At 61.4% G+C, this 57,671-nt stretch carries 39 protein-coding genes, 1 tRNA gene and 1 pseudogene (1 of these 41 running past the window's edge); 25 read left to right on the top strand and 16 right to left on the bottom strand.

Annotation, left to right across the window (positions count from 1 at the left end):
- Positions 1-3,055 carry the 3' portion of a DEAD/DEAH box helicase gene (locus tag MHX66_RS07590; protein ID WP_239201921.1) on the top strand. 1,994 nt of this gene lie to the left of the window's left edge, so 3,055 of the gene's 5,049 nt are visible here — the last part of the coding sequence; its start codon lies beyond the left edge, outside the window; its stop codon occupies positions 3,053-3,055.
- Here MHX66_RS07590 and MHX66_RS07585 read toward each other — a convergent pair.
- Genes MHX66_RS07585 through MHX66_RS07575 form a run of 3 tightly spaced genes read right to left on the bottom strand, consistent with a single transcriptional unit; the run spans position 2,964 to position 6,685 of the window.
- Positions 2,964-3,941: a GIY-YIG nuclease family protein gene (locus MHX66_RS07585; protein ID WP_239201919.1), complete on the bottom strand. Its 978-nt coding sequence runs from the start codon at positions 3,939-3,941 to the stop codon at positions 2,964-2,966. The genes MHX66_RS07590 and MHX66_RS07585 overlap by 92 nt on opposite strands.
- A complete protein-coding gene (locus tag MHX66_RS07580) occupies positions 3,941-4,864 on the bottom strand; it encodes a restriction endonuclease (protein WP_035009373.1) in 924 nt (307 codons plus the stop codon). Before MHX66_RS07580 ends, MHX66_RS07585 begins: the two co-directional genes overlap by 1 nt.
- A complete protein-coding gene (locus tag MHX66_RS07575) occupies positions 4,865-6,685 on the bottom strand; it encodes a DUF262 domain-containing protein (RefSeq protein WP_239201916.1) in 1,821 nt (606 codons plus the stop codon).
- A gap of 373 nt (positions 6,686-7,058) precedes the next feature.
- Between MHX66_RS07575 and MHX66_RS07570 the strand changes: the two genes are divergently transcribed.
- Positions 7,059-7,598, top strand: coding sequence for a hypothetical protein (locus tag MHX66_RS07570; RefSeq protein ID WP_239201914.1), 540 nt, complete (start codon positions 7,059-7,061; stop codon positions 7,596-7,598).
- A gap of 23 nt (positions 7,599-7,621) precedes the next feature.
- Complete coding sequence (locus MHX66_RS07565; RefSeq protein WP_239201911.1) at positions 7,622-8,977, top strand: Na+/H+ antiporter family protein; 1,356 nt, start codon at positions 7,622-7,624, stop codon at positions 8,975-8,977.
- A gap of 62 nt (positions 8,978-9,039) precedes the next feature.
- On the opposite strand, the gene MHX66_RS07560 is transcribed toward MHX66_RS07565, so the two are convergent.
- Complete coding sequence (locus MHX66_RS07560) at positions 9,040-10,587, bottom strand: metallophosphoesterase (RefSeq protein ID WP_239201909.1); 1,548 nt, start codon at positions 10,585-10,587, stop codon at positions 9,040-9,042.
- Between the two features lie 99 nt (positions 10,588-10,686).
- Positions 10,687-12,360, bottom strand: a complete 1,674-nt coding sequence (locus MHX66_RS07555) for an AMP-binding protein (protein WP_239201907.1) — start codon at positions 12,358-12,360, stop codon at positions 10,687-10,689.
- 143 nt (positions 12,361-12,503) lie between these two features.
- On the opposite strand from MHX66_RS07555, the gene MHX66_RS07550 reads away from it, so the two are divergent.
- Positions 12,504-13,031, top strand: a complete 528-nt coding sequence (locus MHX66_RS07550; RefSeq protein WP_161799463.1) for a lipoprotein LpqH — start codon at positions 12,504-12,506, stop codon at positions 13,029-13,031.
- A gap of 22 nt (positions 13,032-13,053) precedes the next feature.
- Here the strand turns inward: MHX66_RS07550 and MHX66_RS07545 are convergent, their stop codons facing one another.
- The gene (locus MHX66_RS07545; RefSeq protein WP_239201905.1) at positions 13,054-14,499 is read right to left on the bottom strand and encodes a sodium:alanine symporter family protein; all 1,446 of its coding nucleotides are present in this window, start codon (positions 14,497-14,499) and stop codon (positions 13,054-13,056) included.
- Positions 14,500-14,716: 217 nt separating this feature from the next.
- Here MHX66_RS07545 and pgm point away from each other — a divergent pair, with 217 nt between their 5' ends.
- From pgm to MHX66_RS07525, 4 genes are all read left to right on the top strand, one after another.
- Complete coding sequence (pgm, locus tag MHX66_RS07540) at positions 14,717-16,372, top strand: phosphoglucomutase (alpha-D-glucose-1,6-bisphosphate-dependent) (protein ID WP_239201903.1); 1,656 nt, start codon at positions 14,717-14,719, stop codon at positions 16,370-16,372.
- Positions 16,373-16,487: 115 nt separating this feature from the next.
- Positions 16,488-17,234 carry a thioredoxin domain-containing protein gene (locus MHX66_RS07535; RefSeq protein WP_239201902.1) on the top strand — a complete coding sequence of 249 codons (747 nt, stop codon included), beginning with the start codon at positions 16,488-16,490 and terminating at the stop codon, positions 17,232-17,234.
- Between the two features lie 118 nt (positions 17,235-17,352).
- A tRNA-Ala gene (locus tag MHX66_RS07530) sits at positions 17,353-17,425 on the top strand.
- A 127-nt stretch (positions 17,426-17,552) separates the two neighbouring features.
- Positions 17,553-18,011 carry a transposase gene (locus tag MHX66_RS07525; protein ID WP_239201901.1) on the top strand — a complete coding sequence of 153 codons (459 nt, stop codon included), beginning with the start codon at positions 17,553-17,555 and terminating at the stop codon, positions 18,009-18,011.
- Here the strand turns inward: MHX66_RS07525 and MHX66_RS07520 are convergent.
- Positions 17,995-19,217, bottom strand: a protein-coding gene (locus MHX66_RS07520) for an IS3 family transposase (RefSeq protein WP_239201900.1) whose coding sequence is annotated in 2 segments (ribosomal slippage) — positions 17,995-18,941 and positions 18,941-19,217 — 1,224 coding nt in all. Because the reading frame shifts where the segments join, the coding sequence is not laid out codon by codon here. The two genes, MHX66_RS07525 and MHX66_RS07520, sit on opposite strands and share 17 nt — an antisense overlap.
- Positions 19,218-19,735: 518 nt before the next feature.
- Positions 19,736-22,939, bottom strand: a complete 3,204-nt coding sequence (locus MHX66_RS07515; protein WP_239201899.1) for a DEAD/DEAH box helicase — start codon at positions 22,937-22,939, stop codon at positions 19,736-19,738.
- Positions 22,940-23,638: 699 nt separating this feature from the next.
- Here MHX66_RS07515 and MHX66_RS07510 point away from each other — a divergent pair.
- Positions 23,639-24,208: a vitamin K epoxide reductase family protein gene (locus MHX66_RS07510; protein ID WP_239201898.1), complete on the top strand. Its 570-nt coding sequence runs from the start codon at positions 23,639-23,641 to the stop codon at positions 24,206-24,208.
- A 28-nt stretch (positions 24,209-24,236) separates the two neighbouring features.
- Here the strand turns inward: MHX66_RS07510 and nadE are convergent, their stop codons facing one another.
- Positions 24,237-25,157 carry an ammonia-dependent NAD(+) synthetase gene (nadE, locus tag MHX66_RS07505; protein WP_239201897.1) on the bottom strand — a complete coding sequence of 307 codons (921 nt, stop codon included), beginning with the start codon at positions 25,155-25,157 and terminating at the stop codon, positions 24,237-24,239.
- Positions 25,158-25,343: 186 nt separating this feature from the next.
- Here nadE and ykgO point away from each other — a divergent pair, with 186 nt between their 5' ends.
- The 4 genes from ykgO to nrdE all read left to right on the top strand — a co-directional run bounded on the left by ykgO (position 25,344) and on the right by nrdE (position 28,867).
- The gene (gene ykgO, locus MHX66_RS07500; RefSeq protein WP_005511141.1) at positions 25,344-25,466 is read left to right on the top strand and encodes a type B 50S ribosomal protein L36; all 123 of its coding nucleotides are present in this window, start codon (positions 25,344-25,346) and stop codon (positions 25,464-25,466) included.
- 385 nt (positions 25,467-25,851) lie between these two features.
- A complete protein-coding gene (nrdH, locus tag MHX66_RS07495) occupies positions 25,852-26,082 on the top strand; it encodes a glutaredoxin-like protein NrdH (RefSeq protein ID WP_239201948.1) in 231 nt (76 codons plus the stop codon).
- A gap of 80 nt (positions 26,083-26,162) precedes the next feature.
- A complete protein-coding gene (nrdI, locus tag MHX66_RS07490; protein WP_239201895.1) occupies positions 26,163-26,606 on the top strand; it encodes a class Ib ribonucleoside-diphosphate reductase assembly flavoprotein NrdI in 444 nt (147 codons plus the stop codon).
- Positions 26,607-26,704: 98 nt separating this feature from the next.
- Positions 26,705-28,867 (top strand): class 1b ribonucleoside-diphosphate reductase subunit alpha, encoded by a 2,163-nt coding sequence (nrdE, locus tag MHX66_RS07485; protein WP_239201894.1) that lies wholly within the window; start codon positions 26,705-26,707, stop codon positions 28,865-28,867.
- A 122-nt stretch (positions 28,868-28,989) separates the two neighbouring features.
- Here the strand turns inward: nrdE and MHX66_RS07480 are convergent, their stop codons facing one another.
- Positions 28,990-29,478 (bottom strand): ferritin, encoded by a 489-nt coding sequence (locus MHX66_RS07480; protein WP_011273156.1) that lies wholly within the window; start codon positions 29,476-29,478, stop codon positions 28,990-28,992.
- A 342-nt stretch (positions 29,479-29,820) separates the two neighbouring features.
- Between MHX66_RS07480 and nrdF the strand changes: the two genes are divergently transcribed.
- From nrdF to serB, 3 genes are all read left to right on the top strand, one after another.
- Positions 29,821-30,816 (top strand): class 1b ribonucleoside-diphosphate reductase subunit beta, encoded by a 996-nt coding sequence (gene nrdF, locus MHX66_RS07475; RefSeq protein WP_239201893.1) that lies wholly within the window; start codon positions 29,821-29,823, stop codon positions 30,814-30,816.
- 239 nt (positions 30,817-31,055) lie between these two features.
- Complete coding sequence (gene ctaD / locus MHX66_RS07470; protein ID WP_239201891.1) at positions 31,056-32,753, top strand: cytochrome c oxidase subunit I; 1,698 nt, start codon at positions 31,056-31,058, stop codon at positions 32,751-32,753.
- Positions 32,754-32,945: 192 nt separating this feature from the next.
- Positions 32,946-34,301 (top strand): phosphoserine phosphatase SerB, encoded by a 1,356-nt coding sequence (gene serB, locus MHX66_RS07465; RefSeq protein ID WP_239201889.1) that lies wholly within the window; start codon positions 32,946-32,948, stop codon positions 34,299-34,301.
- 42 nt (positions 34,302-34,343) lie between these two features.
- Here the strand turns inward: serB and MHX66_RS07460 are convergent, their stop codons facing one another.
- The gene (locus tag MHX66_RS07460; protein WP_239201887.1) at positions 34,344-35,921 is read right to left on the bottom strand and encodes an AMP-binding protein; all 1,578 of its coding nucleotides are present in this window, start codon (positions 35,919-35,921) and stop codon (positions 34,344-34,346) included.
- Positions 35,922-36,234: 313 nt separating this feature from the next.
- Here MHX66_RS07460 and MHX66_RS07455 point away from each other — a divergent pair, with 313 nt between their 5' ends.
- The gene (locus tag MHX66_RS07455; RefSeq protein ID WP_239201885.1) at positions 36,235-36,765 is read left to right on the top strand and encodes a hypothetical protein; all 531 of its coding nucleotides are present in this window, start codon (positions 36,235-36,237) and stop codon (positions 36,763-36,765) included.
- Positions 36,766-36,778: 13 nt separating this feature from the next.
- The gene (locus MHX66_RS07450) at positions 36,779-37,354 is read left to right on the top strand and encodes an RNA polymerase sigma factor (RefSeq protein ID WP_239201883.1); all 576 of its coding nucleotides are present in this window, start codon (positions 36,779-36,781) and stop codon (positions 37,352-37,354) included.
- Between the two features lie 105 nt (positions 37,355-37,459).
- Here the strand turns inward: MHX66_RS07450 and MHX66_RS07445 are convergent, their stop codons facing one another.
- The 3 genes from MHX66_RS07445 to MHX66_RS07435 form a co-directional block, all read right to left on the bottom strand.
- Positions 37,460-39,580 (bottom strand): Hsp70 family protein, encoded by a 2,121-nt coding sequence (locus tag MHX66_RS07445; RefSeq protein WP_239201881.1) that lies wholly within the window; start codon positions 39,578-39,580, stop codon positions 37,460-37,462.
- Between the two features lie 84 nt (positions 39,581-39,664).
- Positions 39,665-41,137, bottom strand: coding sequence for a GTPase (locus tag MHX66_RS07440; RefSeq protein WP_239201877.1), 1,473 nt, complete (start codon positions 41,135-41,137; stop codon positions 39,665-39,667).
- Complete coding sequence (locus MHX66_RS07435) at positions 41,138-43,000, bottom strand: dynamin family protein (protein WP_239201876.1); 1,863 nt, start codon at positions 42,998-43,000, stop codon at positions 41,138-41,140.
- A 322-nt stretch (positions 43,001-43,322) separates the two neighbouring features.
- Here MHX66_RS07435 and MHX66_RS07430 point away from each other — a divergent pair, with 322 nt between their 5' ends.
- Positions 43,323-44,528 (top strand): hypothetical protein, encoded by a 1,206-nt coding sequence (locus MHX66_RS07430; protein WP_239201875.1) that lies wholly within the window; start codon positions 43,323-43,325, stop codon positions 44,526-44,528.
- A 43-nt stretch (positions 44,529-44,571) separates the two neighbouring features.
- On the opposite strand, the gene MHX66_RS07425 is transcribed toward MHX66_RS07430, so the two are convergent.
- Complete coding sequence (locus MHX66_RS07425; protein WP_239201873.1) at positions 44,572-46,614, bottom strand: ATP-dependent DNA helicase; 2,043 nt, start codon at positions 46,612-46,614, stop codon at positions 44,572-44,574.
- 29 nt (positions 46,615-46,643) lie between these two features.
- Entirely contained in the window at positions 46,644-47,996 is a 1,353-nt protein-coding gene (locus MHX66_RS07420; RefSeq protein ID WP_239201871.1) for a nicotinate phosphoribosyltransferase, read from the bottom strand.
- A gap of 63 nt (positions 47,997-48,059) precedes the next feature.
- Here MHX66_RS07420 and clpS point away from each other — a divergent pair, with 63 nt between their 5' ends.
- From clpS to MHX66_RS07390, 6 genes and pseudogenes are all read left to right on the top strand, one after another.
- Positions 48,060-48,365 carry an ATP-dependent Clp protease adapter ClpS gene (gene clpS, locus MHX66_RS07415; protein ID WP_034975882.1) on the top strand — a complete coding sequence of 102 codons (306 nt, stop codon included), beginning with the start codon at positions 48,060-48,062 and terminating at the stop codon, positions 48,363-48,365.
- Positions 48,366-48,392: 27 nt separating this feature from the next.
- Entirely contained in the window at positions 48,393-48,962 is a 570-nt protein-coding gene (locus tag MHX66_RS07410) for a DUF2017 domain-containing protein (RefSeq protein ID WP_005294124.1), read from the top strand.
- Complete coding sequence (locus MHX66_RS07405) at positions 48,962-50,146, top strand: P1 family peptidase (protein WP_239201869.1); 1,185 nt, start codon at positions 48,962-48,964, stop codon at positions 50,144-50,146. The genes MHX66_RS07410 and MHX66_RS07405 overlap by 1 nt, the downstream gene beginning before the upstream one ends.
- Positions 50,147-50,161: 15 nt before the next feature.
- Positions 50,162-51,019 carry a glutamate racemase gene (gene murI / locus MHX66_RS07400; RefSeq protein ID WP_239201867.1) on the top strand — a complete coding sequence of 286 codons (858 nt, stop codon included), beginning with the start codon at positions 50,162-50,164 and terminating at the stop codon, positions 51,017-51,019.
- Between the two features lie 243 nt (positions 51,020-51,262).
- On the top strand, positions 51,263-57,250 hold the full coding sequence (locus MHX66_RS07395; RefSeq protein WP_239201865.1) for a G5 domain-containing protein: 5,988 nt from the start codon (positions 51,263-51,265) through the stop codon (positions 57,248-57,250).
- 136 nt (positions 57,251-57,386) lie between these two features.
- Positions 57,387-57,671 (top strand): annotated as a pseudogene (locus MHX66_RS07390) (MBL fold metallo-hydrolase); the annotation flags it as partial.

Here is a 57,671-nt window from a genome sequence, read left to right as displayed (position 1 = left end):
CGTCAACCACGTCACCACCAAGAACGAAGAAGAACTACGGAAGCAAGCCAAGGCGGAGCTCGACCAAAACGATGCGAACCCGGGCTACGAATCCTCCACGCTGACCTCCGAGCAGGTCGCCCTGTTCTCCCTGGAGAAGTGGCAAGAAGCGATCTACACCAAGCTCGTGGACAAGGTTGGCACCCGCACCTACTGGGAGGATTGGGCCGACGATGTTGCAGTGATCGCGGAAAACCAGATCACCCGCATCCACAAACTGCTAGAAAACGCTAGCCCCAAGCTGCAGCGCGAGTTCGACCGCTTCGTCGAGGGCCTGCGCGGTAATCTTAACGACTCGATCTCTGAGAACGAGGCGATCAGCATGCTTTCTCAGCACCTGATTACCGCCCCGGTGTTTGACGCGCTATTTAGCGAGCACGATTTCGCAGCCCATAACCCGGTATCTCAGGTGATGCAGCGCATGGTTGACGCGCTCGACGACAGCAACCTGGATGCCGAGACTGATTCATTAGAGAAGTTCTACGCCTCGGTACGGGTGCGCGCTTCTGAGGTTACGAGCGCTTCCGGGAAGCAGCAGGTGATTAAGGAGCTTTACGAGCGCTTCTTCCAAAAGGCGTTCAAGCGCGACGCTGACAAGCTGGGCATTGTCTACACCCCGGTGGAGATCGTGGACTTCATTCTGCGCGCTGCCGATGATGTGTCGAAGAAGCACTTCGGTCGGGGTTTGAGCGACGAGAGCGTGCACATCCTGGATCCGTTTACGGGCACCGGCACGTTTATGGTTCGCCTGTTGCAGTCCGGGTTGATCGATCCGAAGGATCTGGCGCGCAAGTACGCCAACGAGTTGCACGCCACCGAGATCATGCTGCTTGCCTACTACGTGGCGGCGGTGAATATCGAGACGACGTTTAACGCGTTGCAGGCCGAGGCCGCACAGCGCGAAGGACTGCCTGAACCGGAGTACATCCCGTTCGCCGGCATCGCGCTAGCAGATACCTTCCAGATCCACGAGGAAGGCGACATCCTGGATCTGACGGTGTTTAAGAACAACAACGAACGCATCGTTCGGCAGAAAGAGGCCCCGATCAATGTGATCGTGGGCAACCCGCCGTACTCGGTAGGCCAGACGAGCGCGAACGATAACAACTCGAACCTGAAGTACCCGACGCTAGATGCACGTATTGCGGAGACGTATGCGGCGAAGTCAACGGCGACGAATAAGAACTCCCTGTACGACTCGTATCTTCGCGCGTTCCGCTGGGCGACCGACCGGATTGGTGATCAAGGCGTTGTTGCCTTCGTTTCGAACGGAGGGTGGATCGACGGTAACACCGGAGATGGTGCGCGCCTCTCAATGGCGGAGGACTTTACGGACATGTATGTGTTCAACCTGCGGGGCAACGCACGCACAGCTGGTGAACAGCGCCGAAAGGAAGCAGGCAACGTTTTCGATGACGGCGGGCGTACAACCATTGCGATCACAATCGGAGTCAAGGATCCGAATAATTCGGGATTCGATCTGCATTACCGCGACATTGGGGATTATCTATCAACGTCAGAAAAGCTTGCAATTGTGGATACGTCGACGATTGAGAATGTTGATTGGCAATCAATCGTGCCGAATCAGCATGGGGATTGGTTGAACCAGCGCAGCGATGATTTTGCAACATGGCCTGTTATCGGTGAGAAGAAGGACACCCCAACGATGTTCTTTGGCACCTATACCGCAGGGTTAAAAACTGGCCGTGATGCTTGGTTGTATTCTTCTGCAACCGGCCAACTCGTAGAAAACATCGGAACGCACGTCGCGAACTACCGCCAAGCGCAAGAGCTATTGCGAAGCGAAGGGTTTGAGGAAGGCAAGCGGGGTGTCGACTCCCTGTTCGCTCAACACCCTGAATTGGTCGATAGCACGCAAGGTTCATGGAACCGCAGCTTGAAGCAGGAGTTAGCCCGCGGAACTGAGATCACGGTTGATACGGACCGTGTGTACACCTCGTTGTACCGCCCGTTTTTTAAACAGCGCAGTTACTTTGCGAAAGAGCTCAACGACATGGTGTACCAGTTGCCGTCGATGTTCCCTACGCAGCAGCACCGCAACATTGGGTTCGTACTTACGAGTCCAGCCTCTCATTATCCTTTTGCTTTGATCGCTACTGAATTTGTTCCGAATCTGCATGCCTTGGATACTGGCCAGTTCTTCCCCCGTTTCACCTGGGCGCCGGTTGAGGCGTCGGATGGTGGGTTGTTCGGCGAGGGGGTGTCGATAAGCGAAGGCGAGTCCTCGATCTACGGGCAGATCGGCGAGGTCGTTGCGGGGTATGTGCGCAAAGACAACATCACCGACGAGATCAAGGCGCTCTACCGCGACGCACTGGGGGCGGATGTGACCGGTGACGATATCTTCCACTTTGTCTACGGCAAGCTGCACGACCCGAACTATCGGGAGGCCTACGCGGCAGATTTGAAGAAGTTGCTGCCACACATCGAGACGCCGGGAACGCGTGCGGAGTTCGACAAGTTTGCGCTCGCTGGCAAGGAACTGATGGATCTGCACGTTGGGTACGAGGATGTGGAGCCGTACTTGCTGGACATCGCGGTCAAGGGCGACGAGTCCGACCCGGATACCTGGCGTGTAGTGAAGATGAAGTGGGCGCGCAAGAAGGACCCGGAGACCGGCAAGAACGTCAACGACGTCACCAAGCTGATCTACAACAAGCGCGTGACCATTAGTGGTATCCCGGCTGAGGCTGATGAGTACATGCTGGGGTCGCGTTCTGCGTTGGCGTGGTTGATTGACCGGTACCAGGTGAAGAAGGACAAGGCTTCCGGAATTGTCAACGACCCGAACGACTGGGCCGATGAAGTTGGCAACCCACGCTACATCGTGCACCTAGTTGGCAAGGTGACTCGGGTCGCAGTAGAGACGGTGCGGATCGTTCGCGGGCTGGAGGGGCTAGGCTCTACTCCTCCCAGGTCACGGCCTCCGCGAGGAGCAGGTCCGCGAGCTTCTCGTTGTGGAAGCGCGAGTACATCGTGGAACCGCGGCGCATGAGGCGAGTATTCAGGGCATACGCCTCTGTCACTAGTTCATCGAAATGCGGCAATTCGATATACCCGTCGATGACGGCGAGCAGAGTACCCAGGTCGAGTTCGAGACTCGACACCTTCTCGCCTCTGTACCCGCGGCTGAAAATGGACCAACGACCGGATGGATCTTGGAATCGCGTGTGGCTGTCCAAGAGCGCCGTGTTCACGTTTACGGCGACGAACGCGTTCGGGTCGTTGGCGTAATCCACCGATTTGCTCGCCACAATGAACAGAGTCTCCAGGTTTCCACAGGACAGCGTGACCAGGCGGTGCTCAGTCGGAGTGCGGTTTGTCGACGGCATGCACGTCACCGCCCATAGTTGGCCTGCGGTCGCTGCCGGGTCTGGCATGGTGTTGGCAATGTACCACCCAAGCAGGGCACGAATCTCGAGGAATACGGGGTGCCGAAGAAGCTGAGCGAGCTTCGCGTCGAACTCGTCCGCATACGACTGAGTGGCACCTTTCGCACGTTCTCGATCCCACGGCAGCGACACGGTCGAGCCCTTCAGGGTCACGATCTCAGCAGTGCCATTCCCCCGTGGCCGGTTGGTGAGCATGATGTTTCGCACCGAGTATTGCGCTTCAGTCTCGGTGATCAAAAATTGCTCCGCGGCCGTGATTTGGTCTTCCGGCATCGGGAAGAAATCGACAGCAACGATGTCTGGCCATCGCCGCCGGTGGCTGGCGAACCGGCTCACTACATTCTTGGACTTGCCCGGGTACGCCTCTCCGTTTTCGAAGTGGAGGCGGTAGACCCCACACTTCGAGTCGCCCTTTTTAAACGCGGGCGCGAGCGAGGAAAGATCGCGCACGTCGATAGTTCTTCCCTCAGGAAGCTGCATACCGGTCATTACTCAAAGAAGTCCTCATCGATCTCGACCATCTGGACTGTGCGCTTGACCTGCACACCGACACCGTGCTTAATCATGAGCTGGGTCAGGAGCGGGCCGTCGATAAGCACGATTCGAATCGGCACAGAATCTGCATACGATATCGCATTCGGCGTGTACGAGGATGTCGTCAGAAAAACGCCCTGGTTCGCCTGAGCACCGTGCAATGCACCGACGAATGCTTGTATCTCAGGGCGACCGACCGAATGGCCAGAGGCGTATCTCTTGGCCTGTACGTAAATCCTTGAGAGTCCGAGCGCGTCTTGGTCGATAACCCCGTCGATACCGCCATCGTTGGAGAGTTGAGTGCGGGTCGCTTTGCCCAAAGAACCGCCATACCCCATGGCTATGAGCAGCTCGAGAACAGCATCTTCGAAGAACGCCGGGTCGTTCTGGTGGAGCCGCGTCAAAAGCTCCTCGCGAACCATTTCCTCGTGTCGCTGTTGACCTGTTTCCACCAGCTCAAACGGAGTCAGGGTGGCCAGTTCCTCAGGCAAAGGTTCCTCAGGTGAAACGGCACCGGTGGCCGGAGCGAGAAACGCTTGGTACCGCCCGCCGCTCATCTCACGCCTAAAGTCACTGAAATCGATACCGCCCGGATGGCGTTTCAGCAAAGCGCTCCCAGCTTCGGTGATTACCCAGTGAGCCCGCTTCGGCGATTCGATCGCGCCAGCTTTGTTCAAGTGAGTAATCGCCCAATTCCCTCGGTTGAGATACACCGGCTTACCAGAGGGAATTGCTCGCCTACGCTGCTCCTCCGAAAGCCCGAGCAGGTTTGATGCTTCTTCGACAATGTCGCGGCGCTTCCGCACCTCACCGTCGGCCAGCACTCGTAGGACAGGAATGAAGTAGTCGTCGAACGTAGGAAGTTCTACTCCAGCCATTTACATCTCCTCCTGGTCGAAGTGGGAGGAGTCTTCTTCGCCCTGACCTGCAGACACGTCGCGCTGCACCGGCTTCTCAATGGCCCCCTCGACCAACTGGCACAGAGACTCACGGCGTGCGGTGAAGAACCCGTCGAAGTTGTCGGTCCGCAAAGCTTCCGGGTCTACGAGGTGCGGACGCACCAGCGCGTCGAGGTCTTCTGGCGAGATCTGAGCGGTGCGCTCGATCTTGTCAACGTATTTCGAAGGTGCCACACCTCCAATCACTCGGTTGGTTCGTGCACTAAGCATGGTCTTGTTCACGATGGACTCACGGTGCTCGTCGTCGATACCGTTCTTGTTGCACCACGCTTGCGGGAAAATGTGGTGGATATCGACATTCATGTCTTTGTACTGCACCGCGCCGAAGGTCTTATCTTCCATCCAGTCCTTCGAGTTATTGGCCATGAGCAACGCCATTACGCCCTTGTACGCGGCGGAGTTTCTGGTCCGCATGGAGTGTAGGCGGGACTCGACAAAATTGGCGTCCGCGACAGTGCGTGGCAAAGGCGCGGATTCATCCTTGCACCACGCCGGCACCTGCTCGAGGTCACGGGCAAACCGTGTCTCAATCGCGCTTCCATAGAGCTCACCGAACACACCCGACCAGTACCAGCGAGCAAGTCGTGCCTTGACCGAATGCAGGTCTGCGTCCATTCCAAGAACCACCTTGATCGCTGCTAACGGCACCAGCTGCTTCTGATACGGGATGTCACGGGCAGTGAACACATGTAGATCTGCGAGGAACTGCGAGGCCCAGATGAATGCGGCACGCAGCGGATCGCGCCACTCAAGATAATCGTCGAGAGTTAGGCGAAGCACGTCTTCACGTTTCGCGGTCACGGCAACCTTGCGCCCCTCTCCGGCAGTCGACTGCTGTTTCTTCAGGCTGGCAAGCATTGTGACCGCTTGGAGGAGGTCCGTGTTTTCCACCGCGTTGAGAACCGGGTAGTCCTCCCAGAGCTTTTTGGTCTCCAGCCAATCATCGTTGAGCCGGAAGTCGTGTCCCGTTTCCGCGTAGTAAGAACCGTCGCCCGCAAATACTGCAGTGAGAAGCTCGAAGACGTTCAGGGGAAGACCGCCGATGTTGACTTTCTCGAAGACGGTGGCCACTGCCGCCTTGTCGGTTTCCTTATCCAATTCAATCGCGGGAAGCTGATACTGAGACGCAGGCTGCACGTATGTCTTGTGGAACTGCATGGACACCGAGCTATCTGGGTATCCCATCATCCATTGGAACGATTCATTTGGGTTGTACAGCAGGGCGATGGGGAAATACCCATTCTCATACTGTGCTTCCGTGGTGCTGAGGTCCAACACCACATCACGGTTGAAGTTCGCTTTCAGTTTCCCGTCGGCCGGGACCGAAATAACCGCCTCCTCCACCCGGTCCGGATCTGCCAACGCGGCCTCGATGTTGATGAAGAACTTGCGGTCGAGCAATTTGCCGCGAGAGTCCTTCGTATGCACGATGCCCCCACCAGTCAATGCCTGGGTCAGGGACGTAAGGCGCTGCTGGCCGTCGAGAAGCAAAAAGCTCGGCTCTTTGTCCGCCACCTTTGTGCCCTCAACCGGACGCGGCTTGAAGCGAACTTGGTCGTTGCCCGTTTCCAGGAGCATGACCACGCCCATCGGGTGGCCGCGCAACACCGTGACTAAAAGCTGACGAACACGCTCCTCATCCCACTTGTAGCCGCGCTGGAAATCCGGCAGTTGAATCACGCCAGTCGTCGTGCGTTCGAGGTATTTCTCCAGCGTGTACATGGGGGTTTGGAAGCCCATGGTGTTCCTTTCAGCTCATTGTCTAACTCGACATATTCGAGCATAGGATGCGGGCCGACAATTCTCTGCGAATTGATCGAACATGAAAGCGCTCCGCGCAGGACGATTACGACTCGGATCACGTTCTCGACCGTCGGTTTCCAGGCTTCGCTCTCCGCCAGCAAGACGGTTCCCCGTAGCGCACTACTCTCATGCAAAAGTCTTATGTGGAAGTGCGCTTTTCCGGCGGCACGCGGGTATCCGTACCCGCCATTACCCGCGCTCTTCAGGAGGAACTGTTCACGATCCTGGTGGGCACCGCCGCCTTGCTGGAGGGAGGTGGGATTCACCGTGCGCCAACACGCTCATCATCGCCAGCTTCGTGCGTGCGTTTATGCGGACCAACCAGATGCGTGGCCGGGTGATCCGGGTGGATCTCGCCGTCCCGGATAAGACCGCGAATAGCTGGCATATCGCAACGTGTGAACCGGGCCAGGTTGGCGGGCGCGGAGCATGGCTCGACCAGATGGTACAGAGCGGGGCACAGGCGCTAAACATTGGAGCGAATGTGCGCCTGTCCGGCGGAACCTTCGCCGAAAGGAAGCTTTTTGCGGACGCCATGACTCAGCTGTCTGGGGAGGTCCGCAACGCGCGCTACCTCATCGCGCCTGCGCATCAAGTTCGCATCCGTGGAATCTTCTGCGCCCAGACGGTGCCCGACGTGCTCGGCACGCGCCGGGAGAACGTGGAAGAGTGCTTGAGCCAACTCCAGCGCGTGGGTTTGCCGATGCGTGCGGTGTATACCCGCAGCCGGGAAGGCCGCGAGTTCCTTTTGCAGGCGCGCAAGCTCAGCGGAACCAACATTGCGGCTCGTTTGGCTAGCCAGACACGGCGGTACGAGAAACAGTCACCGTTGGAATTTCCTATTGTCTGACCCCTCACATTATTCTTAGGTGCATGAATGCAGTCCTAGTCGCCGTCGTCGTCATGCTGGCCCTCGCCCTGCTTCGGGTGCATGTGGTTCTGGCGCTTTTCATCGGAGCCATCGTCGGTGGTCTCCTCAGCGGCCTTGGCCTTGATGCCACGATGGTGGCCTTCCAGGAAGGCCTCTCCGGCGGCGCGAAAATCGCGCTTAGCTATGCCCTCCTCGGCGCTTTTGCGATGGCCGTCGCCAGCGCGGGACTGCCCAAGCTTCTGGCGGACTCCCTGCTGGGGAAACTGGGCGTCACTAACGAAGAAACAAAGAGCCGCGCCGTCGCCGTAACGAAATGGTTGATGCTGGCCGGCATCCTCGCGATGGCCGTGATGAGTCAGAACCTCATCCCCGTGCACATCGCGTTCATTCCGCTGATCATCCCGCCGCTGCTGAGCGTGTTCAACAAGCTGCAGCTGGACCGCCGTCTGGTCACCTGTATTCTGACGTTCGGCCTGATCACCACATACATGTGGATCCCGCTGGGCTTCGGCTCGATCTTCCTGAACGACATCCTGCTGGGCAACATAGACAACGCAGGAATGACCACCGATGGCATCAACGTGATGAAGGCCATGGGCATCCCGGCGCTAGGCATGTTCTTGGGTCTGCTCATCGCGGTCTTCATCACCTACCGCAAGCCGCGCGAGTACGAGGAGCGCCCGATTGTGGAGGTCGAGACCGACCCGGCCGGGCAAGTCTCCCGCTACAAGATCATCGTCTCCGTCATCGCGATCATCGCCACTTTCGCCGTGCAGGTCGTTATGCAGGCTATGGATATGGAGGCCGATTCGCTGCTGATCGGCGCTCTGGTGGGGCTGACGATCTTCATGGGGACTGGCGCGGTCGATTGGAGGAAGGCCGACGATGTCTTCACCGCCGGTATGCGCATGATGGCTTTGATCGGCTTCATCATGATCACCGCCCAAGGCTTCGCCGCAGTCATGCAGGCCACCGGCGAGGTCGAGAGCCTGGTCACCACCTCCGCCGACCTGTTCGCGGGTAACAAGGCCGCCGCCGCCCTGGTGATGCTGCTGGTCGGCCTGGTGGTCACCATGGGCATCGGCTCGAGCTTCTCCACCCTGCCGATCGTTGCAACGATCTACGTGCCTTTGTGCGCATCGATGGGCTTCTCGCCGCTCGCCACTGTGGCGATTGTGGGTACTGCGGGTGCTCTTGGTGACGCCGGTTCCCCGGCATCCGACTCGACCCTAGGCCCCACGTCGGGTCTGAACGCGGATGGCCAGCACGACCACATCCGGGATTCCGTGATCCCGACGTTCCTGCACTTTAATATTCCGCTGCTGATTGCCGGCTGGATCGCGGCGATGGTTCTGTAGCTGCTGGAACGCACCAGCAGGTAGGGCGTTGGGAAAACAGGGGGCACCAGGGGGGAGGGGCGCTAATAGCGCACCACCAGATTGCGTGCGTCCGTCGGCCCCAGCAGGATCTCTGGCGCCAAGCCGAAGTTGGTCCAGCGGGTACGGCTGGCCCAGTCCAGGGCTTCCTCTCCCATGTTGTGGCGGAAGTTCACCGCAATGCCGTCGGAGTAGAAGCGCAGTTGGGTGGCTCCGGTGGGCCAGTTCTTCGCCGCGGGGGTTTCCAGGAATACCGCGTGGGTATCGACGTCCGGCTTATCTCGGTGAGCACGGTGAGTGTGGCCGGCCAGCACCAGCTTTACGCCCGGCGCCGCTTGAATCATCTTCTGCAGCCTGATCAGATCCGGGTCACGCAGAATAAAAGCAGGTCCGGCAGCGTTCGACCAGCCGGCCTCGCGCGTCATGGGGTGGTGCAGCAGAAGCACGGTTGGCTTATTTGGATCGCGGCGCAAGAAGCCTTCGATCTGACGAAACTGCTGTGGCTCGATCCGCCCGCCAGACTTATCTAGCTCCGTGGAATCAATGCCGATTACTCGTACGCCTGCGGGCTCTAGATCCATCATCCAGGCCTGCTGTCGCGGCTCGAAGACGTCACCAAAGGGATCGAAGTGCTCTTTGCCGTAAGGGGTAGCGGTTTCGTAACCGGAGGAGTCGTCGGCTTTGTGCGGCCGGTCGTGGTTGCCACGGGTTACGCGCCACGTGCCGGAGAAGGTATCTAGCATTTCCTTGGCACGTCGCACCTCGGCCGGGCGGGCTTCACTCGTGACATCGCCATTGACAAACAGGTGTGTAGCGCCACAATCCTCGGCCGTCTTAATGACCGCATCCAGGCACACCTCCGGGTAGGGTGCGGATTTCGGATTGGGCACCGCCGGTGGTGGAAAGCCATCGAACCACAGGCCATCCTGGGCCTCACCCATGTGCACATCGTTCGCCACGACCACGGTCTGCAGTACCTCGCCGGACAATTTAGGCAAGGTAGTGAACTCTTTCTTCTTTTCCTGGAAGTAGTTGTGAGTCGCGTTGGCTTCGATGCCATGGGAGGAAGCGCTGAAGCGATACTTGGTCTCCGGCTGTAGGCCTTCGATAGTCATGATGTGGAAGAAGGTGTTCTTCTCCGAGCGCACGACCTTCGTATGTTGCGGGTTATCTTCCGGCCATACGCGCAGCGTGCCTTCGGTCGGCATACCCACGGGGCGCTCGGCGATGCTCACCTTTGCGTCCCACGTCAGCCAGCTAATCGTCACTGAATCCTCTGTGGCAGTGACTACCTGCAGGTCACCGGCAAGGAAAGCGCCGTTGGGGCCGGTGCCCTTGTGCCCCATAACCCAGCCGGTCTCTGAGCTGCCGATGTTGCTTGGGGTAAAGCTCGCCGATCCCGCCAAGTTTGGAGTGCTGGCAGATCCTAGTGCTGAACTCCCGGCCAACTCACTGCCCGCCAGGCCGGAACCGCCTGTGCCCGGTGCCGCACCGGCCTTCGCAAGCGGTCCTACCACGAAGGCTGCAGAACCGGCGCTGAAGCCTAGTGCTTTGACGAATCGGCGTCGAGAAAGAATACCTTTACTACCCATGAAGGCAAAGGGTAAAAGGTGTGCGTGACCAGCAACCGGACTAAAAGCAGCGGGTAGGGAAAGGCCGGGCGAATAGTGGGTTAACGGCTACGGCCGTGCCTAGTTGATCCTCTGCTCGTGGCCCGCCCACGCTTCCTCTCGCAGTTCATTCTTGCGGACCTTGCCCGTGGAGGTGCGAGGCAGCTCGTCGAGAATGCGCACGTCTCGCGGCACCTTGTAGCCGGCGATGTGCGCGCGGCAGTAGGCGATCACGGCTTCTTCCAAAGCGGATTCGTCTCCGCCGCGAGCCTCCGGGCGCAGGGTCACGTAGGCGCGCGGGCGCTCGCCCCACTTCTCGTCCGGCACGCCGATGACCGCACAGTCGGAGATGTCGGGGTGGCTGATAACGGCCTGCTCGACCTCGATGGTGGAGATGTTTTCGCCGCCGGAAACCACCACGTCCTTCGCGCGATCCATCAGCTGGATGTAGCCGTTGGGGTGCATTACTCCGAGGTCTCCGGTGTGGAACCAGCCGCCGCGGAAGGCGTGCGCGGTGGCTTCCTCGTCCTTGAAATATCCAGCCATAATGCCGTTGCCGGTCAGGACGATCTCGCCCAGTGTCGCGCCGTCGGCGGGCACGTCCACCAGCGCTTCGTCTAGGTGTTCGGTCGGCTGGATTACGCGGACGTCTTCGTTGGTGATGGACGCCACGCCCTGGCGCGCCTTCAAAATCGCGCGGCGGCGGACCGTCATGTCCGCCCATTCGGGCTGCGATTCGCAGACGGTGAAGGGCCCGTAGCTTTCGGTCAGGCCGTACACGTGGGTGACCTCCACGCCGATGTTCTCGCAGCGGGTGATGGTCGTCGGGCTCGGTGGCGCGCCCGCGGTGGTGACACGCAGGTTCGTCACACGGCGCTTGTTTTCGTCATCTACCAGGGTGTTCAGCACAGCCGGGGCGCCGCACATGGCGGTCACGCCCTCGGTGCGGATCAGCTCCCACATCTCCGGGCCACGCACCGCGCGTAGCGCCACCTGGGTTGCGCTGACGGCCATCGCCGCCCAGCCTGTGCACCAGCCGGAGCAGTGGAACATCGGCAGCGTCCACAGGTACACAGTGTCGTGGCTAAAGTGCTGCGTGTGCGCCTGCCCCAGCGCGTTCAGGTATGCGCCGCGGTGGGTGTAGATCACGCCCTTCGGCTTTCCGGTGGTTCCGGAAGTGTAGTTGATCGCGATGGTCTCGTTCTCATCGTGCACCCGGTAGGGCAGTGGCTCTTCGTCGCGGTGCGCGGCCAAGTAGTCGCTAAATGTTGTTACTAGTGACGCCCCCTGCGCGTCAGTTGCCCCGTTTTCAACCGGGGGCTCTACGCCTTCCTTGTCGGCGATGTACACGGCTCGGCGCAGGTCTCGTTCGCCGCTGGCGAGGATGGGGTCGATCAGTTCCTTCTCGCCGACGAGGACGTCGATGGAGGAGTGGTCGAGGATGTAGTTGACTTCCTTAGGTGCAAGGCGGGTGTTGATCGGCACCGTCACCGCATTCGCCAGCGGCACGGCGAACTGAGCGAGCAGAGCCTCGTAGCTATTGGAGGCGAGGATGCCCACGCGGTCGCCCTCGGCCACCTGGTCGGCGATCAGCGCGTGGGCGAAGGCTTGGGCGTCTTCGTTGAACTCTGCGAAGGTGATGCGCCGTGGCCCGTCGACTGCGGCGATTTTGTTGGGGTGAACCTGTGCGGAGCGTTGCAAGAAGCGCAGAGGAGTGAGTGGAGCGTTTAGGCCGTGCTGCGATGCGAAAGTCATGCTCGCGACTGTAATCCAGATCACTAAACCCTGTGAGGGGTTTTGCTTAATTGATTTTTGATAGCGTGGCGATTATGAGAAATTTACGACCTGCTAAGAAAATTGTTAGTTCGCAAATTGCTCGTCGCAGTGCCGCAGTAGCAGTGGCATGCGCACTGGGAGTCTCGGCAGCCGCCTGTTCGTCTGAAGATTCGAATGATGGCGCCGCAGAGAAGGAAACCGTCACGTCCACGGTGAAGGAGAGTGCTGAGGAATCTTCTGCCCCAGAGGAGGCGGAACAATCCCGAGCTTCTCAAGAAGCTCCCGCGCAACAGGATTCGGGCAGCAAGCTCCACAGGATCACCGTCGATGGCAAGGAAGTGGATACCAAGCTGTTCTCCCCGGTGCGTTGCGAACTGGATGAGGACGACGGACGCGAAGTGCTAGAGGCCGATTTCGGCAAGGATGACGACGATCGTGATGAGCTGGACATCGATATTTACACCGATCAGCCAGCCCTAGAGTCCCTGGACTTCGAATACAAGGGTGTCGAATATGAGATCGATGACGACCATGCCGCCTCGGCCACGGTGAAGCGCCAAGGCGACAACTATGTCGTCGAAGGAACCCCAGTGGAGGACGATTCGAACCGTACGATCGCCCTATCCGTGGAATTCAACTGCGCCAACTAGAGGCGGCGTTATAACCCGCTGGTTACAGCGCGCTGCGCCAGGGGTTCTTGGTTTCCACCAGGAACTTCTCCACATCCTCCGGGCGCGCCCGCAGGGTCGGGTCGAAGTCCAGGTAGGCCTTCGTCTCCCGGGCGATGAGCCCGGAGAGAATCAGCATGCCCACCAGGTTCGGCAGCGCCATCAGGCCGTTGGCAATGTCCGCGAAGGTCCAGGCCAGGCCGATCTCCGTGGTGGCACCGACGAAAACCACACACGTAAACAGCATGCGGTAGGGCAGGGAAGCCCAGGGGCCAAAGGCACGCTCCGCGTTTCGCTCGCCATAGTAGGACCATCCCAGGATCGTGGAGAAAGCGAAGAACACGATGGAGAGGGAGACGATGGTGCCACCCCACTCCGAGCCGATGCCCTTGCTAAAGGCCTGAGCCGTCATGTTGGCCGCATTATCCTCGCCTGTATCCCACACGCCGGTGGTGATGATCACCAGGCCGGTCATGGTCACCACGATGATCGTGTCGATAAACGTCTGAGTCATAGAGACCAAGCCCTGGCGCACAGGGTGAGTGGTCTTCGCGGCGGCCGCTGCAATTGCGGCTGATCCCATGCCGGACTCGTTGGAGAAAATGCCGCGGGCCACACCCATCTGCATGGCCAGCATGATGCCGGAGCCTACGAATCCACCGGTGGCAGAGGTCCCCGTGAAGGCGTCATTAAAGATAAGCCCCAGAGCATTCGGGATGTCGCCTGCGTGCAAAGCCAGCACTACGATGCCGCCGCCGATGTAGATAAGAATCATCAGCGGAACAAAGGCCGAGGTCACCCTGCCGATGGAGCTAATGCCGCCGAGGAGAACCGCTCCGATCAGCACGAACATTACCGCGCCGGTGACGGTGGGGCTGACGTCGAAGGTGTCCTCCAGGCCCGCAGCTACGGCATTACCCTGCGTCAGGTTGCCGATGCCGAAGGAGGCGATGATGGCTGCGATGGTGAAGAACCACGCTAGGAACGTGCCCAGCCCACCCGGAATGCCTCCCGAAAGATAGCGCTGCGGACCGCCGGAGACATTGCCTTTCGAGTCGGCCACGCGGAAGCGTACACCCAGGAAAGCCTCCGAGTACTTAGAGGCCATACCCACCAAGCCGGTGATCCACATCCAGAACAGCGCGCCGGGGCCACCGATGGAGATGGCGGTTGCCACACCCACAATGTTGCCCACGCCGACAGTTGCGGCCAGTGCAGTGGTGAGCGCCTGATACTGAGTGATATCGCCTTCGCCACCCTCGTCGTTCCTGTCGATAAGCCCGTGGCGCAGGGCTACGAACAGTTTGCGGAACTGCACGCCACCCAGGCGGATCGTTAGCCATAGGCCGGTGAGCAGCAGTAATGGGATCAGGAGCCACTGGCTCCAGATGAACTGGTCGATCTTGTCCAGGGTGTTCTGGAGGGATTCGGCGAAGGAAACGTCTTGCATGGACTACAGAGGTTACGCCTGTAAAGAAGTGTGGAAGAAGGGTTTAGACAAATTCGCTGGGGCTGTTTACAAATGCCGGGCAGCGGCGAGGAGTGGCGACAAGCGCGGGGGCGGGGTAGAAGAGCGCGGGGAGAGCGCTGAAAAACCCGCCGGAATCGGGCACGATAAATGGTGAGTAGCAAGAAAATGCTTTCAGGCACCGACCGAAGGAATCATTATGCACCCACGTGCTGGCCAGCCCGCCACCCCCGACGACCTCACCGACATTCCCGCCCTGCTGGAGGCATACTCCGCCACGGTCCCGAACCTGGCTGATCCGGGCCAGCGCGTGAGCTTCGGCACCTCCGGCCACCGCGGCAGTGCCTTCGACGGTGCCTTCAACGAGCCGCACATCCTGGCAACCACCCAGGCCATCGTTGACTACCGCCGCGAGCAGGGGATCAACGGCCCGATTTTCATCGGCCGCGACCCCCACGCCCTGTCCGAGCCCGCCGAAGCCACCGCGCTGGAGGTTCTGGCCGGTAACCAGGTGACCGTGAAAGTGGACCAGGAGCGTGGCTTCGTGCCCACCCCGTCGGTCAGCTTCGCCATCCTGGAGTACAACAAGCAGCTGCCCGGCGGCCCTGAGGGCACCGACGCTGGCCGCGCCGACGGCATCGTCGTCACCCCCTCCCACAACCCGCCACGCGATGGTGGCTTTAAGTACAACCCGCCGACCGGCGGTCCGGCGGATACCGATGCCACCAGCTGGATTGCCCGCCGCGCCAACGAGTACCTGGATGCGGGCCTGACCGGCGTACAGCGCTCCACTTCTGCCGAGCTGGTGGAAAGCCACAACTTCCTGGGCAATTACGTTGCTGCCCTGCCGGAGGTCATCGACATTGAGGCCATCCGCAACGCGGGCGTGCGCATCGGCGCCGACCCGATGGGTGGCGCCTCTGTTGCCTACTGGGAGCGCATCGCCGACGTGCACGGCCTGGACCTCACGGTCGTTAACCCCACCATCGACCCGGCCTTCGGGTTCATGACCTTGGACTCCGACGGCAAGATCCGCATGGATTGCTCCTCGCCGTCCGCGATGGCCTCTCTGGTCGATGCGGTCGCAGGCGCCGGTACGGCTTCCTATGACATCGCTACTGGTAATGACGCCGATTCCGACCGCCATGGAATCGTCACCCCAGACGCAGGCCTGATGAATCCGAACCACTACCTCGCCGTCGCTATCGAGTACCTCTTTAGCCACCGCGAGAACTGGCCACAGGATGCCGCCGTGGGTAAGACCCTGGTCAGCTCCTCCATGATCGACCGCGTGGTGGCCCGCATGGGGCGCAAGCTGATGGAAGTTCCGGTTGGGTTCAAGTGGTTCGTGCCGGGGCTGGTCAACGGATCCGTGGGCTTTGGTGGAGAAGAATCGGCAGGTGCTTCCTTCCTCCGCCGCAACGGACAGGTCTGGTCTACCGATAAGGACGGTATTATCGCTGACCTGTTGGCGTCCGAAATCAAGGCAACGACCGGCAAGAGCCCGTCCGAGCGCTACAAGGAGCTAGCTGAGGAGCTGGGCGCACCGCAGTATAAGCGCATCGATGCGCCGGCGAACCGTGAGCAGAAGGAGCGCCTGAAGAAGCTCAGCGCCAGCGACGTGGAGGCCACCGAACTGGCAGGGGAGAAGATCGAGGCAATCCTGACCGAGGCGCCGGGCAACGGCGCGGCCATCGGTGGTGTGAAGGTGACCACCGAAAACGCCTGGTTCGCTGCCCGCCCGAGCGGCACGGAGGACAAGTACAAGATTTACGCGGAGTCCTTCAACGGCGCCGAGCACCTGGACAAGGTGCTGGAAGAGGCGCAGGTCGTCGTCGATGGCGTGCTGGGATAACTTCGCGGTTCCCTGCAGGTATGCGTAAAATCACGGGGTCGATTCAGGGTATTGCCAGAAAACTGCGATACCCTCATGCCCAGTAGACACGTCATCATCTTGAAAGGAACGCTCAGTGAGCCAGAAGATCAAGGCCCCTAACTCTTCTAAAGGGGGCAATGGCTTCCTGTGGGGAATCATTGCGATCCTCGTTATCGCAGCCGTAGCCATCGGTTTCATTGTGTACAACAACCAGCAGCACAAGGTCGATAACATCACCCTGCCGGATGACAAGGTGGATGTGAAGATGACGACCGACGAAAGCGCTGTCACGCTGGAGTCGGAGAACGCCGGCGACGACGTGCCGACCGTCGAGGTCTTCGAGGACTTCAGCTGTCACTACTGTGCACAGCTGGAATCCGCATCCAGCGGAGATCTGAAGAGTGCGCTGGAAGACGGCAAGGTGAAGGTGAAGTTCCGCTTCCTGAACTTCCTGGACCGGGGCGATGAGTCCGGCCCGTCCACCCGTGGCGCATCCGTGGCGTGGGCCGTGGCTAAGGCTGGCGACGTGAATGCCTTCTGGAATATCCACCGCTTGATGATGGAAGAGCAGTCCACCGTTACCCGCCAGTGGGGCTGGGACGACCTGGCCAACGCGGCCGACAAGATCGGTGTGAATGAAGATGTGGTCGAAAAGATCCGCAACGAGTCCGTGAAGGAAGACGGCGTGAAGGTCGCTCAGAAGAACGACAAGGAGGTCGAGAAGCGCGAGGGTGACGTTTCCTCGCCGCTGCTGTACAAGGACGGCAAGCGCTTCGACCCGCCGTCCAACCCGGACCAGACCCTGAGCTCCTGGGTTCCGGTCGCGCTGGAAGGTAAGTAGCGCCCACGCAGGGTGGATGTGCGGGGCTTACGCCCGCGCGTTACCCCACTGCCACCTGGCGATTTGGAGAACTCAATTCCAGTGTTGTAGCTTTAGATCCGTTCGCTTGAAGAGCAACGGGGCTATGGCGCAGCTGGTAGCGCACCACACTGGCAGTGTGGGGGTCACGGGTTCGAGTCCCGTTAGCTCCACATAAGATGAGAAAATCGAAACTTGCCCCGCCTGATGGCGGGGCAGTTTTGTTTCTGAGGTGACTTCTCGGGGGTTAAGGGTTAAAGGTCAGAAGGGGATGCGGACGGAATCTTGGAGGATTCCATCATGAACCGCTTATACACCAAGGAGCAGCGACGCATAGCTCTGCAGGTTTACAAGCGCACTCAATCGGTGACCAAGACCGTCCGTGAACTTGGTTATTCAGGGCGATGGACGCTGTACAAATGGTTGCGTGAACCCGCCAAACCTGGTCGACCCCGCAAACAGTCAAAAACACTGACTCGCTACCCGTTTGAGGTCAAGCTTCGCGCTGTTGAGCTCTTCCACGCTGGCTGGAGGCCAGCTGACATCGCTGTGGAATGCGAGCTGCGCTCAAAGATGAGTGTCTATTCCTGGGCACAACGCCACCGTGAAGAGGGAGAATGGGGTTTGATGTCGAAAAGAGAACGCAAAGAGCACACTTGCATGCCCACCCGAGCAGCACTCGAGAAATCATTAGCCGATGATCCTGCAGAACTGAAGCGTCCTGGGTTTAGTTCCGCTTCTTTTACGGCCCTGTGTTGATGGGCTCGGTGAGATAGTACTCGGTTTCTACTTCTTGTGGGGTGGCGTAATCCAACGCTTCGTGAAGACGTTTGGTGTTCCACCAGTGCACCCACCGCAAGGTGGCTAGCTCGACTTCGCCTACTGATGTCCATGGGCCTTGAGGATGGATAAGTTCAGCCTTGTAGAGACCGTTAACAGTCTCGGCCAGCGCGTTGTCATAGGAATCTCCGACCGTGCCGACACTCGGCCGGATCTCGGCTTCGGCCAAAGCGGTGGAGCACTTCAGTGATACGTACTGACTTCCCCGGTCACTGTGGTGTATTAGCTGGTCGCCGTGGATTCGACCGGCAGTCGTTAATGCATGTTCCAGTGCCTCCATCGGCAGCGCATCGGTGCGCATCGTAGAGCGGGTGGCAACACCGACTATTTTGCGGCTGTAGACGTCAATGACAAACGCGGTGTACGCGAATCCTGACAGGGTGCGAACATAGGTAATGTCGGCGACCCAAAGTCGCCCGGGTGCTGTTGCCCGGAAGTTTCGCTGCACAAGATCCGGACGATGATCCGGCACTTTAGGGCTGATCGTGGTGACCGGGGTGCGTCCACGTCGTCGACCAGACACACCTGCAAGTTTCATCAGGCGTGCGGTCTTGTCGCGGCCGATATGAAAGCCCTCACGGTTCATGGCGTGCCACATCTTGCGGATGCCGTAGACCGAGAAGTTTTCCGCATGGACGCGCTGAATCTCTGGGATAAGCAGGCTATCGCTTAAGGCTCTGGCGCTCGGGGCGCGGGTGGTGGCTTTACGGTAGCCGCGGGAGGTGATGAATCCACGGTCTGCTTGTTTCAGAACACGGCAGATGGCCTCGACCCCACATTGCTCCTTGTACTCGTCGATGTAGGAGATCATCTGGTCGTGGGGCGGTCGAGTTCCGCCGCGAAAAAAGCCGAGGCAGTCTTGAGGTTTCCGTTGGCTCGTTTCAGCTCGCGGTTTTCCCGGCGTAGCCGTTTGAGCTCTTCTTCCATGGTTTCGCCACCTGTTGGAGCGGCCTGCTCATGGGCGACGCTGTCACGGTACCAGGCGCGCAACGTGTGATGGGACACGCCAAGGAGCTCTCCGACTACCTCGTATGCACGTTGCCGTGAGCAAGACTCCAGACGGACCATCTCTAGGACTTGATGGATCGCCTTCTCCTTGAATTCGGCGGAATACTTTCTGGGCATAGTGCCAATCCTTCCTTAGCAAAGGTAGGAACTAAACCCAGGACGCTTCAAGTTGATGGAGGAGATCTGCACATCACGCTCGTGCACTGCAAGTACTCCTTGAAACCAGACGCAGGATCCCGCCTAAAGGACCTCTACGAAGTCTGCGGCCAAGCGATGCGCGGGGCGCGATGGCGAGACAACGCAGGGTTGCCACTCCTCGAACATTTCGATCGACGAGCCGTCGGATACACGCGCCGCTTTGGAGGAACGGCGTTCGAAATTGGGGACCGTGAGATGCTCTTCCGGATCAGGCAGCAGACGTCGCTGCTGTTCCCGCGGTTCACGACAATCATTGCCCAGCCAGGCCTGAGCATAGGGTCAGCGAGTGATGAGCAACTCCGGCTCATCGCTGGTGCCGCTGCATATGTGCAGACCGGGACCGCAGGTGGGTTTGAGGTCTACGGATCGGACTGAGTGGCAATAGCCGTACGGATCTTCGACGAAACAAACATCGACGCCCGCGTCGTCTGTACGGGCTATTGAACGAGTGCGTTGGACAGGTCTCGGAAGTAGTTGTGGCGCGCCCAAAAGGAGCGATCGCCAATGACGTAGAGGCGGCGTTTGGCGCGGCTGGCGGCAACGTTGACAAGGTTCGGGGTGCGTGCCCAGTTGGCGGGCGCTCCCGGTTTGCTGGGGTCACCGCCGAGGACGAGGATTACGACGTCGGCCTCGCGTCCTTGCGCTGTGTGAATGGTTCCGGCTTGGAGGCCCTGATATTTCGGGATGAGGCTGCGGAGGCGATCTGCGACGGCTCGGAACGGGGAGATGGCGATGACCTCCGACGGCGGGATGCCGTGGTCGTTCAAGTAGGCGAGGGCCTTCTCGAACCGCTCGATCTGGCTTGGTTGGAGATGGCTGCCTGGGCTGTTGGCCGGCTCGTCAGCCCAGTAGCTGGGGGCGATGAGCGGTCCGGTTGGGCTGTCGAAGCGCTCGTCGGGGTCGTCGAGACCACGGTGGACGCCGTTGACCATGAGGTTGTTGTAGGCGATCTGGTTGCACAGAGTGAACATCGGGTTGTCGCAGCGTCGGTGCACCAGGAGTGGCGCGCTGACCCAGACTTTGTCCTCGCCTTGATCGAGCTGGGTCCCGAACGGCGTGACGCGGTCGGCCAGGGTCTGGACGGAGGCACGTGGCGGGATCCAGGTCGTGCTGAGGCCGTAGTTGCTGGCGATGTTGCGTTGTGCCTTCTCGGGGAGTGTGACGACGGGCTCGAGCTGGAGCGGGTCGCCCACTGCGACGATGCGTTGCGCGCGCCAAATCGCGCCGGCGGCGTACTGGGGTGAGGCTTGTCCAGCTTCGTCGATGAGGAGCCAGCCGATCGCCTCGGAGCCGATGCCGCTGAACATCCGGCTGGCCGAAGCGAAGGTTGTGGAAATCAACGGGACGACGAGGAAGAACAGTTGCCAGGCAGCCCGGAGCTTCTCGGGCTCGAGGTCGCGGGGGTAGTTCCCAGCGACGACCTCACCGGCGGCGCGCAGCCCGTTCAGCATGTCTCGTGCTGTGTTGGCGAGGAAGTCTTGGTGTAGTTGGAGTGCCGCGGCGAACAGGTCCGACCGGGCGGTGTCAAGCTCCTTGTCGAGCCATGGGGCGTGTAGCTCTCGCTGGTCGCCCTGCCATGCCGGGCCGGGATAAGCTGCACCGAACCGTTCTTCGTCCTGCGCACACTGATCCTGAAGTCTGGCCTGTTGATCTCGGAGGCCGTTCAGGTCGTGTTGAGCTGATGACAGCCGTGCTTGGGCATGCCGCACGGCGTCGTGGAGCCGTTGCCCACGGTCGCATACGTCTCGGTATTGTTGCTCGGCGTTGTCCAGTGCTCGCTCGAGGTCGGCGAGGCGGATGCGCCATGCTCGGACGGCTCGCCCGAAGGAGAAGAGTGTTTCCAGTACGCCGGGCTTAGTAGCGAGGTGCCGGCCGTGGCTGGCAGCAGCTTGCGTGCGGCCTGCGTCTGCCTGCTGCTGAACGGGCTGATGCCGAGACAGATCGTGTTGGGCCCGGTTGAGATTTCGGACTTCCTGTTCGATCGCCGCTTTCAGACCGCGTTCACGTTCAGCGAGTTCTGGGACTCGCCGGAGCCGATCCTCGGCCTGCGCCCGTTGTCGGATGAGTGCGTCGACGCGCTGTTCGACAATGCAGAAGTCTTCGCGTGCTTGAGCCCAGGGCTTGTAGGGAACCTTGCCGTCGCGCCACTGCACCAGCCTGGTCTGCATCCTTGGAACGCCGTTCTCGACAGGCTTCTTGGTCTTGGGGTCCTTTTCATCGAACCAGAATGCTGAGTGGAAGGCCGAACGGTTCCTCTTTCTGCCGAGTCGAGCGGCGACGAGACCCCAGGCTGTTGACGGTGTCGCGTCGCTGGTGGAGTCGCTGCCAGTCACGTCTCGGAGGATCTCGGTCGCGATATCACCGAAGTAGTCGATGTGGCCGCGCCACGGCGCTTCGATTGCGTCCTCGTCGGGAATCTCGGTGGTGACGTTCTCGACGGCCGCGTTGTTCGCCGACGCGACGACCATCTCGAACCCTGTCAGCTCGGGTTTAAGTTGGCGAACGATCCGATCGTGGCCTTCGCCGTCGGACCATCGATGGGTGACTTCGGTGAAGGCATGCGATGGCCGAGTCAGCGCTGCGAGTCGTCGGGCTCGCTCGACGACGTTCCCTGCGAGGATATCGCGCAGCATGGTCGTCTTGCCCGTGCCTGGCGGACCGTTGACGCCCATTAGACCACTGCTGTGCCCGAGGTCGTTCAGCGCGCGATTGACGGCGAACTGCTGGCTCAGGGCCAGCGAGTGGTCCGGGTTAGCCGGCCATCGGCCCTTGGGGAGGCGCTCGATCCCGGTGCCTGCGTCGACCGCGCCCGGGTGTGTGACGACATCGATCCGGTCGGACACAGGCAGTGTCTGGTCGCCGGTGAGATACGTGGCGAGGCCGGCGCCGAGATCTCCGCGTGCGACATGGTCGCGTACGGTCGCGAGGTCGTCGAGGTAGAAGCTGTTCAAGAAGTCGGTGTCCGTGCCGTCCTCGGCTCGTCGTGCCGACACTGCAACGCTCTCGATGACCACGCGATCGTCCGCGAGGTCATCGAAGCTGTCGACTCCGGCAGCGACATGGGACAGCTTCAGCAACTTGTTCAGCGAGTCCGAGTCGTGAGGCGGGGGCTGCTCTCTGCCATCGGCATCACGGCGGGCGCCTTCAAATGCGTCAATCGAGTCGACGAATCTTCCCGCGGTCTCGTCGAACCCGTCCATCCAGCGCGGGTTGCTCGGTCCTGGATCTCGTGTACGACCGGCAGCCCAGAGCGCCGAGGACAGCACCGCCGAATCGGTGACGAGACGACCGTCGTGATTGATCAGGAGACCGGCACAGGCGCTCTCACCTTCAGGCCGCTTGTCGTAGGCATCGGGATCCTCGCCGAACACACGGGCCAACGCCTCGTAGGTCGCTTCAAGCTTGTAGACGCCCAAATATACGGTATGACGCCAGACCCTTCGGGTCCCGTTGAACGGCTCGGGCGGAGCCAATGTCTCCCAGGGGAGAGGGTCTCCCGATTGCCACGCGATCACCTGACGATCCGACGGGCGGGTGGCTCGGCGCGTCAACGCTGGTACCCGCTGCGGGCTGAATAACTCCAACATCCACCAGAACATCAGTATCCGCAGACGCTCATCGCTGCCCCGATCCACTCCCATGCCCCTCATCTTACCTGATCGGGTTGTCACAGCCGCCCGGCACCCAGTCTCGGCGATCGACGTGGTCCGCTATCTTTCACGTCCGTGCGCATCACGCAGCACTATGCCGGCAGATCGGAGATGGTTGCGGACTGTGGCTGGGTGAGAATCCGAGGTGCTTGCCCACGCGTTCGAGCGACTCACCACCGGCATAGCGACGAGCCATCTCTCGCACCTCGTCCGGCGACGGTGTAGCATGCCGCATCCGTACACCCCGGTCCCGCAGCCGTAAGGCCAGTCGCTCCCGATCGATCCCGAGCTCGTTGGCAAGCTCTCGCAACGTGGTGCCAGCCTCGTGCTGTCTCTGTGCCACGTCGAGCAGGTCCTTGCCGGCGCGAGGGGGCCTACGCGGGAGCGGCTCCTCGTGACCGGCCTTTAGCACGCGGATGCGAATCGACTGGTGCATCGAACCGATCCGAACCAACGGCGGGGCAAGTTTCGACAAGCCTCCCGCTAGATCCACTGAATACAAAATCTCAGTTCAAAATGAGCTTGGGGTTTTGTTGTATTTGCAGGGTAATCCACCGTGCTAATCTAGCCTCGTTGGAAGTTGCCCAGTTCCTCGATGGACAGCGATCCCAAGCCGATTCCCCGCACCGGACAATGCTGGTGTGGGCGCGGTGGGACGTGAGGGCGTCAGTAAATAAAGAGAGCGAGCACATGAACGGTTTAGGTGCTACAAAACGCTTCGGCTATACCTTCCTAGTGCTATCCACGATCGGGCTGGTTTTCTCCACGCTGATCATGCACGACAAGCTGCAGATGGCGCTGGATCCTAACTTCGAGCCGGCTTGTACTTTCAACGAGGTCATCTCGTGTACGGATGTGATGGCCTCGGATCAGGCGGCTACGTTTGGGTTCGCAAACCCGTTTATCGGAATGATCGGTTTCGCGGTGATGATGACTCTCGCCGTGATGCTGATCGTCGGCGCTAAACTTCCTCGCTGGATGTGGTACTGCACCTTGGTCGGGTTGGCCCTGGGGGTGGTGTTTGTGCACTGGCTGGCCTACTCTGCGATCTACTCCATCGGCGCGTTGTGCCCTTACTGCATGGCCGTGTGGGCGGCGACCCTACCGATGTTTGTGATGACATTGGTGCACATCCAGCGCGAGAAGCGGCGCGAGGCGGGGGAGGATGTTCCGCACTCCGCGCTGGGCATGCCGCTGGTGGTTGTTATCGCCTGGTTCCTGGCGTTTACCGCGTTGATTCTGGATCAGTTCGTTTTCTAGCTGCGCCCCGGCTCAGCGGTGTGGGAGCCTAGCTGCGCCACCAATCGTCGTGCGGGGCGACAGGCAGATGCCGCTTGTGGCGCGAGCGGAACCATAGCTTTTCGATGTGCTCGGCGACCTGCGGGTCGATGTCGGCCGCGCCGTTGGTGCTTTCCAGGTAATCGTCGAGCTGCTTGTACGTCACTCCCAACGCTTCCTCGTCTGGGAGTGCGGGGCGGTCTTCCTCCAGATCCGCGGTGGGCACCTTCTGCCACGTGCTGTCCGGGGCGCCGAGGTGCTGCAACAGCGCCGCGCCCTGCCGCTTCGTGAGCCCCGCCAACGGCACCAGATCCGCCGCACCGTCACCGTGCTTGGTGTAGAAGCCGGTGATTGCCTCTGCCGCGTGATCCGTGCCGACAACCAGCGCGCCGAGCTCGCCCGCCAGCGCGTACTGCGCGATCATGCGTTCGCGCGCCTTGATGTTGCCCTTGTTGAAGTCGCTGACCTTCGCGATGCCGAGGGCCTCGCTCGCCGCGCGCGCCGATTCGTCGGTTGCGCCCTTGATATTTACTGTGACGCCCATACTCGGTGCGATAAACTTCAGTGCCACCTGTGCGTCGTCCTCGTCCGCCTGGGTCCCGTAGGGCAGCCGCACGGCGCAGAACCGGTAGGGCTGCGATTCGTCCTCCTGGTTGAGGCGCTCGACCGCCAGCTGGCACAGCCTTCCTGCCAGGGTGGAATCTTGGCCGCCGGAGATTCCCAGCACCAGGGTGCGCACTCCTGTGGCTTGCATGTAGTCGGCGATGAACTGCACGCGGCGCTCTACCTCTGCGGCGGGGTCGATGGCGGGGTGCACGCCTAGCTCTGCGATGATCTGCGCGTGTAGCGGGCGCGCGCTCGGGCGCTCGGCGCCGCTAGTGCTGCCGGGGTTGTTGGGGATGTGGTTCGGCTGGTTTGCGGAAGGGCTCATGGGTTAGATGCTAGTCCGCAGGGGAGCGTGGGGTGCTCGGGTAGTCTATTTGCACTTATTTGGTTTTGGAGTCTGCGATGGGTAAACTCATCGTTTGTGTTTGTGCCGGGCGGCATAGACGGGTTTTAGCCTGCTAACCTGTACTGCCTGGCGATGTAAGAAAGTCGATGAGGAAAGGAGCGCCCGATGAAGGTCCGCAAGTCCCTTCGGTCGCTGAAGAACAAGCCGGGCGCTCAGGTCGTTCGTCGCCGCGGCAAGGTCTACGTGATCAACAAGAAGGAACCCCGCTTCAAGGCTCGCCAGGGCTAAAGCCGAAGGGTTCTACTTCCCCCGCCTCCCGCTGAGAGCGCCAATGGCGCCGCGGAGGCGGGGGATTTTTGTTTCAAATCCCGGCTTTGAAATTACAAGCATGTTTTTTATGTGGCTAGATGTAGTGGTGGGATTTTTCCCCACCTGCGAATACTCAAGATGTAACTACTAGATATTGTGTTTCTGTTTTATGTGTGCCCCAAAATGTTGTGTTTTAGCAGTTGTCTTACACGCATGTGATGTGTAGTCTTAAGCAAGTCGATGAGAGGCGATGAGGGCACAGTACGCCTGACTATCGCTCGCCGAGGTCGTTGCTACGGCCAGCGTAAAGACTGACAAAGACCAACACTGATAGCGCCCACGAACCAGGAGAATGACAGCCACCATGATCACCGTCTACACCAAGCCCGCATGTGTTCAGTGCAACGCCACCAAGAAGGCTCTCGATAAGGCCGGTCTGGAGTACGAGCTCGTTGATATCAGCCTCGACGATGAGGCTCGTGACTACGTAATGGCGCTGGGTCACCTGCAGGCTCCCGTGGTTGTCGCCGGTGAAGATCACTGGTCCGGCTTCCGCCCGGATCGCATCCGCTCCCTGACCGCCGAGGCCGCCTAACCCCCGCGCGTCGCTTCGCCTTCACCGTCTACAAGGTGGGGGCTATTTTTGCGCGCGCCACACTGTCTGAATGAGGCTCAATGCTGATTACGTATTTTTCCTCCACGACGGAGAACACTCACCGCTTCGTGCGCAAGCTCGGGTTGCCTTCCTCCCGCATCCCTTTGAAGCGTAACGACGCCCCACTGCTCGTCGACCAACCGCATGTCTTGGTCGTGCCGACATACGGCGGGGGAGCAGGGATGACGGGAGACTACTCCCGACCAGTTCCAAAGCAGGTAATCAAGTTCCTCAACGTGGAGCAGAACCGCAAGTGGCTGCGCGGGGTGATCGGCGCGGGGAACATCAACTTCGGGTCGGACTTCGCCAAGGCCGGCGAGATTATCTCCGCCAAGTGCCAGGTGCCGTACCTGTACCGCTTCGAGCTGATGGGCACGGAGGAGGATGTCCACCGAGTGCGCGAGGGGCTGGCCGAGTTCGAGGCCTCCCTGCGCCACGAGGGCCGGTGGGATCTGGCGAGCTAACCCGCCCCGCACATGTCCGGGGCACTGATTAGAATCGAAACGAACGCACGAGCGCGAGGCATTTTCCTTAGCGCGAGTTTTTGAGGAGACGCATACACATGACTGGCACCGAGCTTGGCAAGACCGTCCAGGAGCCCGTTGACCAGCGGGAGCAGCTGGATTATCACGCTCTGAACGCGATGTTGAACCTGTACAACGACGCAGGGGAGATCCAATTCGACAAGGACCGCGAGGCTGCAAACCAGTACTTCCTGCAGCACGTCAACCAGAACACCGTTTACTTCCACGATCTGGAAGAAAAGGTTAAGTACCTGGTGGACAACGAGTACTACGACCCCGAGGTGCTGGATCAGTACGAGTTCAGCTTCGTGAAGTCCCTGTTCAAGCAGGCCTACGCGAAGAAGTTCCGCTTCCAGTCGTTCCTGGGTGCATACAAGTACTACACCTCCTACACGCTAAAGACCTTCGACGGTCGCCGTTACCTGGAGCGTTTCGAGGATCGCGTGTGCATGGTTGCTCTGGGCCTGGCAGCGGGGGATACCGAGTTGGCGTCCAACCTCGTCGACGAGATCATGGACGGCCGCTTCCAGCCTGCAACGCCGACCTTCCTCAACATCGGCAAGAAGCAGCGCGGTGAGCCGGTATCGTGCTTCCTGCTGCGCATCGAGGACAACATGGAGTCCATCGGCCGCTCCATCAACTCCGCGCTACAGCTATCCAAGCGCGGCGGCGGTGTGGCCCTGCTGCTGTCGAACGTGCGCGAGGCCGGCGCGCCGATTAAGCACATCGAGAACCAGTCCTCCGGTGTGATCCCCGTGATGAAGCTGCTGGAAGATGCCTTCAGCTACGCCAACCAGCTGGGCGCCCGCCAGGGTGCCGGCGCGGTTTACCTGCACGCGCACCACCCGGACATCCTGCGCTTCCTGGATACCAAGCGCGAGAACGCGGACGAGAAGATTCGCATCAAGACCCTCTCGCTGGGCGTGGTGATCCCGGACATCACCTTCGAGCTAGCCAAGCGCAACGACGACATGTACCTGTTCAGCCCGTACGACGTCGAGCGCGTGTACGGCAAGCCGTTCGCCGACGTCTCCATCACCGAGCACTACGAGGAGATGGTGGAGGATCCGCGCATTCGTAAGTCCAAGATCAACGCGCGTGCGTTCTTCCAGACCCTGGCGGAGATTCAGTTCGAGTCCGGCTACCCGTACATCATGTTCGAGGACACAGTAAACAAGGCCAACCCGATCGAAGGCCGCATTACCCACTCGAACCTGTGCTCCGAGATTCTGCAGGTCTCCACCCCGTCGGAATTCAACGCTGACCTTTCGTACAAGAAGATCGGCGACGACATTTCCTGCAACCTGGGCTCCATGAACATTGCGAAGGCGATGGACTCGGAGGACTTCTCCAAGACCATCGAGACCGCCATCCGCGGCCTGACCGCCGTAGCGGATCAGACTTCCATCGACTCGGTGCCGTCGGTGCGCCAGGGTAACGACAACTCCCACGCCATTGGCTTGGGCCAGATGAACCTGCACGGCTTCCTGGGTCGCGAGCACATCCACTACGGCTCGGAGGAGGCGCTGGACTTCACCAACGCCTACTTCGCGACCGTGATGTACGAGGCTCTGAAGGCCTCCAACAAGATCGCCCAGGAGCGCGGTGAGAAGTTCCACAACTTCGAGAACTCCCAGTACGCCACCGGCGAGTTCTTCGACCGCTACGATCCGGCCGACTTCGCCCCGAAGACGGAGCGCGTGCGCCAGATCTTCGGCAACTCCAGCATCCACGTGCCCACCGCACAGGACTGGCAACAGCTGAAGGAAGACGTGCAGGCCCACGGCCTGTACAACCGCAACCTGCAGGCCATCCCGCCGACGGGTTCGATCTCCTACATCAACAACTCCACGTCCTCGATCCACCCGATCGCCTCCAAGATTGAGATCCGCAAGGAAGGCAAAATCGGCCGCGTGTACTACCCGGCTCCGTACATGACGAACGAGAACCTGGAGTACTACGAGGACGCCTACGAGATCGGCTACGAAAAGATCATCGACACCTACGCTGTGGCCACGAAGTACGTGGACCAAGGCCTGTCGCTGACCCTGTTCTTCAAGGACACCGCCACCACGCGAGACATCAACCGCGCGCAGATCTACGCATGGCGCAAGGGGATCAAGACGATCTACTACATTCGCCTCCGCCAGACGGCCCTGACCGGCACGGAGGTCGAGGGCTGCGTCAGCTGCATGCTCTAAGTAGGGGAGTGGCCTGCTCTAAGTGGAGGGCGGCCTGCACTGAACACGAAAAAGCCGACTGGGAGGAATCCCAGTCAGCTTTCTTATTGGCTCCGTATTAGCAGTTAGCGGTTGGCTTGCTGTTAGCGGTTACCCAGCTCGGCGTCGATGCGCAGCAGGCCGGAACCATCGTTGCCCACCAGCTTGATGCGGTCGATGATGTTGCTAACTGTAGCTTCCTCCTCGATCTGCTCCTCCAGGAAGAAGTTCAGCAGGTTGCGGGAGTCAATGTCGCCAACCTCGTCGGCGGTCTTCACGAGGTCGCGGATCAGCGCGGAGACCTTACGCTCGTGCTCGAGGGAAGCCTCGAAGGCATCCAGCGGGGTGGAGATCTTCAGGGAAGGCATCTCAACAGTCTCGATGTCCACGCGCGCGTCGCGGTCCAGCAGGTGCTGCGCGAACTTCTGAGCGTGCTCGCGCTCCTCGTCAGCCTGCGCCTGCATCCAGCTGCTCATGCCGTCGAAGGAGAGGCGATCCAGCTCATAAGCCAGCTGCGTGTAGACCAGCGCAGCCTGGTGCTCGGCGGTGACCTGTTCGTTCAATTGCTTTTGAAATTTCTCGTTAATTTCCATGCAGCTCAAGGTACCCAGGGTTTATCCAATCGGCTAGCAAACGCAGGCTACCCTTATATTATCAATGCAGGTCAGAGCCCTTTGTTTAGTCGGTGAGGCTGTCTTTACTTAGGGTGCCCTGTAAACCAATTCTGACGTGCTCTTTAGCTAGTGACGCCCCCGGCTCCGGGCTGAAATCCGCTCCAGTGCGCACTGAGGGCGTCATTAAGAAAGACCCCCACAATGGGGGTGATGGCCGAGGGTTAGGCGCGTCGCGGAAACGGGGTACGATGGGGCGAAGTGCACAAGCTGAGGGTCAGCGAGAAAATCAGCACGTTTTGTGAAGAAGGAGACACGCAAGCGATGAGTGCGCACGCACCCCACACTCCCGTACACCGCGTCGGCGGCGATCCGGTATCCGCCATCAACTGGAATAGCATTCCGGACGAAAAGGACCTGGAGGTGTGGGATCGCCTCACCGCCAACTTCTGGCTGCCTGAGAAGGTGCCGCTGTCCAACGACGTGCCCAGCTGGTCCACGCTGAACGACACCGAGAAGCAGGCGACCATGCGCGTATTCACCGGCCTGACCATGCTGGACACCATCCAGGGCACCGTCGGTGCGGTGAAGCTGATCGATGATGCGGCCACCCCGCACGAGGAAGCTGTGCTGACGAACATCTCCTTCATGGAGAGCGTCCACGCGAAGTCTTACTCCTCTATCTTTATGACGCTGGCCTCCACGCCGGAGATCAACGACGCTTTCCGTTGGTCTGAGGAGAACGACAAGCTGCAGAACAAGGCGAAGATCATCCTCGACTTCTACGAGGGCGACGATCCGATGAAGAAGAAGATCGCCTCCGTTCTACTGGAGAGCTTCCTTTTCTACTCCGGCTTCTACCTGCCGATGTACTGGTCCTCGCACGCGAAGCTGACCAACACCGCGGACATCATTCGCCTGATCATCCGGGACGAGTCCGTGCACGGCTACTACATCGGCTACAAGTACCAGCGCGCGCTGGAGAACGAGACCCCGGAGCGTCAGGAGGAGCTGAAGGAGCACACCTTCGACCTGCTGCTGGAGCTGTACGATAACGAGGCGCAGTACACCGAGGATCTGTACGACGAGCTTGGCTGGACCGAGGACGTGAAGCGCTTCCTGCGCTACAACGCCAACAAGGCGCTGAACAACCTGGGTTATGAGGGGCTGTTCCCGGCTGACGAAACCCGTGTGTCCCCGGCAATCCTGTCCGCTTTGAACCCGGGTGGCGACGAGAACCACGACTTCTTCTCCGGCTCCGGATCTTCCTATGTAATCGGTAAGGCTGAGAACACCGTCGACGACGACTGGGATTTCTAGTTAGCACCCCCGAAAACGTGGGATCTGTTAGCCGAGCATTGTCCACGGCTATTGAAATGCGCGTTAACGGGATACTATGTAAGCATTCTGCGTCTGTTCGGGCCGGTTGTTGACGAGATCGACCCAGCGGGAACAGGGTAGAGGAAACATTCTTTTGGGTGACCGACCCAAAGAATCCTGTGAGTTACTTAAAGCTCGCAAGAGGAAAAGGGCAGGTCACGCGTAGTCAGGAGGAACTAATGACCGCAGTAGCGCCTAGGGAAAGCCATGAGGTTTCCCCGGCTCGGCCTGCGCCTTTCGGTGAGGCACCGCGTGGCAGCCTCGCGTGGAAGATGCTGACCACGACCGACCACAAGCTTCTGGGCATCATGTACCTAATCATGTCCTTCACCTTCTTCATGATTGGTGGCTTGATGGCCCTGCTGATCCGTATCGAGCTTTTCGCGCCGGGCCAGCAATTCCTGTCCAACGAGCAGTTCAACCAGCTGTTCACGATGCACGGCACGATCATGCTGCTGCTGTACGGCTCCCCGATGGTGTTCGGTTTCGCGAACTACATCCTGCCGCTGCAGATCGGCGCGCCTGACGTGGCATTCCCCCGTCTGAACGCCTTCGGCTTCTGGATGACTACCGCCGGTGGTGTCGTTATGCTGCTCGGCTTCCTGACCCCGGGTGGTGCTGCTGACTTCGGTTGGACCATGTACATGCCGCTGGCAGACGCTACGCACTCCCCGGGTGTGGGCTCTGAGCTGTGGATCCTGGGTGTTGGCGTTGGTGGTATCGGTACCATCGCCTCCGCTGTGAACATGATCACCACCATCCTGTGCCTGCGCGCACCGGGTATGACCATGTTCCGCATGCCGATCTTCACCTGGAACATCCTGGTTACCTCTCTGCTGGTTCTGCTGATCTTCCCGCTGCTGACCGCTGCAGCCCTGGGTGTCTTCTACGACCGCAAGCTGGGTGGCCACATCTACGACGCTGGTAACGGCGGCGCTATCCTGTGGCAGCACCTGTTCTGGTTCTTCGGCCACCCTGAGGTTTACGTCCTGGCACTGCCGTTCTTCGGCATCGTGTCTGAGGTCTTCCCGGTGTTCTCCCGCAAGCCGATGTTCGGCTACGTCGGCCTGGTGTTCGCAACCCTGTCGATTGCTGCACTGTCCATGGCCGTGTGGGCGCACCACATGTTCGTGACCGGCGCCGTGATGCTGCCGTTCTTCTCCTTCATGACGTTCCTGATCGCCGTGCCGACCGGTATGAAGTTCTTCAACTGGCTGGGCACGATGTGGAAGGGCCGCCTGACCTTCGAGACCCCGATGATTTTCGCGGTCGGCTTCTTCGCCACCTTCCTCTTCGGTGGTCTGACCGGCGTTATGCTGGCTTCCCCGGCTCTGGACTTCCACGTTTCGGATACCTACTTCGTGGTTGCTCACTTCCACTACACTCTGTTCGGTACCGTGACCTACGCTTCCTTCGCTGGTATCTACTTCTGGTTCCCGAAGATGACCGGTCGCATGCTGGACGAGAAGCTGGGCAAGATCCACTTCTGGCTGGTTACCATCGGCTTCCACACCACCTTCCTGGTGCAGCACTGGCTGGGCAACATGGGTATGCCGCGTCGTTACGCTGATTACCTGCCGACGGATGGTTTCACCACCCTGAACCAGATCTCCACGGTTGGTGCCTGCATCCTGGCGATCTCCATGATTCCGTTCCTGTGGAACGTCTTTAAGTCCTACCGCTACGGCGAGGTCGTCACCGTTGATGACCCGTGGGGCTACGGCAACTCCCTGGAGTGGGCAACCTCCTGCCCGCCGCCGCGCCACAACTTCAACTCCATGCCTCGCATCCGCTCCGAGCGCCCGGCGTTCGAGCTGCACCACCCGCACATGGTCAAGCGTATGCGCGACGAGGCTCACGTCGGCCGCCACTTCTAAGCGCACTTCCTAGTGACGCCCCCTCACCCAGCCACTGCCCAGCGCAGTCGCTAGGTGCCTGGCGGCTGGCCAGGCTTTAAATCCACACCTCAACTACGCGGGGTGTGGATTTTCGCATTCCCGGGGGAACTGAAGTGGGGGCTACGCAGTTTCAGTTATCACTTCTTGCGGGGAAGTGGGACAATATAGCCCGTGACTACCTCTGATAACGCCAATAACCCCAACATTTCGGCCGACCAGCAGCCAGCCGCTGCCCAGCCCGCAGCTGGCCCGGCCTACGATCCGCACTTCGAGACTGCTCTCGAGGACACGCTGCAGGAAGGCCTCGCGCCCAGCGTGATTACCGTTACCGGACCCGACCGCCCCGGCGTATCCGCGGCGTTCTTCCGCGTGCTGTCCTCCTACGGAGTGCAACTTCTCGACATTGAGCAGTCCGTCTTCCGCGGGAAGCTGTCGCTGGCGGCGCTAGTGGGCGTCGGCCAGGAAGACCTAGAACCGCTCGGCGAGGGTCTTAAAGAAACCCTGGCCTCCTACGGCATGCGCGTGAGTGTCGAGGCGGACGATAACCTCTCCAGCACCCGTCCGCACTCCACGCACGTGATGGTCGTGCTGGGCCGCCCGCTGACGGCCACGCACATTTCCCGCATCGGTCAGACCCTGGCGGACTACGGTGCGAACATCGACACGATCACCGGCATCGCGGACTACCCTGTCACCGGCCTGGAGCTTAACTTGACCGTCGCCAACCCGGCTCCCGGCGGCGGCGTGCCGCTGCGTAAGGCCCTGGCAACCCTGACCTCGGAGGTTGGCGTAGACATCGCCATCGAGCGTGCGGGCCTGGCCCGCCGGGCGAAGCGCCTGATCTGCTTCGACGTAGACTCCACCCTCATCCAGCACGAGGTCATTGAAATGCTGGCGGCCTACGCCGGCCGCGAGGAAGAGGTCGCCGCAGTCACCGAGCGCGCCATGCGCGGCGAGCTCGACTTCGCCGAATCCCTGCACGAGCGCGTGAAGGCCCTCGCCGGTCTGGATGCCGCAGTAGTGGAGAAGGTAGCCCACGACATCCAGCTGACCCCTGGCGCCCGCACCACCATCCGCACTCTAAAGCGCCTGGGCTACAAGGCTGGCGTGGTTTCCGGTGGATTCATCCAGGTCATTGAGCCGCTCGCCCGCGATCTGGACCTTGACTTCGCCCGCGCGAACACCCTGGAGATCGTCGACGGCAAGCTCACCGGCCGCGTGATCGGCCCGGTCATCGACCGCCAGGCGAAGGCGGAAAGCCTCAAGGAGTTCGCCTGGTCCAACGGCATCCAGCTGAACCAGACCGTCGCGGTCGGCGATGGCGCTAACGACATCGATATGCTCTCCACGGCTGGCCTGGGTATCGCCTTCAACGCGAAGCCCGCCCTCAAGGAGATCGCCGATGCCTCTGTGAACTACCCGTTCCTGGATCAGGTGCTGTTCATTCTTGGCATTTCTCGCCACGAGATTGAGGACGCCGACCTCCGCGACGGCACGTACCGCCGAGTGCCGATCGTCGAGAACTAACTGGCGCCCCCGCAGTCGCGCCTTAAGCCCCGCAACCGCGCCTTAAACCGAGCGCTCGCGCTCGCGCAGCTCACGGCGCAGAATCTTACCCGTGGAGGACTTCGGAATGCCCTGCACGAATTCCACAATGCGGATCTTCTTGTAGGGCGCCACGCGCTCGGCCACGAAGTCCATCACTTGCTGCTCGTTGAGGGAAGAGCCTCGCTGGGCCACGACAAAGGCCTTCGGCAGCTCCTCGCCATCAGAGGCACGGTGCACGCCGATCACGGCGGCGTCTGCGATCTCCGGGTGGCTCAGCAGTACGGATTCCAGCTCTGCGGGCGGAACCTGGTAGCCCTTGTACTTGATCAGCTCCTTCAGGCGATCCACGATGTGGACGTTGCCCTCCGGATCGCTGTTCGCCAGGTCGCCTGTGCGCAACCAACCGTCGCCCGGCAGAGCCTCGGCGGTCTGCTCCGGCTTGTTCAGATAGCCGGCCATAATCTGCGGCCCGCGGACCCACAGCTCGCCCACCTCGGATACGCCCTCGCTGGGCAGCGGAATCTCCTCCAGAGTTTCCGGATCCACCAGCTTGCTCACAGTGTTGGCGCAGGGCTTGCCGATGGATCCACGGTTGATGTCCTTGGAGACGTTGGCGTGCGCCAGCGGCGAGGTTTCTGTCATGCCATAGCCCTGCTGCACGTGGATGCCCAGGCGCTTCTCCAGCGCCAGGGCCAGGTCCTCGTCCAGCGTGGCCGCACCGCTGAACACCCCGCGCATGCGCGACAAGTCGTAGTTATCCACCATCGGGTGCTTTGCCAGCTGCACGGCGATCGGCGGGGCGATCAGCGTGAAGTTCACCTCGAACTTCTGGTGGTGCTCCAGGAAGCTCTGCAGCTCGAAGCGCGGCACCACAACCAGCTTGGCGCGCTGCGCCAGCGCCAGGTTCACTAGCGCGGTCAGGCCATAGATGTGGAAGAACGGCAGGACCGCGTACACCGTGTCCTCCCGGCGCAGCAGCTCGATGTCCTGGCCCTGCTGCACGTTGGCCACCAGCTGGCGGTGCATCAGACGCACGCCCTTCGGCAGGCCGGTGGTGCCGGAGGAGTAGGGGAGTACCGCCAGATCCTCGTCCGGGTTGATCTCCATATCGGGGGCCGTGCGGCGCTCCGCCATGATCTGTTGCATGCCCTTGGAGGTATCCAGGTGGATGATGTTTTCTTCTGCGATGCCGGCATCCTTCGCCCCCTGAGACGAGGCGTCACCAAGCGCGGCAACAGTAAGCAGCATCTTCGCGCCAGAGTCCTTAACCTGCGCGGTCACGGTCTCCGGCGTGGAAAGCAGCGACAGCGGCGATACGACAGCGCCGATGCGCCACAGGCCGTAGGCGGCGACGATGAAGTTCAGTGAGTTGGGCAGGTGCAGCGCCACCACATCGCCCTTTTTGATGCCCTTGCTGACCAGCCAGCCGGCGGTGGACTCGATGTAGTTCTGCAGCTGCGCGAAGGTCGTTTCGGAGCCATCGGCGATGTCGATGACGGCGACGCGGTCTTCTTCCTCCGTGGTGAGGTCGCCGAAGACGTAGTCGTAGAGGCCTAGCGGGCTGAGTTCGATGTCCGGGCGGTCGCTCTTAATGGGCATTGCGTCGGGGCTCCTATCCGTTCGCGGTTACTCTTCGCCTCCACTGTAGTCGGCATGTGCTCTAGCCGACATCACTTTTTATGTTTCGCCCCGCTAACTTACCGGCGGTGCGAATCGGTATTGAACTTCGTGCCCGTCCTATTGAACTGCGTGCCCAATCGGGCATAATCTCTTAAAGTAGTTCTTTTATGACTCGCGGGAACCTTCGCCGCCTCTCGCGCATTACACAACTGTCCTGAAGCAGGTTTTAGTGGTTCATCTGCTTCAGCGCGTTCTTTGTTGTTTTGCGGATGCTGGTGGAAGGAGGTGAACGATGAGCACGAAGAGTGATTCGATCGAAAACGGAGGACACATGGCTGGCCCATCCGCTGATACCGAGGCAGATGCACCAATTCTCCCCCCGCTGGAGGAACTGTTCGGCAACGAAGCGCAGGATCTGGACGACTTGTTCAACTCAATGTTGGACGTCGCCGTTGATCCGAACACTGAAATGCCCGAGGGGGATCTGATCCCTGACCTGGATTCCTTCCCGGAGGAAAGTGCGGAAGACCCTTCGGCCGATGAGGCTTCGCACGAGGTTGACCTTGCGGATCTTGACGATTCTGGTTCTTTGGGTGATGACGCCACCTCGGCGGAGGACCTCCCCAGTGATACTTCGGGTGAAACTGCGGATACCGGCGCGGCAGAGCACGAGGATCTGGACGATCTGAATGATCTCGCTGATCCGGCGGCCGATCCAGCCACAGACCCAGCCGCAGATATCAACGGCTACGGCGAGGAAGATTATGGCTACGGCTACGGCGATGATCACCCGGACGATCTGACCGACCTCAGTGGAATGTAGGGGGGAGCCAGAGATGTCACACGGATCTAACACCCCACGGAAAGAACTCTCCCGCGAAGAGGAACGCGACCTGCTGGCCAAAGCTCATACGGGCGACCAGCAGGCTTTCGCGCGTCTAGCACGCCAGGCCTGGGGCAGAATGTTCTCTGTTTGCCTGTCTATTACCGGCAACCGCGCTGACGCGGAGGATGCGCTGCAGAACGCATTGACCTCCGCGTGGAAGAACATTGAAAAGTTCGACGGGCGTGCCAGGTTTTCCACCTGGGCCTACCGCATTGCATCTAACGCGGCGCTGCAGATCGTGCGCTCCCGCCGGGATGTGCCGGAGGAAGACGCGGGCGTGGACGAGATCGCACAGACCCCGGAGGTCGGCTCGCAGGTTACCTCGGCAATGGTCGTGCGCCAGGCGCTGGCACAGCTGCCGGATGACTTCCGCGAAGTCATCGTCCTGCGCGAATACACGGGCATGAGTTACCAAGACATAGCCGCCCACCAGGGGATTCCCATTCAAACGGTCAAGTCTCGCATTAATCGCGCGCGTGCGAAGCTGAAGGCAGCACTGGTGGAAGCTGGCGTCACAAGTGCATAAACGGCGGGACCCGCCCCACAGCAAAGAGCCCCACAACATCGAGCAGCTCGATCTCCGCTCGGTGCGTGGGGCTCTAACTTGTGCCTTAAAACACTGAAGTGATGGTTAGTCCTGCGGCATCAGGTTGTAGAACTTTAGCATCTCGATTGCGTCTTCCTTGGTGTCCTCAGCCTTGCCGTTGGACAGCACGACCAGCTTTTCGTCGGGGTACCACACCGTGACATTCGGGCTGGAGAATTTGGCGCTGGGGTAGAAGGTAATCTCCGGCCATCCGTTGCCGGCCTCCTGGAGGGTCTGGCCCTTTACATCGGAGTTCTTTCCGTGGTCATAGACCTTCTGCGCGTCGTCTCCGGACAGCGTGTAACGGAAGTTGTTGTAGAGGAACTCATCCTTGTGGTCCTCGAGGGAGTCGCGGCTGGGCAGGCAGGAGTACATGTCGATATCCATGCCGTCGTAGGCCGCGCCTGCGAAGCTTGCCTTGTCCAGCCTGGTGCTACAGCTATCGATGCGGTTGTAGAAGTTCGTTGGAGTGTAGTCCTTGACTTCCGGGATCAGGGAGGCCAGGGGCTTGTACATATCCGACTCGTACGGTTCCCGCGACGGGCTGTAGGGGCTAGCTTCGGTGAACGGCGGGTTGCCGCCCTCGCCGTCGCCGCCGCCACCGCCGTTGCCGCCACCGTTGTCATCGCCGCCGTTCAGTGCGACGAAGCCGATGGCTATCACGACTGCCAGGATGGCTACGCATGCCGTGATGATCACGGGGGTGTTGGACTTCTTCGGCTTCGAGGAGCTCGTTGCGTGAGCGCTGGCGAAGTTGCTGGCGCCGTATGCGTTGGTCGAGCTGGGCACGAAGGCAGCGGTCTGCGGGGAAGTGTTGTAGGACTGCGATCCCTGGTTCTGGCCCTGGCTTGGGCTCTGACTCTGCCCTTGACCCGCACGCGGCATACCGGGTGGGGTCGCCGGGCCGGACTGACCAGACTGGCCGGAACGGCTTGCAGCGGAGGCTGCCCCGGCGCCCAGACCAGCGCCGACGGCGCCAGCCAGTCCAGTGGCGCCAGCGCTGCTGGAACCTGTATTACTAGGGCGAAAGCTTGCCCCCTGTGCGCCATTCACACCACCAGTGAATCCGCGCAGAGTTGCGGCCAGCGCACCGCGGCTCACCACAGTCTTCGGGTCGTCGAGCGTCATGACGGTGCCGACCTCACCCAGTCGGTCCTGCACGAACGGAATGCGCGACGATCCGCCGGTCATGTAGATCGGGGTCTTTGTGGAATCGACGCCCGCCTGCGTCAGCGCCGCGCGGGTCAGCTCAACTCCGCGCATGATCGACTGCTCAATAACGTTATTGAACTCATCGCGGGTGATCAGAAGGTCGGTTTCTCCGTGGGGAGTGGAGACGCTGATAGTGGCCGAAGACGTATCCGACAGGATTTCTTTGGCCTCCCGAATGCTGGATTCCAGCGCGTGCACCGTGGTGATGGGCGCAGAGCGAACGTAATCGGCCAGGTCGGGATCGTCGTGCTCCAGCTGATCCAAAACCCAGCGGTACAGCAAGTTATCGATGGTGCGCCCACCCAGGCTATTATCGCCCTTGGCGGCCACGACCTCAAAGTTGCCGTCTCCCTTTGCACGCAGCACTGCGATATCCAGGGTGCCGCCACCGAAGTCGAACACCGCCACGTGGCCCCCGGACTGGACGGATTGTTGGGAAGCGTAGTGGATAGCAGCAGCACGTGGCTCGGACAGTACACGTAGGTTCTGCTCCGGCACGCCTGCGGCGACGGCACTGCGCTTCAGCTGCTCCACGGAGTGCGCCGACCACGCCTCGGGGTGAGTCAGCGTCACGGTCTCGGGATCCTGGTTGGCGTGCTGTGCCTTGCCGGAGCGCAGCACGGTGGCGATCACGGAGCCGACGACCTTCGTCAGCGGCAGGTTGCGGCCAGCCAGCTGCACTTCGTCGTGGTCGATGTAGCGCTTCGGGCTCAGCAGCAGCCGGGAGGGATCGCGGCGGCCGCGTGCCAAGGCGGAATCGCCGTTGAGCAACGTGGGCTCTTCATCGGCAGCTGCGTGTGCGCCGTGCGGATTATCCAGGAACACGGCCGAGGGCATGATGTTGGAGCGGTGTGTCAACGCAAGGGCGGAGATCTCCCTACCCATGGGGCTCTGGTGAGCGGCAGCCGTATTCGAAGTACCGAAGTCGACCGCCAGATGCCATGCGTTAGTCATTTAAAGTACAGCTCCTGACAAAACTTAAGGGTTTAAAAGCGTTTAAGGCATAAGTAGCTTACACTTTAGCGCCTCGGTTGGCCTTTAGTGCGTTGCTTGTAGAGCTGATTGGAAAGAGCCCAACAGGCGCTCGCGAGCCTCATCCTCCGCCGCGGACAGCGGGGACATCGACATTTGCTGCATCTCGGCGATCTTTTCCTCCAGCGCCTGGCGGACCTGTTCCACCGGAGTTTCGCGCGGCAGGTTCACGGTCTCTGCCGGGTGCCCGGCCGTCACGGCGGAGCGCAGCAGCGGCAGCAGGCGCGAATCCGGGGTGGAGACGTAAGTATTGCGGTAGCTGCGGTACAGCATCACAAAGTGCATGCCCGGCTGCGCCAGCGTCACCGACTGCACCCAGCGCACGTGCTGCAGGTCCGGGTGGTTGGAGGCCAGGTCGTCCAGCACGTCCAGCATTCGGGCGGCGCGCTGCAGCACGGCGAAGTAGGTGATGTCGCCAGTCAGCAGGTGCACCAGCTCCGAGACCCCGGAGGTCTCCACCATCCACTTGACCAGCGCCGGCGCCCCGCCCTCGGCGGCGATACGGCGCCCGGCGAAAACGCCGTACTCGCCCATCACGTCCAGCAGGTCGTCGCGGATGCTGGCGCTGCACTCCGGCACGACCTCCCGCGGGTCCTCCGCTTCCAGCAGGTCCAGCAGGCCTTCGCGGTCCAGTTGCGCCAGCGCGCTCAAGTTGCGGGCCACCTCGCCGGTGACCTTGCCCGTCAGGGCGGATTCGGCCATCAAGCCGGAGAGTGGAATGGTGCGCTGCAACGTGCTCATCAGTCGCTTCTGGATGCTATCGGCGTGCTGGCGAGCATGCTGCAGCGGATCGATGGGGCCGAACGCGCCGGAGCCGAAAGAGTCCGCTCTGGAAAGGATGCCGACGGTATTTAGGGGCGTCATTCCCAATTGGGAGAGGAACCGCTTCTCGTCCTCGCGCGGGGCAGAGTCCGACAGGAAGACAAGGCAGTCGGCCCAACCGCTGGCGCGGCGCGTGTCCTTTTGTCCGTCGACGAGTACGCGGCGGGTGCGCTCCTCGTTCTCGACGGTCAGGGTGGCGGTGCCGGGGGTGTCGATCAGAGTGAGCTCCTGCAGGCGCCGGTTGGGCAGGAACTGGTCCACGAAGTCCACCTGGTTCACCGGTACGGTCAGGTTGTTCAGCGGGCCGTTGTTCAGCGGCACGCGGATGACCTGCCCGTCGGTGGTGTGGATCTCGGCGCGGGCGGGCGCACCGTTGTGGTACATGCTCACCGCCATGGTGCACTCCAGGGCGCCGGTGGCGGCAATGAGGTTCTCCGTCAGCGCGTTGACCAGCGTGGACTTTCCGGATTTCAGGCGGCCGACCACAGCCACGCGCGGCGGGCGGGTGACCATCAGGCGCAGCTGTTCGGCGTGCCGCGCCAGGTCCGGCGAACCGCCAGCCAAAGCGTCGACGGCCTGCGTGAGCAGCAGAGTTAGGTCAGAGACGCGCTGGCTCAAATGCGCCGAGGCCGATTGGATCTGATTTCCCTGCTCCATTTACATCCCCGCCTTCGCGTGTTCCGCCATGCTCGCCGCCCCGCGCCGGGTGCGCTTTAGCGCCGCCAGGTGCCCATCTAGCTCTTCGATGGTCTGATTCACGATCTCCAGGTTCTTCTTCAGCCTGCTGACGGTCTGTTTGCGCTGGGCCTCGGATTCGCGGGCGATTTTCTGTGCGGATTCGATCTTGGACTGCAGGTTGCGCTGCTCCTGGCGGATCGCGGAGCGGTGGCGCAGCAGGATCTCCGTCCTACCGGTGGTGATCGCAATGTCGATCATGCGGTTGATAGAGGTGCGGGTCGTCGCAATGGTCTCGCGGAGCCAGATAAGTAGGTGTTGCTTGCCGTTGCGCATAGCCCGGTAGCCCATATTCACCCCGATCCAGGCCGCTGCGGCCACGGGGGCGAAGGGGATCACCACTGTCAGGGCGCCCGCGCCGACGATGCCCATCGTCAGCATCGACGGATCCACCAGGCCGGTGGTTTTCTTCTCCACGTCGTGGCTGAGGGAACTCGGCGGGGCCAGTGCTGCGAAGATCTGTTGCTGCACCTGGTCCACCATGTCCTGGCGCCCCTGGAAGAGCTGGGCGGCACGGGCGGTCACTTCGCTGACCATCGCCATCACCATCTGCTCCATGATCTGCCGCAGTTCAATCTCGATCTGGCTGGTGAATACCTGCGGCTTGCTGCGCAGCACGCGCATGCCTTCGGCGTTCACACGGTTGGTCCAGCGCGTCTTTACGTCCGTCAGCGCCTCGTCCATTGCCGCGGAGACCTTGTTGCGGCTCAGCTGGATGTCGCGCATGAACAGCTGTTCCCACTCGCTGGTGGCATCGCGGAACGCCTCGAGCTTGCGCTTTTCCGCTTCGAGTTCGCCGACTGCATCGCTGGTTTTGTCGTAGAGCTTGATGTCGCGCTCGATGTCCGTGGTGATGGTGTGCATCGTCGACTTGGTGATCTCGAGCGCGGTCACCGTGCCGAGGTTGCCCGGCGAGTTCACGTGGTCGATGATCTGCTGGCGCAGCTCGGCGATGCCGCATCGTTGCTCGATCTGTGCTCTTTTTTCTGGTGACGCCGATTCCGCCGCGTCCAAAGCCCGCAACGAGGACACTCCAATGACCGGGATGTCCAGGCCTAGGTGCTCTGCGATGAGGCGCTGGTCGTCGGCAACGATGGAGCGCCAGCGGCGCACATTTTTATCTGTCTTGGTGACGGCCACGATCACGCTGCCGACCTGCTCGCGGGCGCGGCGGAGAATGTCCATCTCCGGGGCGGTGATCGGAGTGGAGGCGTCGCAGACCATGAGCAGCACGCCGGCATTCCTGGCCTCCGCTAGGGAGGCCGCCACCGCGTGCTCGTCCAGGCCGCCTACGCCAGGAGTGTCGATGATGGTCACCTTGCCCATGCCCGAGTAGGGAACCAGCAGCTCGGCGGCGCTGGGTAGGGAGGCTACTTCCTTACTATCTTTCGGCGCGCGGTTGATGGCATCCACGGCCTCCTGGGTAACCCAGTTCTTTAGATCCTCGGGCTCGATCGGGTCGTACTCCGTGCCCCGCACCAGGCGCGCCAGCACTGGCTGGTCCGGATCCTGGTCGGGCTCCGTGTGGATGCGGATGGGGGCGCTGGTGGCGGTGATGACGTCCACCGGCAGCAGATCGCGCCGACCGACTAAAGCGTTGACGAGGGAGGACTTGCCGCGCTTGACCTCGCCGATGATGACCACGGCGGAGGTGCGGTACTTCGCATTCACGAGGTTCTGCACACGATCCGCGGCATCGTGCATCTTGTATTTCCTGGCGATGGTGGCCCCGCGCTCGACGCTGGCCTGGGGGGATCGGCCCGGAGCGTTTGGGGTGGGGGTCACGGTGTGTATCGCCTTTCTGTGTAGTGCCTGGTTAGTGCGCGGCGAGCGCACGGTAGTGCGAGAACGCCATTCTAGTATGCCGATAAATGGACTTTCCGGGAGTTTAGCTTAAGCACTATGCATGCTTTCACCCCCGGAACTGCTTTCAGGGTTCAAGTGGCGGAAATGTCTTCTACTAGGGATTTTGTGGGTTCTGAGGCGAGGGGGCGTCCATAATAAATACCCCCAAGGAACAACTTGTAGGGGAGGGGCATTCAATAACTGACAGGCAGCCAGGAAGAGCCTGAAGGATACTAGGAAGAACACTGAAAAGGAGCACACAATGTCCAACGAGAACCTGAACAACAGCAACAACAGCAACAACGGCCTCACCACCAACGACAACGCAGGCGCCCCAGATCACTCCCTGGGCCGCTGGGAGGTACTGGACGTAGACGGCAACATGGTCCAGGGCAACATTGTCGGCGCGCAGGACACCAACGGCGACGGCAAGACAGACGCTTACCAGGTGGACATCACCGGCGACGGACGTCCGGACGGCACGGTCTACGACAAGGACGGCGACGGCGTGACCGACCGCGCGGAGATGGACTACGACCAGGACGGCATTGTCGACACGGTCTACGAGGACATCGACGGCGACGGCGTGATCGACAACATGTCGGTAGACACCACCAACGACGGCAAGCTGGACACCAAGGCCACCGACTACGACGGCGACGGTGTGACCGACAACGTGAAGATCGACTCCAACGGCGACGGCAACTACGACGTGACCGCTTACGACTTCGATGGCGACGGCAAGGTGGACAGCGTTGCTTACGACACTGATGGCGATGGAATCTCTGACTACTCCGAGTTCGACCACGACGGCAACGGCATCGTGGACGGCACCAGCGGCGAGGTTCCGCCGTCCGCGGCACAGCAGGCGGTAGGCGAGGGCATCTGGGGCTCCCAGACCCAGACTGCAGCCCCGCAGGGTGACGCTCCGGCTGCTGCAGCCCCGGCGGCTGAGGCTCCGGCGGAGGACAAGCCCGAGTCTCGCACAGAGGACAAGGCAGAGGCCCCGGCAGAAGACGCAGCCCCGCAGGGCGGCGCAGACACTGACCTGCAGTCCGCCGGTGCGGATAGCGCAGCCCCGAACGGCGGCGAGTACGTGGACTTGGACGGCGACGGCCTGGCAGACGGTGTCGCTTATGACACCAACAACGACGGCCAGATCGACGCACTTGAGATCGACACCACCGGCAACGATCAGACGGACACCGTGTTCGTGGACACCGACGGTGATGGCCAGGTGGACGAGCGCCACGTGGACACCGACGGCGATGGCTTCACCGACGAGGCCCTGCTGGATACCGACTTCGACGGCATCGGCGACACCAAGGTGTACGACCACGACGGCGACGGCGTGTACGAGTCCGCCGAGGAAACCTACACCGAGGACATCGCCCCGACCTTCGACGACCTGCTGGGCGGCGCTGGCGACAGCGCAGCCGCTGGCAACGACGGCGCGGACCTGGCTTAAGACCCCAGCCCCCGGGCCTCAGCTCCGGGCCTAGCCCCCGGCCCTAAGCTTCAACCAGGCGACGCAGTGCACCCCGCACTGTGTCGCCATTTTCCGTGTACCAGAAGTCCGGCATCGAGCGGCGGATGTAGCTGCCGTAGCGCTTCGTGGCCAGCCGCTGATCCAGCACCGCCACCACGCCCCGGTCGTCCACGGAACGCAGCAGGCGGCCCGCGCCCTGAGCCATCAGCAGCGCCGCATGGTTCGCCGCCACCTCCATGAACCCGCTGCCGCCGCGCTGGTCGGCGGCCTCCTGCCGGGCTTGCTGCAACGGATCGTCCGGGCGCGGGAAGGGGATGCGGTCGATGATCACCAGCGATAGCGACTTGCCGGGCACGTCCACGCCTTGCCACAGCCCGAGCGTGCCGAATAGGCAGGCGGACTGGTTCTTGCGGAACTTTTCCACCAGCGTGGACATGGAGTCTTCGCCCTGCAGCAGGATCTCGTAGGGCACAACCGTGCGTAGCTGCTCTGCCATGTCCTCGGCCGCGCGCCGGGAGCTGAAAAGCCCCAGGGTGCGCCCGCCGGCGGCGTTGATCAGCCGGGCGGTTTCGTCCACGGAGGCGTCGCTGGCGCGATCCCGCCCGGGCGGGGGCAGGTGCCGGGCGACGTAGAGAATGCCGTGGGTGCGCGCGTCGAAGGGCGTGCCGGCATCCAGCGTGGGGGTGTCCTTCGGCAGCCCCCAGCGGCTGAGCATGGAGGTGAACTTGCCGCCCAGCGCCAGCGTCGCCGAGGTCAGGATCACCGTGTTTCGGCCGAAAAGGCGCTGGCGCAGCAGGTCGGCAACGCTCAAGGGGGCGACCCGTACGACGTGCTTCGGTGCGCGCGGACCGGAGTCTGCGGTGTACCAGATGACGTCCTCGCCGAGCAGATCCTCGGCATCCGCACTGGTGCCCTCGCCCACGCGCGAGGCGTTGAGGATGCGCACACACGTATCGTTAAGCTCCTCGGTCGCCACGATCACCGCCAGGCGCTCGGCGGCCTTCTTCGAATCATTCGCAAACTCGGAGGCGGGGATGCCACTGACCTGCCGGTTCGTCTTCCACGCCGCGTCCCTTAGAGCTGCGAGCGGCACCTGTAGCGCCTCGGGCACGCCGGTCCAGCGCCCCTCGATGCCGGTGCCGAAACGGTCGTTGTTTCTGGACGCCGCCGCCTCCGCCTTCAACGCCTCCGTCCACCTGTCGCCTGCTTCGGCCAGCTCGTCCCCGGCGGCGTCGGCGCCGGAGACGGCCAGCTTCGCGGCGCGTTTGGCCAGCACCGCGATGGCGGTGGGGGATAGTTCGGCGGTGGCGACGGAGGTGATGCGATCCTCCAGCTCGTGGGCCTCGTCTACGATCACTGTGTCGTGCTCCGGCAAGACTGGGGCGTCCACAAGAGCATCGATGGCGAGCAGGGCATGGTTGGTGACGACAACGTCGGCGTCTGCGGCGTGGGCACGGGCGCGCTCGGCGAAGCACTGCTCGCCGAAGGGGCAGCGGGTAGCACCGAGGCACTCGCGGGAGGACACGCTGACCTGGCGCCACGCGCGATCGCTGACGCCCTGGGGGAGATTATCGCGGTCGCCGTCCTCGGTTTCGCCGGCCCATTCGTGCAGGCGGGCTACCTGGGCGCCAGTGGCGGAGAGCTGGGAGGGATCCAGGAGGGACTCCTCGGCCTCGTCCACGCCACTTTCAGTCTGTGCGTTACTCACCTTGTTCAGGCAGACGTAGTTACCGCGGCCTTTTTGGATGGCGAACTCAAGCGGGCGGGGCAGCTCCGGCTCGAGGGCTTTGGCCAGGCGCGGCAGATCGCGCTCCACCAGCTGGCGCTGCAGGGCGATCGTCGCGGTGGAGACGATGACGGGGTAGTCGGAATCCATCGCCGCGGCGATGCTGGGGATCAGGTAGGCCAGGGACTTACCCGTTCCGGTGCCGGCCTGGACGGCCAGGTGGTGTTCCTTTTCGATGGCCTCGGCCACGGCCTTGGCCATCTTCTGCTGGCCCGGGCGCGGGGCACCGCCGAGGTCGGTGACGGCGAGGCTGAGGAGGTCGAGGACGTTGGAGCTCATACGAAACTGGGTGGACCTTTGCGAAACTTCTAGGCCTTGATATTGCGGATGTGGCGAACCTGCAGGGCGGGCTCGTCGCGGGTGAGAGCCAGGCCTTCCCAGGGCAGGCAAACTAGCTGCTTGGCGCAGTGCTCGCGAGATTCCTCGAGGGTGGGCAGGCCGTCCACGAGCTCGCCGTCGCGCACCATGGGGATGGTCAGCTGGGTGCTTTTCAGCCCTTCGGCCTGGGGCAGTTCCGCACCCAAGGGGAAGGTGACTTCCTCGACGGCCGTGCCGGAGGGGCGGCTAAAGCGGGCGGCATCCTTCGCCCCGCCGAGGCTGGCCTTGCCACGGGAGCGCTTGGCGACGGGCACACCATCTACCTCCACGAGCTTGTAGACCAGCCCCGCGGTGGGCGCCCCGGAGCCGGTGACAACGGAGGTGCCCACGCCGAAGGAATCCACCGGTTCGCTGCGCAGGGCGGCGATGGAGAACTCGTCCATATCGGAAGAGACCACGATCTTGGTGTTTGTTGCGCCCAGGGAATCCAGCTGGTCGCGCACACGGCGGGTCAGCACGCCCAAATCGCCGGAGTCGATGCGCACGGCTCCCAGTTCCGTGCCACCGGCGGCGACGGCGTTTTCCACGCCCTGAGTGATGTCGTAGGTATCCACCAGCAGGGTGGTGTCCGTTCCCAGGGCGGCGATCTGCGCCTTGAAGGCTGCGAGCTCGTCGGGGGTGCCATCCGGACGAGTGTGCAGCAGGGTCCAGGCGTGGGCTGCGGTGCCGGAGGCCGGGATGCCGTAGCGTTGCGCGGCCTCCATGTTGGAGGTGGCGACGAACCCGGCCAGGTAGGCGGCGCGGGCGGAGGTGACGGCGGCGTATTCGTGGGTGCGGCGTGCGCCCATGTCGACGATGGGACGGTCACCTGCGGCGGTGACCATGCGGGCGGCGGCGCTGGCCACGGCGGAGTCCATGTTCAGGATGGAGAGGATCACCGTCTCTAGGATCACGCACTCGCCGAAGGTGCCCCGGACCGTCAGGACGGGGGAGTGGGGGAAGTACAGTTCACCTTCGCGGTAGCCGTCGATCTGCCCGGAGAAGCGGAAGTTGCGCAGGTATTCCAGGGTTTCTTCCCGCAGGAAGTCGATGCGGTCCAGCTGCTGGTCGGTGAACACGAAATCGCGGACGGCCTGCAGTACGCGGGCGGTGCCGGCGATCACGCCGTAGCGGCGCTCGTTGGGCAGGCGGCGGGTGAACACCTCGAAGGTGCAGACGCGGTCGACAGTGCCGTCGAGGATCGCGGCCTCGAGCATGGTGAGCTCGTACTTGTCTGTGAGGAGCGCGGAGGATCGGGTGCTGTGGGTACTGCTGGGGGTGCTGTATTCGTTCACCCGCTCCATGCTAGTCCACGCCCCACCACGGACCCGGCAGCGAAGATGGCCGATGTGGGTATTCTGGAAAGCATGACTTCCCCAGCCGCTCCCTCCGCCACCCCTGTAGCGGACAAACTGCCAGAAACACTGACGGAGCCCAACCTGCCGTGGATGTGCATCTGTTGGGATGATCCGGTGAACCTGATGAGCTACGTGACGTATGTCTTCCAGACCGTCCTGGGTTACTCGCGCAAGCGCGCCACGGAGCTGATGATGCAGGTGCACACCGAGGGGAAAGCCGTGGTGAGCTCGGGTGAGCGCGACAAGGTTGAAGGGGATGTAAAGAAGCTGCAGACCGCCGGGTTATGGGCGACGATGCAGCGGGCGGACGGGTAGGCGTCAATAAAGAAAGAAGGAACGAACATGCAGCCGTGGACGAAAAAGAACAGCTTGCTGCGCGGGACTCGCTTTAATACGCAGCTGGAGCCGCTCGAGCGCGAGATGTTGGGGGATTCGGCGGTGGCTGTCTCCGACAAGCTGATGGAGCGCGCGCGGACCGCCCCGAAGGATGAGTTAGCGGAGATGACGGGCATGGCCAGCGGGCATGCCGATGCGCCGAAAGATCCGGGGCTGGCTCGGTTGCTGCCTAGTTTTTTCCGCGAGGGGGACGAGGAAGTCGATGGCGATGCGGCGCTGACCCGCCAGCTGAACGAGACGGACATCATTAAGACGAAGCTGACCAACCTGCGCTTTGTGGTGGACTACCTGGGGCCAAATGGTTCGGTGAATGTATCGCTGACGCAGGACGAGGTCCACCCGTGGCTGAGCGCCATCAACGACATTCGCCTGTACCACTCCGCGCAGTACGAGGAGTTCAAGAAGGAGCTTCTCGAGGGGGATGAGAACTCCGATCAAGCGACGGCGGCGCAGAACTACCTGGACTGGCTGGGCTACCACCAGGACAGTCTTTTGTCGGCGATGATGGGTGAATAATGAGCATAGAGTTGTTCGGCTGCCAGCCCGGACCCGCGAATTCCCTGGCAGACGTGGCGGGCATTGGCGTGGGCCACGCGGTGTGCGACGGCGGCGCGGGGGATTCGGGCGTAACCATGATCGTCGCCCCGAAGTCCGCCACTGCCAGCGTGGACGTGCGTGGTGGCGGGCCGGGGACTCGCGAGACGGATCTGCTGGCGCCGCACAACACGGTGCAGGCCGTGCACGCTATTGGGCTGTGTGGTGGTTCTGCTTTTGGTCTTGACGCCCTCACGGGGGCAATGGCCGAACTGGAGAGTAGGGGGATCGGCTTCCCCGTGCTGGGCCCGGAGCACCCAGATAAGTTGGTGCCGATCGTGCCGGGAGCCGTGATTTTTGATCTGCTGCTGGGGCGCTGGGATTCGCGGCCGGATGCGGCCACGGGAGCGGCAGCGACGGCGGCGGCGCTGGATGCTGTGGTTGGTGACGGTGATGGTAGTGCGGTTGAGCCGGGAGCCTTAGTACAGGGTGCTTCAGAGCAGAGGGCACTGAACGGCAACGTCGGCGCGGGGCTGGGAGCCTCCGCTGGCGCGCTGAAAGGCGGCTTTGGGCAGGCCAGCGCCGTATTCCCCGAAGGCACTCCGCTGGCGGGGGTGACTGTTGCCGTGGGCATTGTCGTTAATCCGCAGGGCACGGTCTTCGACCCGGCGACCGGCCTGCCGTGGGGACTCGCCGCAGAGCTGAACGGGGAGTTTGCCCGCTATGGGCTGGCCGACGGCCTGGTTGATGGTGAGCCGGTGGAAGCTGAGGGCGTCAATAGATTAAAGAGCAAGAACCTGCTCGGTACGAAGATCACGGCGGACATGTTGGCGCCGAAGCTCAACACGACGATTGGTGTGGTGGCGACCGATGCGCCGCTGACGAAGGCGCAGGCCAAGAGGCTGGCGCTGGCGGGGCACGACGGGATCGCACGGGCGATTCGGCCGGCGCACATGCCGATGGATGGGGACACGCTGTTTGCGCTGGCGACAGGTGAGCACGGCTCGGGGGCTACTGGAGTTGAGAGGGGCGTGGATGACATTGGCATGAGCCTGCTTTCGGCGGTCGCGGCTAACACAGTGGAGCGGGCGATTGTGCATGCCGTCTTGGCGGTGGAATCGGCCTTCGGTGTGCCGAGCTGGCGTGACGTGGTGAAAGGGACATAATGAAGGGTGAGAGCCGTGGCTGAGGCTGCAGAGGCTGCTGAGACTAACGTACAGGCGGCGCAGGCGAATAACGCACCGATCGGAGTGTTCGATTCGGGTGTGGGCGGGCTGACGGTGGCGCGCGCCATTGTGGACCAGCTACCGCACGAGAACCTGGTGTACATCGGGGACACGGCTAACTCTCCATACGGGGACAAGCCTCTGGCGCGGGTGCGCGAGCTATCGATTGGGATTGCGGACACCTTGGCGGAGCGCGGCTGCAAGATGATTGTGGTGGCGTGCAATTCTGCCTCGTCGGCGTTTATTCGCGACGCGCGGGAGAGGTATTCGATTCCGGTGGTTGAGGTGATCCTGCCTGCGGTGCGGCGCGCGGCGGCGGCGACCCGCAACGGCAAGATCGGTGTGATCGGCACCCAAGCGACGGTGAGTAGTAGGTCCTACCAGGATCTTTTCGCGGCGATCCCGGGGGTCGAGGCGTATGCGCAGGCCTGTCCGCAGTTTGTGCCCTTTGTGGAGCGCGGCATGACCAGCGGGCGACAACTGATGGGGCTGGCGGAGAACTATCTGGCGCCGTTGAAAGCCGAGGGGGTGGATACAGTGGTGCTGGGGTGCACGCATTATCCGCTGTTGGCCGGGGTGGTGCAGCTGGTGATGGGGGATGACGTCACGCTGATTAATAGCGCCGAAGAGACGGCGAAGACTGTTTATAGGACGCTATCGGAACAGGGGTTGCTGGCGGATGAGGATCCGGGGCGGGCGGTGGACCTTTCCTTCGAGTCGACGGGGGATCCGCAGAGGTTCGCGAAGCTGGCTGGGAGGTTCCTGGGGCCGGCGATTAGTTCGGTATCACAGATCCCGGAGATGGTCCGCTAGCGCTTAGGGTTCTCTTATGTGAGGTGCCCAGGGGTTTTGCTAATTATAGAACTATTGTCCCGGTTGTTCCTGAGTCGCTTATTCAGCTATGCTACAGGGGTACTCTTAGGATGTTTTTCGCTTATCGAACCGAATTTTAGTGAGTTTTCAGCTTTTAGTAGGCGCCCGGCCTGTTGCGGGTCTTAGAAAAGGGAATCTGACAGACGGCAGGCGCGCTCAAGCTTTTTCAGGAAGGACCGAGGAATGAATTCCTCTCAGAACAAGGTTTCACGGCAGAATGTGCGTAAGAGTGCGGCCGCACTGTCTGCCATCACCCTCGCGCTGGGCTCACTCAGCATCTTTGCCCCCAGCGACTTCGCGCCCGAGGCCACCGCAGCCACGTTCACGGGCGGCATCCGCGACAAGTCCGGCGCGGTGGAGAAGGATGCTCAGAAGGCCTCCGACCTGCCGGCCGGTTCGTGTACTGTCTCGGAAAGCACTCAGAGTGGCAGCCAGGCTGGTTTCAGCTGGTATACCTCTGAGCCGGTTGCGGAGAGCCCCGACAAGAAAGCCTGGGGCCTGAGCGTCGCCTTTGACAACTCGAAGGACCGCACGTTCGCTGACTGGGGCTTTACCAATTCAGGCAACATGGGTGCGTACCTCGATAAGGCTCAAATTCCCGCTACGGACGCGGGTAAGACCTTTGTTAACAAGGTAGTCACGCACAAGGCCGACGAAATCCTCGGTATTACTGCTTCTAGGACTCAGCGAAACCTGAACCTCAACGCGGAACTGACCGATGCGAAAGTCAAGCAGTTCGCTGAGGCCACTGCCGCGAACCCGGTACGTTATGCCTGGCAGGGCAACTATAAGCAGGAGAATCCCGACCCAAAGACTAGGGCCACCCGGGGAGAATCCGCAGCCTTTACGGCCGTCGTGAACCCGTGGCCGAGCGAGAACATCGAATGTAACCCGATCACGGTGTCGTGGGAGAACTTCGAGAAGCACGTCATCGTTGCAGGTGCTGAAACTAAGGTCGGTAAGATCAACGTTCCTGCTGTGCAGAACGGTGGCACTGACGACTCTATGTCCCGCATGGTTGTGGAGGCCTACGATGGCAACGGCCAGTTCATCGGCACCACAGACCCAGCGGCCTCCGGTGGCACCAAGAACCTGCGTATCGATGAAGCGACAGGCGACGTCTACTTCACCTGGCCTGAGTACCGCGGTACTGACCTGGCAACTGACAAGAACGTGAACTTCTCCGTTCTGGCAAAGCCTCGCAGCGTGGACCAGCTCCAGGCTGCTGCTAAGAGCAACAATGAATTTATCGGGCACGACGGAGCCTTCGACAGCTCCAACTCGCTGACGCGCTACAACAAGGCGAACGTCATCGACTCCAAGGCGTTCTCCCTGGACGACACCGAGTACCACTCCCCGAAGTACGACAAGACCGACGCCAAGATCATCTCCGGTGTCGATAGCGCTACCGGCCCGCTTGCTACCGAGCCGCAGAAGGTCACCTTCACCCAGACCCCTGACCTGATCAAGGAGCTGGCCAAGAAGAAGGGTGACGGCGGCTTCGAGGCCAAGGTTGAGCTGGACGAGAAGTACGTCTACGACGGCTGGACCGTCGAGATGGACGAGAACTACAACGTCACCGTGACCGCTCCGGAAAACCCGAAGCCGGGTAGCTTTGCGCGCCCGAAGATCACCGTCGAGTACTCCAACGGCTCTACCGATGAGCTTGAGCTGTTCGTGGTTGTTGACCCGAACAATACCCAGGTCACTGACCTGGTGCGTCCGGGTCTGTCCAAGGGCAAGGTGAACGAGGAAATCACTGCTCAGATTGGATTGAAGCCAATCATGAAGGGCCACAAGGCAGTTCACCCAGCCAAGTACGAGATTGATCCGGCGACCGTGCCGGCAGGTTGGACTGTCACGGTCGATGCCACCGGCAAGGTCACCGCGAAGGCGGACGACACCGTCGCACCGGGCACGATCATCACCCCGAAGGTGAAGGCAACCTACCCGGACCAGACCACGGATGAGATCGAGACCCAGTTCCAGGCGATCGTCGACATCAAGATCCCAACCTACGACACGGTCACTGGTCAGCCGAACGCGAGCGTCAGCCTCACGCCCGAAATCCCGGAACGCGGTTTGAGCGGCAACACGACCGATGAAGCCCCGACGCGCTACACCTTTGAGGACGGCACGAACCAGACCACCCTCACCAGCAAGGATGGCAAGACATGGACCGTCTACGTCGACGAGAAAACTGGTGAGATTACGACCACGATTCCGAAGGGTGCGCAGGAAGGCGACATCCTGAACGTTCCGGTCCAAGCTCACTACAGCGCTGAAGGCAAACAGAAGCCTCAGACTGTTGTTGGCACTGTCGTCGTCATAAAGGGTGACATTAAGGCGAACTACAACGTCCAGACCACCGCTCCTGGCCAGGAAGTGAAGCACCAGGTTGAAGACGCGCCTGATGGCTCCACGTTCTCCTTTGGTCGAAAGGACGGCAAGCCGGTTCTTACTCAGGAAGTCAACGGTTGGAAGTACACCATCAACCCGAAGACCGGTGAAGTTTCCTCCACCCCGCCGGCTGATGCCAAGCCGGGCGACAAGAACACCATCACGGTGACCGTTAACGCTCCGGGTGGTTTGACCACCCAGACACCGGTCACCACCGTGGTCAAGCTGACCAACAGCTGGGAGTCTGAGCCGGTTGTACCGTCCCAGACGGTCTACCCGGGTGGTACGGCGACGTCACCGATTGGCGTCGAAAAGCCTGCCGAAATCAACCTTGATCCGGACAAGCCGTTCACCATCGATCCGAAGGGCAAGGGTCTTGAGGCCACGGGTGAGAACAACGAGTTCGGCAACCCGACCTACAAGGTGAAGACCGCTAACGGCGACTGGATTGTCGGCCTGGATGACAAGGGCAACGTCATCTCGACCGGACCGGAGACCGCGAAACCGGGCGACAAAATCGACGTTCCGGTCATCGTGACCTACGAGGACGGCTCGAAGGACAACACGACCGCGACCGTGAACGTCATCGACGTCCCGAAGCGTGAGGTTCCGTTCCAGGTCGAGTACAAGTACGACGACTCCATCCCTGCCGGCGAGTACAAGGTTGAGACCAAGGGTGAGCCGGGCGCCGAGAAGATGAAGAAGGACGGCACCTGGGAACGCACCAAGGAGCCGGTCAACGAGGTCGTCGTCGTCGGCACCAAGCCTGCCGAGAGCGCGAAGGACGTTTCTTGGACGTTCCCGATCCCGTACCCGACCGAGGTTCGCGAGAACCCTGACCTGAAGCCGGGCGAGATGAAGGTCATCCAGGAAGGCGAGAACGGCGAGCGGACCTACAAGGCTAAGTTCACCTCCAAGGGCGACCAGGCCTCGGTAAGCGAGTCGAAGGTAACCAAGAAGCCTCAGCCCCGCATCATCGAGGTCGGCCCAGGTATCCCTGATCAGGAACTGACCAGCAAGAAGACCCAAGAGGTACCGTTCGAGATCGAGTACGTCTACGACGACACCCTCGAGTCCGGCGAGCAAGTTGTCGACGAAGAGGGCGTTCCGGGTGAACAGACCATCACCTCCACCCAGAAGATCAAGGACGGCAAGCCGGACGGTGAGCCGACCATCAACATCGAGCAGACCAAGGCACCGAAGAACGCGAAGATCCGCATCGGTACTAAGACCACCGGTGAGAACGTTGAGACCGTTAAGTCTGAGGTTCCGTTTGGTGTGAAGGTCGAGTTCGACCCGAACATGTCTGCTGGCACGTCCGAGGTTGTGACCGAGGGTGTTCCTGGCGAGAAGACGGTGACGATCAAGCGCGACATCACCAACTCCAAGCCGGGTGACCCGCAGATCAGTGAGGAAATCACCAAGCAGCCTGTTGACCAGGTCATCAAGGTCGGCACCAAGCCGTCTGAGGCATCCGAGAAGGTCACCTGGACTGCCCAGGTTCCGTTCGAGGTTGAGACTCGTCCGAACCGGGAGCTGAAGCCGGGTGAGATCAAGGTCGTCCAGAAGGGCGTGCCTGGCGAGAAAACCTACACCGCTGACTTCACTGCCAAGGGCGACCAGGCAACGGTCACCCCTGAGGAGAAGCAGACCAAGGACCCGGTTAACGAGATCATCGAGTATGGCCCTGCGCTCGGGGAAGATGAGCTTGTCACCACTGTGAAGAAGCCAGTTCCTTTCGATACCGAGATCGTCTTCGACGACTCTCTCGAAGAGGGCAAGCAGGAAGTGAAGCAGGTCGGTCGACTCGGTGAGGACACCGTCACTTCCACCCAGAAGCTCGTGGATGGTAAGCCGTCTGGCGACCCGGTTGTGGAAACGAAGCGCACCGAAGAGCCGATCAAGCAGATCATCCGCGTCGGTACGAAGACCACCGGTACGAACACCGAGACCTTCACCACTGAGGCTCCGTACAAGGTCGTTGTGAAGTATGACCCGAACATGCCTGCTGGTGAGTCCAAGGTGACCACTCCGGGTGTTCCGGGTGAAAAGACGGTGACGATTACCCGCAACATCACTAACTCGCAGCCGGGTGACCCGACGATCTCTGAGAAGATCACGAAGCAGCCTGTCGACGAGGTCATCACCGTTGGCACCAAGCAGGCCACGGCTACCGACAAGGTGGAGTGGACTGAGCCGATCCCGTTCGGCACCACTCTTCGTCCGAACCCGAATCTGAAGCCTGGCGAGATCAACGTTGTCCAGGAAGGCAAGAACGGTGAGGCTTCCTACGCCGCGACGTTCACCGGCACCAACGGTGAGGCGCAGGTTGCGGAGGTCAAGGCTCGCACCGAACCGGTCGAGCAGATCATCGAGTACGGTCCGACTAAGGATCCTCAGGAGTCTTCGGTCGTAACCAAGACTGAAAAGCCGGTTCCGTTTGAGACCACGATCATCTTCGATGACACTCTCAAGGCCGGTGAGCAGGTCGTCGTTAAGCAGGGCGAGCTGGGTACTGAGGTTGTCACCTCCACCCAGAAGATCGTGGACGGCAAGCCTTCCGGCGAGCCGACCGTGACCACTGAGCGCACTAAGGAACCGACAAACGCGGTTATCCGCGTCGGCACCAAGACCGAGAACACTCACACCACTGAGTCCGAGGTCGCAGTGCCGTTCGAGACCGAGGTCATCTACGACGACACTATGGAAGCCGGTACGTCCGAGGTGGTCCAGGAGGGCAAGCCGGGCAAGGACAAGGTCACCACGACCCAAACCATCGTGAACTCGCAGGTCACGGACACCAAGACCGAGCGCGAGCGCGTGACCGAGCCGGTTAAGAAGATCATCAAGATCGGTACGAAGATCGCGACGGACTCCACGACGGTTGAGTGGACCGAGAACACTCCGTTCGAGATCGAGGTTCGCCCGAACTCGGACTTGAAGGCCGGCGAGCACCGGGTTCTCCAGGAAGGCAAGCCAGGAGAGGTAAAACACACCGTTACGGTGACCTCCGAAAACGGTCAGATCACCAAGAGCGACCCGACTACGGAGACCATCAGCGATCCGGTCAAGCACATCATCGAGGTTGGTACCAAGTGCGACTGTGAGCCCCCGAAGGATCCGGAGAACCCGAATAACCCTGAGGACCCGAAGGATCCGGAAAACCCGAACAACCCTGAGGACCCGAAGGATCCGGAGAACCCGAATAACCCTGAGGACCCGAAGGATCCGGAGAACCCGAATAACCCTGAGGACCCGAAGGATCCGGAGAACCCGAATAACCCTGAGGACCCGAAGGACCCTGAGGACCCGAAGCCTGAGGATCCGAAGGACCCGAACACGCCTGGCGGCTCCTCCGGTTCGGTTACTCCGAAGCCGAACCTGCCTGGCATCATCGGTTCTCTGGGAATCGGCGGGGCCATCGTGGGCAGCGGATCTCACGGTTCCACCCCGAAGCCGGATCCCAAGCAGCCGAGCAAGCCGGGCACCCCGGGCAAGCCGGGCACCCCGGGCAAGCCGGGTAACGCGGACAAGCCGGGCACCCCTGGCAAGTCCAGCACCCCGAGCCAGCCGGACTCCAAGGGCGGCACGTCCACCGGCAGCTCCGCAAGCAGCGGCAGCTCCAGCTCTCAGAAGCAGGTTGATAGCCCGCGGATGAGCACCCTGGCCTCCACCGGCGCGAACGTGCTAGGCGTGTTCGCAGTCGGCCTGGCGCTGATCATCGGCGCCATCCCGCTGCTGCGCCGCCGCCGCGAAGAAGGCGAGGCCTAACCGCCACTAGCGTTCAGCGCTAGCGCCTAGCGGAACGGCCAGTCTGGCAAGTCCCGCGAAAGAAAGGGCGACCACCAACACAACGGTGGTCGCCCTTTCGCACATTTGCCACCGCTTCGTGGCAGAATGACAACTTATGGAACTGGTAGTGCTGGGATGCTCCGGAAGCGTCGAAGGACCCGATAGCGCCGCATCGGGATACATCGTCCGCGACACAATCACGGCCAACCCCGACCACCTCCTCCTCGACTGCGGCCCCGGCGTACTCAGCGCCATGCAACGCGCCGAAGACATCGACCCCTCCGCCTGCCACGTCGCCTTCAGCCACATGCACGCCGACCACTGCCTAGACTTCCCCTCACTCCTCGTCTGGCGCCGATTCCACCCCACAGCCCCCTCCACCCAACGCCACCAACTATTC

Origin of the sequence: Corynebacterium sp. ACRPH, from assembly GCF_022347285.1 — a bacterium.
Taxonomy (GTDB): domain Bacteria; phylum Actinomycetota; class Actinomycetes; order Mycobacteriales; family Mycobacteriaceae; genus Corynebacterium.
Note: the sequence above shows the minus strand (reverse complement) of the source record. Positions and strands in the feature narration are given on the sequence as shown.

Coding starts and splice junctions, on each gene's coding strand:
- MHX66_RS07525 (WP_239201901.1), top strand. CDS start 17,553: ATGAACCGCTTATACACCAAGGAGCAGCGACGCATAGCTCTGCAGGTT.
- MHX66_RS07560 (WP_239201909.1), bottom strand. CDS start 10,587: ATGGGTAGTAAAGGTATTCTTTCTCGACGCCGATTCGTCAAAGCACTA.
- MHX66_RS07425 (WP_239201873.1), bottom strand. CDS start 46,614: ATGAGCTCCAACGTCCTCGACCTCCTCAGCCTCGCCGTCACCGACCTC.
- MHX66_RS07480 (WP_011273156.1), bottom strand. CDS start 29,478: ATGGAAATTAACGAGAAATTTCAAAAGCAATTGAACGAACAGGTCACC.
- ykgO (WP_005511141.1), top strand. CDS start 25,344: ATGAAGGTCCGCAAGTCCCTTCGGTCGCTGAAGAACAAGCCGGGCGCT.
- MHX66_RS07510 (WP_239201898.1), top strand. CDS start 23,639: ATGAACGGTTTAGGTGCTACAAAACGCTTCGGCTATACCTTCCTAGTG.
- MHX66_RS07585 (WP_239201919.1), bottom strand. CDS start 3,941: ATGACCGGTATGCAGCTTCCTGAGGGAAGAACTATCGACGTGCGCGAT.
- MHX66_RS07455 (WP_239201885.1), top strand. CDS start 36,235: ATGAGCACGAAGAGTGATTCGATCGAAAACGGAGGACACATGGCTGGC.
- MHX66_RS07545 (WP_239201905.1), bottom strand. CDS start 14,499: ATGCAAGACGTTTCCTTCGCCGAATCCCTCCAGAACACCCTGGACAAG.
- MHX66_RS07430 (WP_239201875.1), top strand. CDS start 43,323: ATGTCCAACGAGAACCTGAACAACAGCAACAACAGCAACAACGGCCTC.
- MHX66_RS07570 (WP_239201914.1), top strand. CDS start 7,059: ATGCGGACCAACCAGATGCGTGGCCGGGTGATCCGGGTGGATCTCGCC.
- MHX66_RS07395 (WP_239201865.1), top strand. CDS start 51,263: ATGAATTCCTCTCAGAACAAGGTTTCACGGCAGAATGTGCGTAAGAGT.
- MHX66_RS07460 (WP_239201887.1), bottom strand. CDS start 35,921: ATGCCCATTAAGAGCGACCGCCCGGACATCGAACTCAGCCCGCTAGGC.
- MHX66_RS07410 (WP_005294124.1), top strand. CDS start 48,393: ATGCAGCCGTGGACGAAAAAGAACAGCTTGCTGCGCGGGACTCGCTTT.
- MHX66_RS07405 (WP_239201869.1), top strand. CDS start 48,962: ATGAGCATAGAGTTGTTCGGCTGCCAGCCCGGACCCGCGAATTCCCTG.
- MHX66_RS07580 (WP_035009373.1), bottom strand. CDS start 4,864: ATGGCTGGAGTAGAACTTCCTACGTTCGACGACTACTTCATTCCTGTC.
- ctaD (WP_239201891.1), top strand. CDS start 31,056: ATGACCGCAGTAGCGCCTAGGGAAAGCCATGAGGTTTCCCCGGCTCGG.
- nrdE (WP_239201894.1), top strand. CDS start 26,705: ATGACTGGCACCGAGCTTGGCAAGACCGTCCAGGAGCCCGTTGACCAG.
- MHX66_RS07555 (WP_239201907.1), bottom strand. CDS start 12,360: ATGACTTTCGCATCGCAGCACGGCCTAAACGCTCCACTCACTCCTCTG.
- MHX66_RS07565 (WP_239201911.1), top strand. CDS start 7,622: ATGAATGCAGTCCTAGTCGCCGTCGTCGTCATGCTGGCCCTCGCCCTG.
- clpS (WP_034975882.1), top strand. CDS start 48,060: ATGACTTCCCCAGCCGCTCCCTCCGCCACCCCTGTAGCGGACAAACTG.
- nrdH (WP_239201948.1), top strand. CDS start 25,852: ATGATCACCGTCTACACCAAGCCCGCATGTGTTCAGTGCAACGCCACC.
- MHX66_RS07575 (WP_239201916.1), bottom strand. CDS start 6,685: ATGGGCTTCCAAACCCCCATGTACACGCTGGAGAAATACCTCGAACGC.
- pgm (WP_239201903.1), top strand. CDS start 14,717: ATGCACCCACGTGCTGGCCAGCCCGCCACCCCCGACGACCTCACCGAC.
- MHX66_RS07440 (WP_239201877.1), bottom strand. CDS start 41,137: ATGGAGCAGGGAAATCAGATCCAATCGGCCTCGGCGCATTTGAGCCAG.
- nadE (WP_239201897.1), bottom strand. CDS start 25,157: ATGAGCCCTTCCGCAAACCAGCCGAACCACATCCCCAACAACCCCGGC.
- MHX66_RS07445 (WP_239201881.1), bottom strand. CDS start 39,580: ATGACTAACGCATGGCATCTGGCGGTCGACTTCGGTACTTCGAATACG.
- nrdF (WP_239201893.1), top strand. CDS start 29,821: ATGAGTGCGCACGCACCCCACACTCCCGTACACCGCGTCGGCGGCGAT.
- MHX66_RS07420 (WP_239201871.1), bottom strand. CDS start 47,996: ATGGAGCGGGTGAACGAATACAGCACCCCCAGCAGTACCCACAGCACC.
- nrdI (WP_239201895.1), top strand. CDS start 26,163: ATGCTGATTACGTATTTTTCCTCCACGACGGAGAACACTCACCGCTTC.
- MHX66_RS07515 (WP_239201899.1), bottom strand. CDS start 22,939: ATGGGAGTGGATCGGGGCAGCGATGAGCGTCTGCGGATACTGATGTTC.
- MHX66_RS07450 (WP_239201883.1), top strand. CDS start 36,779: ATGTCACACGGATCTAACACCCCACGGAAAGAACTCTCCCGCGAAGAG.